We start from the raw sequence: 57,671 nt of genomic DNA, 5'->3' as shown, positions 1-57,671 counted from the left end.
AGCAAGGCTTGCATGCCCACGCAAATGCCGAGGAACGGACGGTCCTGGCTGACTTCGCGCACCAGGCTGTCAAAGCCCAGGCGGCGGATCTCGGCCATGCAATCGCGAATCGCGCCAACCCCTGGGAACACCACGCGGTCGGCTTCGCGGATCACCTTGGCATCGCTGGTGATCAGCACCTTGCCGGCCCCCACGTGTTCGAGGGCCTTGGCGACCGAGTGCAGGTTACCCATGCCGTAATCGATAACCGCGACCGTCTGCATTACAGAACGCCCTTGGTCGAGGGCATTTGCCCGGCCATGCGGTCATCCAGCTCGACGGCCATGCGCAATGCACGGCCAAAAGCCTTGAACACGGTTTCGATCTGGTGGTGGGTGTTGGTGCCGCGCAGGTTGTCGATGTGCAGGCTGACGAGTGCGTGGTTGACGAAACCCTGGAAAAATTCCTGGAACAGGTCGACGTCGAAGCCACCCACGGTGGCGCGGGTGTACGGCACATGCATCTGCAGGCCTGGGCGGCCGGAGAAGTCGATGACCACGCGCGACAGCGCTTCGTCCAGCGGGACATAGGCGTGGCCGTAGCGACGGATGCCTTTTTTGTCGCCGATGGCCTTGGCAAAGGCCTGGCCGAGCGTGATGCCCACGTCTTCCACCGTGTGGTGGTCGTCGATATGCAGGTCGCCCTTGCTGACGATATCCAGGTCGATCAGCCCGTGACGGGCGATCTGGTCCAGCATGTGCTCAAGAAAAGGTACACCGATATCAAATCGGGCCTTTCCGGTGCCATCCAGGTTGATCGAGGCTTTGATCTGGGTTTCCAGAGTGTCGCGCTCGACGGACGCCTTACGTTCGGCCATCACCAGCTCCGCAAAATCATTGGGCGAAAAAGGCAGCCATTATAGGGGCGCGGGCGCTAAACAGAAACATCGAAGGGGATAAGACTGATGGAGTGTCGGGGATAGACATGTGTGTACATGTGGGACCGACTTATGAAAACTTCGCACCTTCAATGTGAAAGGGGGCTTGCTCCCGATAGCGGTAGATCAGCCAGCAACTATGCGGCTGAGCCACCGTCATCGGGAGCAAGCCCCCTCCCACAAGGGTTTTGCAGTGTTAGTGGAACAGTACCGCCGTCTTCTGCAGGGTCACCCACACACCCCACGCCAACGGAATACCCACTACCAGCCAGGCGGCAATCGCCACCGGCTTGCTGCCGGCAGAGGCTTTCCACTCCAGCACGGTGGTGGCGTCAGCGCCTTTGTCATGGCCCAGCGCCTGTTCGGCGGCCAACTCGGCATCGGTCATGAAGTACTTGTCGGCCACCGGGCGCACCAGCAGGTTGCAGATAAAGCCCAGCACCAGCAAGCCGGCGAGGATGTACAAAGTGATGTCATAGGCCGCGGCGCGTTCAACGCCAATGCTCAATTGATATTCACGCAGGTAGTTCACCAATACCGGGCCCAGTACGCCCGCCGCTGCCCATGCGGTCAGCAGGCGGCCGTGGATCGCACCCACCATCTGCGTACCGAACAGGTCCGCCAGGTAGGCCGGAACGGTCGCAAAACCACCGCCGTACATCGACAGGATGATGCAGAACGCCGCCACGAACAGCGCCACGTTGCCCAGGTGCCCCAGGTTCGGGATCAGCGCGTACAGGGCAAAGCCCAGAGCGAAGAACACGAAGTAGGTGTTTTTGCGCCCCAGGTAGTCGGAGAACGACGCCCAGAAGAACCGGCCACCGATGTTGAACAGGCTCAGCAGGCCGGTGAAACCCGCCGCGATGGCGGCAATGGACGCAAGTTGCCCGGCGTCCAGTTGGCCGAACGGCACATCCACACCCAGCAACTTGCCGCCGAACACTTCCTGCAACAGCGGCGAAGCCATGCCGAGGATGCCGATACCGGCCGATACGTTCAGGCACAACACCAGCCATACCAAGCGGAATTGCGGGGTTTTCCATGCCACGTTCACATGCACGTGACGGTGAGTGATCATCGCGTTGCTGGCTTTTTTCGCCGGCGCGGTCCAGCCCTCAGGCTTCCAGCCGGTCGGCGGCACGCGGTAGGACAGTGCGCCGCCGATCATGAACACGAAGTAAATCGCGGCCATCACCAGGAAGCTCTGCCACACGCCCACGCCGCTCGGCGATGCGAAGTGGCCCATCAGCGCAGCCGCCAGGGGCGCGCCCACCATAGCGCCGCCGCCAAAGCCCATGATCGCCATGCCGGTGGCCATGCCGCGCTTGTCCGGGAACCACTTGATCAAAGTCGATACGGGCGAGATATAACCCAGGCCCAGGCCGATACCGCCGATCACGCCGGAACCGATCCACATCAGCCAGATCTGGTGGGTATAGATACCCAGCGCCGAGATCAGCAGGCCACCGCACCAGCACAGGGCCGATACCACACCGGCCTTACGCGGCCCGGCATGTTCCAGCCAGCCGCCCCAGATCGCCGCCGAGCAGCCCAGGAAGATGAAGAACAGGGTGTAGATCCAGCCCAGCATGGAGATGGGCCAGTCGCATTGGGACGAGAAGACTTGGGCGATAAAGCTCATGTCCGGCGCGCAGGCCAACGGCTTGGTGATGCCCAGCGCCTTGGACAGCGGCAGCCAGAACACCGAGAAACCGTAGGCCATGCCGATGCAGAGGTGGATGGCCAGGGCGGCCGGTGGAACCAGCCAGCGGTTGAACCCGGGCTTGGCGATAATGCGCTCCTTGGACAGGAACGCAGGCTGCTCGGCGGTGTGACCCGCCGCGGTGCTAGTGCTCATTGGTGTTTCCCCCAGTTATTAGTCGTTGTCCGTCAGGCGCTCTCTCCCTCGGCCTTGCACGCAAAGCGTGGCCGTTTTTGTTGAGTGAAGCTCCATTTTGGCGCGACGATAGGTCGCAGAAGGCGGACGAACGCGCAAAGATTAGCGTCAGAAAAACCAAAGTGATATCACTTTTATCGGAAATTTCGCTTTTATTGACGTCAAATTCCCGTTCTGGCCGCCGTGGATACAATGTAACGATCGGTGAACTGATGCAGGCCGTCGGGCGTTATACTCTGCGGCTAAATTTTGAAATCGACATACAAGGACTCGCCCATGAAAGCGTTCGGCAAAATCCTGGGTCTGGTACTTCTCGGGCTGTTGCTGATCATTGTGGCTCTTGGCTTTGCCCTGACCCACCTTTTCGATCCCAACGACTACAAAGAAGAGATTCGCCAGATTGCCCGCGACAAGGCCCACATCGAGCTGACGCTCAATGGCGATATCGGTTGGAGCCTGTTCCCCTGGCTCGGCCTTGAACTGCACGAAGCCAGCGTGGCCACCCTGACCGCCCCGACCCAACCTTTTGCAGACCTGCAAATGCTTGGCCTTTCGGTGCGTGTGCTGCCACTGCTGCGCCGCGAAGTGCAGATGAGCGACGTGCGTGTCGAAGGCCTGAACCTGCGCCTGAACCGCGACAAGCAAGGCCATGGCAACTGGGAAGACATCGGCAAGAACGTGCCCGCCGCAACGGCCGGCGCGCCCGCCCCCGCCCCGGCGGAACCGGCGGCTGAAACCAAACCCGAAAAACCCGCACAGCCTATCCGCCTGGACATCGACAGCCTGACCGTCAACAACGCTCGCATCGAATACAACGACGAGCAGACCGGCAAGCAGTTCAGCGCCGAAAGCATCCAACTGAGCGCCGGCGCCGTGCATGAAGGCGCGAGCATTCCGGTGAAACTCACCGCGTTCTTCGGCAGCAACCAGCCGGTGATGCGCGTCAAGACCGAGCTTAACGGCAACCTGCGCATCGAGCGTGCGCTCAAGCGCTACCAGTTCGAAGACATGCGCATCAGCGGCGAAGCCACCGGCGAACCGTTGCAAGGCAAGACCGTGACCTTCTCCACCCAGGGTCAATTGCTGGTGGACCAGGCGGCCAATATCGCCGAATGGACCAACATGAAATTCTCGGCCAACCAGCTGCGCGCGCTGGGCGAACTGAAGGTCAACGACCTGGACAAAACCCCGCAGCTCAGCGGCGCCCTGTCCATTGCCCAGTTCGACCTGGCCAAGTTCCTCGACAGCGTCGGCAGCCCGTTGCCGGCGATGGCCGAGGGCAGCCTGAGCAAGGTAGAACTGGTCAGCCGCCTCAAGGGCACGCCCACCAGCCTGGCCCTGGAAGACCTGAACCTGAAACTCGACGGCAGCACCTTCACCGGCCGCATCGCCGTGGACGATTTCGCCAAGCAGGCGCTGCGCGTGCAGCTCAAGGGCGATACGTTCAACGCCGACAACTACCTGCCGGCCAAGTCCGAATCCGCCAAGGGCGCAACTGCCGCGCGCCAGGCCGAAGTGCAGAACAGCGAAGCCGGCGCCATGGCAGCCGGCGGCACTACACCGCTGCCGGAGGCACCGACCAAAGGCGCCTGGAGCACCGACAAACTGCTGCCTCTGGCGCACCTGCGCAAGCTGGACGTAGACGCCGACCTGGCCTTCGGCCAACTGACCCTGAGCAAACTGCCGATCCAGGACGCCGTGCTCAAAGCCTCCGGCATCGATGGCCAGCTCAAGCTCGACACCCTCAGCGGAGGCCTCTACAACGGCACCTTCCAGGCCAACGGCACCCTCGATGTGCGCCAGGACGTGCCGGTGTTGGCGCTGCAAAGCCGGATCAAGCAAGTACCGGTCGAACGCATCCTGCAAGCCCAGGGGCAAACGCCGCCGGTGAAAGGCCAGGTCACGCTCGACAGCAGCCTCACTGGCCGTGGCAATAGCCAGAAGGCCCTGATCGACAGCCTCAACGGCAGCGCCAGTGTTGTGATCAACAACGGCGTGCTGCTCAACGCCAACCTTGAACAGCAACTGTGCACCGGCATCGCCATGCTCAACCGCAAGACCCTGAGCGGCGAACAGCGCGGCAAAGACACGCCGTTCCAGGAGCTGAAGGGCAACCTGACTTTCCGTAACGGCGTGGCCAACAACCCCGACTTGAAAGTGCGCATCCCTGGCCTGGCGGTCAACGGCAACGGCGACGTCGACCTGCGCGTGCTGGGCATGGACTACCGCGTCGGCATCATCGTCGAAGGCGATCAGCGCGAAGTGCCCGACCCGGCCTGCGAGGTGGGCGCCAACTTCCGCGACATCGAAGTGCCGCTGCGCTGCCGTGGCCCGCTGGAACTGGGCGCCAAGGCCTGCCGCCTGGATAAGGACGGCTTGAGCCAGGTCGCGATCAAGGCGGCCGGCAACAAGCTCAGCGACAAGCTGGAAGAGAAGCTCGACAAGGTCAACCCACAGCTCAAAGATGCTTTGAAAGGCCTGTTCAAACGATGAGAAACGAGCAGTTTTCAACGGCGGTGCTGGACTGGTACGACCGCCACGGTCGCCACGACTTGCCCTGGCAACAGGGCATCACACCGTACCGGGTGTGGGTGTCGGAGATCATGCTGCAACAGACCCAGGTCAGCACCGTACTCAATTACTTCGACCGTTTCATGGCCTCGCTGCCAACGGTCCAAGCCCTGGCCGCCGCGCCGGAAGACGAAGTGCTGCACCTGTGGACCGGCCTGGGTTACTACACCCGGGCGCGCAACCTGCACAAGACCGCAAAAATAATCGTGGCCGAGTACGGCGGCGAGTTTCCCCGCGATGTAGAAAAGCTCACCGAATTACCCGGCATCGGCTTGTCCACCGCCGGCGCGATCGCCAGCCTGAGCATGGGCCTGCGCGCACCGATCCTCGACGGCAACGTCAAGCGCGTGCTGGCACGCTTTACCGCTCAAGAGGGTTACCCGGGCGAGCCCAAGGTGGCCAAACAGCTGTGGGCCACCGCAGAACGCTTCACGCCCCATGATCGCGTCAACGCCTACACCCAGGCGATGATGGACATGGGCGCCACGCTCTGCACCCGCAGCAAACCCAGTTGCCTGCTGTGCCCGCTGGAAAAAGGCTGCGAAGCGCATATGCTCGGCCTGGAGACGCGCTACCCGATCCCCAAGCCGCGCAAGACCGTCCCGCAGAAGCGCACATTGATGCCGATGCTGGCCAATGCCGAGGGCGAGATCCTGCTTTATCGTCGCCCGTCCACAGGCCTGTGGGGCGGTTTGTGGAGTTTGCCGGAGCTGGACGACCTGCACGATCTCGAACACCTGGCCAACCAGCATGCGCTCGAACTGGGCAAGCATCTGGAACTGCCGGGGCTGGTTCACACCTTCAGCCATTTCCAACTGGCCATCGAACCCTGGCTGGTGCGGGTCGAGGAAACCGCCCACCACGTGGCCGAGGCCGACTGGCTCTGGTATAACCTCGCCACCCCGCCGCGCCTGGGCCTTGCCGCCCCGGTGAAAAAACTGCTGAAGCGCGCGGCCGACGTATTGAACGCAGGAGTTTCGTCATGACCCGCACCGTAATGTGCCGCAAGTACAAAGAAAAACTGCCAGCCCTGGAACGCCCGCCGTACCCAGGCGCCAAGGGCCAGGACATTTACGACCACGTCTCGGCCAAAGCCTGGGGTGACTGGTTGAAACACCAGACCCTGCTGATCAACGAAAAACGCCTGAACATGATGAACGCCGAAGACCGTAAATACCTGGCGGGCGAAATGGATAAGTTCTTTTCCGGCGAGGAATACGCCCAGGCCGAAGGTTACGTGCCACCTGCTCAATAATTGATCAAAAACCGGGGTCGGCACGTAAGCGACGGTAATAATTAAATATTTTTTGAAAACTTGCTTGACGACCCCCTGAAAAACTCGTTTAATGCGCCCCGTTGCCCAGATAGCTCAGTCGGTAGAGCAGGGGATTGAAAATCCCCGTGTCGGCGGTTCGATTCCGTCTCTGGGCACCACTCATTAGTTTCAGGTGGTGCAAACGTCATCTGAAACACACAAGAAACCCGCCTAGTGCGGGTTTTTTGTTGCCTGGGATTTAACTTATCCGCGCACGGCGGCTGCGCGGCAGTGAATTCGCTTGCCGCGCGGTTAACGCACCCTCTTACTTACTCCAGCCGAAACACCAGCAATGGGTTGTCATTCAATCGCCCATTGAACGCCGGCGTCAGATACTCCAACGGTGTGCCCTTCAACAGCGCAGTCTCCTTGCGCGCCACAAGCACCCACGCCGGTCGGGGCACGGCTTCCAATCGGTCCAACTGATTGCCGCCGATAAACACCGGCTGCTCGTCGTGGTCCAGGTTCATCATGTAGCGCACCGCCCAGGTATCGCGACCGAGGTTGATAAACACCAAGGGGCCCGGTTGTGCCTTACGCAACGCCTCCACCTGGCCAACAAACACGCGGGTGTCGAACTGCAGATCCTTGGCCGGCTCCACCACACTCACCAGCAGCAGCCATTGCGCCGTTAATGCGATCAAGCTGAGCCACACCAATCGCCCGGCCCGGCGCCAGGCGATCAGCACCGCCCCTTGCAGTACCACCAGCGCTCCCACCAACATCAGCAACGAAACATCAGGCCAGTAACCGTGCTTCTGCCACCCATGCCGGCACACAAAAACCACGATCACGCATAACGCCGGTAGCGCCACGACAAGGCCTTCATAGCAGCGGCGCACACCCACGAACGCGCCTTGCGCCCGAAGCAGCCCATAGGCGGCGACAGCGGCAAACATTGGAACCATGGGCAGGATGTAATAAGCACGTTTGAAGTGCGGCACCGACAAACCGAGCAAGATCATCAAGCCACAGGCGCCAAGCCTTGCCACCAACTGCACCTCGGCATCGACGTGTCGCACAGACCAGCGATGACGCAACGCAACCAACGTGGCCAACGCCAGCGGCACCACGGGGAAATAGCGATACAGACTCAACTGAAAGTAGAAGTAGAACGGCTCGCCGCTTTCATCCAGCCGCCCAGCCACTTGCATCCTGAACACTTCGTCGGCAAAGGCGTCGCCACCGCTGATACGCGCCAGCTTCACCAGCAGCCACCAACAGAACGCCAGCAATACCAGGCCGACGATGCCGTGAGCCAGCACCTGCCTGACGCGCTCCCCAGGCTTGCCCAGCGCCCAATACACACACACCACGCCACAGACCTCGATCAACCCCAATGGCCCGCGCACGGCAAACCCAAGGATGAACAGCGGGAACACCATCAACGGCCTTAGCCGCGAGCCCAAGCGTTCGCCACTGTGCAGCAGGTAAAAGCTGCCGACACAGAGCAAAGCCACCATCTGGTCCAGGCACACCGAGCGCGACTTCTCCAGCAGTTGCGTCGTCAGCAAGGTCAGCAGCACGCTGAGCAGCGCCCACTGCCGATTCGACGGGACCAACAAGCGATAGATCAGGGCAATGACGCCGGCGGACGCCAGGGCGGTGGGCAATACGTTCGCCAGATGATTGGGCGCGCCGAACCAGCGGGCAAATACAAAGCTGAAGAAGGTCGCGGTGCCAGGGTAATCCGCGTAGGGCTGGCCGTAGGTCGTGGGGAAAAAACTTGCGCCATGGCGAAACATTTCTTGCAGGAACAGCGCCCAACGCCCATCGAACCCCTGGGGCTGTTGGTCCCAGATGCCCCAGGTGAACAGCAGCAAGGCAAACATAAAGATGCCCAGGGACTCCAGGCGAAAACGGTTGCGGTGATCCATCGGTAGACCTGTCAGGTGGGAAGCGCCGACTCATGGTGCCGAGGGCACCCCTGAATAGCGCCTGAACAAACCCCAACATTCACGCGATTATCGATTTGCAGGCCACACCACGACAGGAACGAGGCGAACGTAGATCAACTCGGCAACCAATTCGATCAAGGTCTGCAGGATTACCGCCGTGGCCGCCAGCCCGCGTACGTCTTCGGGCAGGGCCAGCGCCAGGGGTAATACCACCAGGGAATTACGCGTCGACGCGCTGAACGTCACCGCACGCGCCGTGATCGCAGGCAATGCACACAGCCGCGAAGCCAGAACTCCCATCCACGGCGCCAGCAGCGCAAAGCCCAGGTAGACCGGAATCACCGGCACCAACAGCTCGATATCCCGCACCACCGAGGTGATCTGCGAACCGATCACCACGAACAGCACCAACGCCATGGCCGGCACCGGCAGCCAGGCCCATGCACCGCTCCAAGCGCTGACGACCGAAGAACGCCGCGCCACGGACGCCGTCAACACCGCCAGAATCATAGGCAGCACGATCAACCCCACAAACGCCTGCACAAACGGCCCTGCCACCACCACCCCTTCGGACTGCGCCCCCAGCATCACCCCCAGGTACACCGGCAACAACGCCAACTGCAGCAACAACAGCACCGGCGTGGCCGCCAACATCAACCGCGAATCGCCCTTGCCGATGTGGGTGAACACCACCACGTAGTCGATGCACGGCGTCAGCAACACCAGCAACGCCCCCACCAACAGCGCCGGACGCTCTACCAGGCCACGGGTCAATGCCCACACCAGCAGCGGCACCAAAATGAAATTGGCCAGCAACAACGCCGACAGGAAGCGCTTGTTGCTCAAGCCTGCACGCAGGTCCAGAAAGGGAATTTGCAGGAACATCGCGTACATCAGTATCGCGATGGCGGGCGTGATCCATTCGTTGAGACTGTGAGCCCATGAAGGCGCGAGCAGGCCAAAGACGGCAGCCAGGAGGACGGTGACGAAATAGAGGGGGATCTGGTGGTGTTCGAGGGCGTCGCGGGTCATGAGTGAGGCTCTGGCGTGTCGCAAAAGCGTGAGCTTATGTGCCTACCGAGCGGTGGTCGAGCAATAACCCGCAGAGGCCACGAGACGAAACACACCCGCAAGCCCTTGGGATTTGCTCCGACCTGCGCTTCAATACGCCACCCAGATCCTTAAACACAGGACGTAAGCCCATGGCCTCGCCGAACAAGCAGCAAAAACGTGCCCAGCGGGCAAAGACCAAGGCCAAGCAAAACCGCACCCAACGCGCCGTCGCGGCCAAGCCGGATGCATTCGAGGGCGACGACAGCCGCATCGACCTTGAGTCGGTGGATTTGACCGAGTTGTTCGTGCAGATGCGCGACGCCGGCCAGAACAGCCAGCAGGCGCTGTGCGCCGCGTTCCTGAGCCACCCGCTGTTGGCGCTGGTGCTGGAGCAGGAAGGCGAAGAAGAAGCCACCGACTTTATTCTGGCGGCGCTGATCGAGTATCGGCAGTGGGCCACAGACAGCGATGATGAAGCGGCCGCCCTGGCGTGGATTGAATCGCCAGCGTTCCAGGCGGACTACGTGGCGGCGTCCCAGGCGCTGGTGACTTCCCAAGACTGACACCAAACAAAATGTGGGAAGAGGCTTGCCCCCTCCCACACGTGACCGCATGCATTCAGCTAAGTACCGCGGCACCCGCTCGCTGTGCCTTGCGACGGCTCGATACGAACAGCCCCGCCATCACCACCAGCACGCTCAAAATCCCGGTCGCGATGATCTCGACCCGGTGCGCCTCCTGGAACAGCATGATGGTCAGCGTCCCCACGATAAACACCATCACCGCGTAGGTCAGGCCAGGGAACAGCCACATCTTGAAGACGATCTTCTCGCCCGCCGCCATGCGTTTCTGGCGCATGCGCAGTTGCGACACCGCGATCACCAGGTACACCAGCAACGCGATGGCACCGGAGCTGGCCAGCAGGAACTCGAACACCGCCGCCGGTGCCACGTAGTTGGCGAACACCGCCAGGAATGCCGCGCCGGTGGACAACATCACCGCCCAGTAAGGCGTGCCGCTTTTATTGGTGCGCTTGGACACCGCCGGTGCATCACCGCGTCGCCCCAGGGAAAACAGCATGCGCGAAGCGGTGTACAGCGCCGAGTTCAGGCAACTGGTCACGGCAACCAACACCACCAGGTCGACGATCAGCTTGGCATTCGGGATACCCATGCGCTCCAGCACGGTCTGGTACGAACCCACCGCCGCCAGGGTCGGATCGTTCCACGGCACTAGGGATACGACGATGAAGATCGACAGCAGATAGAACAAGCCAATCCGCCAGATCACCGAGTTGGTGGCCTTGGTAATTTGCTGGCCTGGGTTTTTCGACTCAGCCGCTGCAATGGTGACGATCTCGGTGCCCATGAACGAGAACATAGTGGTGAGGATGGCCGCCAATACCGCGCCCATGCCGTTAGGCATAAAGCCTTGCGTATCGAACAAGTGCGACACGCCGCTGACCTGGCTGGTAGGCAGGAAGCCGAAAATCGCCGCCAGGCCGAGGATCACAAAACCCACGATCGCTACGACCTTGATCAACGCAAACCAGAACTCGAACTCGCCATAGTTCTTCACGCTGAACAAATTGGTCACCGTCAGCAACAACGTGATGACCAAGGTAAAGGCCCAGATGGCCACATCGGGGAACCAGGCATGCAGGATGGTGGCGGCGGCGTTGGCTTCCAACGGAATCACCAGCACCCAGAACCACCAGTACAGCCAACCAATGGTGAACCCGGCCCAATGACCGATCGCACGGTCGGCATAGGTGGAGAACGAACCGGTATCCGGTGACGCCACGGCCATTTCGGCCAGCATGCGCATGACCAAGACCACCAGCGTACCCGCAGCGGCATAGGCCAGCAGTACGGCGGGGCCGGCGGCGGCAATCGCGTGGCCGGAGCCGACAAACAGGCCGGCGCCAATAACGCCGGCAATCGACAGCATGGTGACGTGACGCGGTTTGAGCCCCTGTTCGAGGTCATTGGAGCTTTGCGTACTACTCATTGACACACCTTTGCGAGGAATTGCGAAAACGGTCCGCCCGGCCTGGACTCCTCCTCGTGAAAAGAAACCAACAGGGCGTTCTTTATTTTTTACGCAAGATTTGCGCCAAAATGTTACAAAGCCCCCATTGGCGCGGGCTGCAAGAGATTTCAACAGTCATCGCAAGTCATTGAGAACAATGGCATTTCGCTATAGCGTTACCGTGCGACCCATATTCAACGTGCACACGCGCACCAAAACCACACACAGCAAGCGCGTGACGCCCCATAAAAGAGCCCAGGGCGACCGTTTGCCCGTTTAACCCTTCCAACACCCGGCCAAAGCTGGCACCATCGCGCCCTTTTTTACGCGAAGCCTGCGGCTTTTCAGGTTCAAACGGTTGTTCGGTTGTTGATGGCGCGACACCCTGCTGTGCCGATGCGACAACCTGCCGCACACCGTCTGTTTACCGTCCGCGCCGCTGTTGGTGTCATCCAAACGCTATGCTAGCTTGGCGCCTCGCCAGGAAGGCCCCCAACAGCGCAGATCGCAATGAACACAAGAGGTACGCACATGGCCGAGGCCACGCCCGCGCTTGAAATCCGCAACTTGCATAAACGCTATGGTGAGCTGGAGGTACTCAAAGGTATCTCGCTCACCGCTCGCGACGGCGATGTGATCTCGATCCTGGGTTCCTCCGGTTCCGGCAAGTCCACATTCCTGCGCTGCATCAATCTGCTGGAAAACCCGCACCAGGGCGAAATCCTGGTGGCCGGCGAAGCACTCAAGCTCAAGGCCGCGAAGAACGGCGAGCTGATGGCCGCCGATGGCAGGCAGATCAATCGCCTGCGCAGCGAAATCGGTTTTGTGTTTCAGAATTTTAACCTGTGGCCGCACATGAGCATCCTCGACAACATCATCGAGGCGCCCCGCCGTGTGCTCGGCCAGAGTAAGGCCGAGGCAATAGAAGTGGCCGAAGCCTTGCTGGACAAGGTCGGTATCGCCGACAAGCGCCACGCCTACCCGGCGCAATTGTCCGGTGGCCAGCAGCAACGGGCAGCCATCGCGCGCACCCTGGCCATGCAACCCAAGGTCATCCTGTTCGACGAGCCCACTTCCGCCCTTGACCCGGAAATGGTTCAGGAAGTACTTAATGTGATCCGCGCGCTGGCCGATGAAGGCCGCACCATGCTGCTGGTCACCCACGAAATGGGCTTCGCCCGTCAGGTCTCCAGTGAAGTGGTGTTTCTGCACCAAGGCCTGATCGAAGAGCAAGGATCGCCACAGCAGGTGTTTGAAAACCCGCTTTCGGCGCGCTGCAAACAATTCATGTCCAGCAACCGCTAACGGAGCAACATGCATGCAGAACTATAAAAAATTCCTTCTGGCTGCGGCCGTCTCGATGGCGTTCAGCGCCACGGCCATGGCAGAAACCTTGAAAATGGGGATCGAAGCGGCCTACCCGCCCTTCAACAATAAAGACACCAGCGGCAACGTCGTGGGCTTCGACAAAGACATCGGCGACGCCCTGTGCGCCAAAATGAAAGTCGAGAAGTGCGAAGTGTATGTCTCCGACTGGGACGGCATCATCCCGGCCCTGAATGCCAAGAAGTTCGACTTTCTGGTGTCTTCGCTGTCGATCACCGATGAACGCAAGCAGGCCGTTGACTTTACCGACCCGTACTACTCCAACAAGCTGCAGTTCATCGCGCCTAAAGCCACTGCCGACTTCAAGACCGACGCCGGCTACCTCAAGGGCAAAGTCATCGGTGCACAGCGCGCGACCCTGGCCGGTAGCTACCTGGAAGACAAGCTGCCGGACACCGAAGCCAAACTGTACGACACCCAGGAAAACGCCTACCTGGACCTGACTTCTGGCCGCCTCGACGGCATCCTCGCCGACAAGTACGTGCAATACGAATGGCTCAAGAGCAAAGACGGTTCCGCCTACGAGTTCAAGGGCGACCCGGTTGTAGAGAGCGACAAGATCGGTATCGCCGTACGCAAGGGCGACCCGCTGCGCGAGCGCCTGAACAAAGCCCTGGCAGAGATCAAGGCAGACGGCACCTATAAGAAGATCAACGACAAGTACTTCCCGTTCAGCATCGAATGATCTGAGCGACCTGACCGGCGCGCTCCCTTGAGCGCGCCGGCTTTATGCAATGCCTGCCGCGATATGAAAACACCATGAATCTCGATCTTTACGGATTCGGCCCCGCGCTTGCCGCCGGCGCGCTGATGACCGTCAAACTGGCGCTCACGGCCCTGTGCCTGGGGTTGCTACTGGGCCTTGCCGGTGCCTTGGCCAAGACTTCGCCGTACAAGCCGCTGCAATGGCTGGGCGGTACTTATTCGACCATCGTTCGCGGCGTGCCGGAGCTGTTGTGGGTGTTGCTGATTTACTTCGGCACCATCAACGCCATGCGCGGGCTGGGTGAATGGCTCGGCATTCCCGACTTGTCGCTCAGCGCCTTCGCCGCTGGCGTGATCGCGCTGGGCCTGTGTTTCGGCGCCTACGCCACAGAAGTGCTACGCGGTGCGATCATCTCGATCCCCAAAGGCCACCGAGAAGCCGGCGTGGCGTTGGGCCTGTCGAAGTCGCGCATTTTCACCCGGCTGATCATGCCGCAGATGTGGCGTATCGCCCTGCCGGGGCTGGGCAACCTGTTCCTGATCCTGATGAAGGACACCGCGCTGGTCACGGTCATCGGCCTGGAAGAAATCATGCGCCATGCGCAAATCGCCGTCACCGTCACCAAACAGCCGTTCACCTTCTACATGGTCGCCGCGCTCATCTACCTGGGCCTCACATCCTTGTCGATGGTGGCGATGCACTTGCTGGAAAACCGCGCCGCACGCGGCTTCGTGAGGACGACGTAATGGAATGGGAAGTCATCCTTAAGTGGCTGCCGAAGTTTATCCAGGGCGCCGTGCTGACCCTTGAGCTGGTCGGCATCGCCGTGGTTCTCGGCCTTATCCTGGCCATCCCGCTGGGTATCGCGCGCTCTTCCAAGCGCTGGTACGTGCGCTCGCTGCCTTATGCCTACATCTTTTTCTTCCGCGGTACGCCGCTGCTGGTGCAGTTGTTCCTGGTCTACTACGGCCTGGCCCAATTCGACAGCATCCGCTCCAGCTTCATGTGGAAGTACCTGCGCGACCCGTTCTGGTGTGCCACCGCCACCATGACCCTGCACACGGCCGCTTATATCGCCGAGATCCTGCGCGGCGCCATCCAGGCCATCCCGCCTGGAGAAATCGAAGCGGCTCGCGCCCTGGGCATGTCCCGGCCCAAGACGCTGTTCTATATCATCCTGCCCCGCGCCGCCCGCATCGGGTTGCCGGCCTACAGCAACGAAGTGATCCTGATGCTCAAGGCCAGCTCGCTGGCGAGCACCGTGACCTTGCTGGAACTGACCGGCATGGCCCGCACGATCATTGCGCGCAATTACCTGACCGTGGAAATGTTCTTCACTGCCGGCGTGTTCTATCTCTTGATCTCCTACCTGTTGGTACAAGGCTTCAAACTGCTGGAACGCTGGCTGCGCGTCGATGCCTGCCAGGGACGTTGAAACACGCTTCAGAGCGCTGGATGCGTTCCTGACCGAGCATCAAGGGCTGTGGCGACCACGGCCCTTTACGCATCAACGGTTGCCTTGGGAAAGCGAACTGCCCGAACTCGCCCAATGGTTGCGCCAACGCACCTTGGCCGATGCCGAAACCAGCCACAACCACCCTCATGAAGTGCCCGCGCCCGCGCCTTTCGCTGCATTGGCCGCCGAGGCCGTGCGCCTCAGCGCTGTGGATAAGTTACCGGCGCAGCGCTTGCCACCCGCCGCGCATCGCCTGAGCGTCGACGTACCGGGCCGCAAATGGCAACAGATCGAAGCCTTCGGCGCGGCCCTTCACTTTGCGCAAACGCCGACCCACTGGCTGGACTGGTGCGCCGGCAAAGGCCACCTTGGCCGGCGACTGCTGTGCACCGGCCAGCAACTGACCTGCCTGGAACATGACCCGGCCTTGATCGCGGCCGGCCAAGCCTTGAGCGACCACCATCGACTGACCGTTACCCATCGCCTGCAAGATGTGATGGCGCACGTGGTGCTCAACGCGGAGCACACGCCAGTCGCCCTGCACGCCTGCGGCGACCTGCACGTGCGCCTGTTGCAACTGGCCAGCGCCGCCGGCTGCAAGCAACTGGCAGTGGCACCCTGCTGCTATAACCGCATCAATACACCCACCTACCAGCCACTTTGCGCAGCAGGCCGTGCCTCAACCCTGCGACTGTCGATCGACGACCTCGGGCTGCCCCTCAGCGAAACCGTCACCGCAGGCAAACGCGTGCGCCAGCAACGCGACACGTCGATGGCCCGCCGCCTGGCGTTCGATCAGTTGCAACGCCAGATACGCGGCTGCGATGAGTACCTGCCCACCCCTTCGCTGCCCGCCAGTTGGCTGGCCAAGCCCTTTGCCGATTACTGCCAGGCATTGGCCGACCTCAAAGGGTTATCCACAGGGAAACAGCAGTGGGCCGCGGTGGAGGCCGATGGCTGGCGGCGCCTCGCCGAAGTCAGAAACCTGGAATTGCTGCGTGGGCTGTTTCGGCGCCCGCTGGAGCTGTGGCTGGTACTGGATCGGGCACTGTTTCTGCGCGAACGCGGCTACAGGGTTGAGGTAGGCAGCTTCTGCGATCCGGCATTGACGCCGCGCAACTTGATGGTGCTTGCCGAGCGCGATTAAAGGGCAAAATTGTCGCATGCCAACCTGTGGATAACTCTGTTGATGAATTCTTTACGGAGCCTGTAGCCACCTGCGCTAACGGCCAAAACCCACTTTGTTCATTTTTTGTTCATCTCATAAAACGCACGTAAAACAGGCAGTTGCAGCGGGATGAGAACGGCTCCACAAAACGGCTGAGCCATGAGCCCCTCACCAACCAATTGTGTATAAGCATCCGGCGTTACGCTTATAAACCGCGCTTACGCGGTGCTTTTGCGGGTGACCAATAACCGGCAAAGGTCGCCGATATCGTCACGCGCAGGGCTTGGCGCCTTGCTATCGAGCGGGTCCGTCGCAAAGGCCAGGGCTTCGCTGAACACCGGGTCGCGATGCACGACCGCCAAGGGGTATTCACTGCGGCGCAACTTGAAGGCATCGAGCATTCCCAGGTTGAACGTCGAGTGCTCATCCAGCTGATTGATCACAAAGTGACATCGAGGTGCGGGCTCTCGCTCAAGATGGGGGGCCAACAGCGCGTCGAGTTGATCCAACGTGCCGAGGCACGCCGCATTGGGCTGGGCGACGACCAGCACGATGTCGGCCACGCTCAGTGCTTGATGAAGGTAAACGTTGTTGCCAGCGGGTGTATCGATGATCACCGTATGCGCTTCGCTCAACGCCAATGCCGACAGGTGCCGCACCAGCCATTGCGGCTCACGCGCGAGCCAGCGCTGCAGGTTTTCTTTCTGCGGGGTATCGGTATCGCCAAAAGGCAGCACTTGGCAACCGGAGAACCCCGCCTGCAGGAGGGTCGCCCAGGGTGTCTTGAGCAGGCTGCCGCCGCCCACGCCGGCGCGCTCATGGTCGACTCCAAAGTGTTGGCGCAAGGCGTTCTGGGGGTCCAGGTCCAATGCCACTACCGACTTACCCATGCGCCGCAAGCCGCTGCTCAACGCCGTGGCGAGGGTACTGCGGCCAACGCCACCATTGACGGATATCAACGCCACCACGGTCGGGCGCAGCGCAATGGGTTGAGGGTTGTGGGGTGTGTCATTGACGTAGGACGGCTGCGCGCCAAAGCGCTGGCCCTCTTTTTGGTTTACACGGGTGCCATCATCGAATGGCAGAGTGCCAAAAAAATGCACGCGCGGTTTTTTGCCCCTGGGATCACGGGCGACGCGCTTGCCGGGCAAGGCAAACAGGTCATCGGTGCGACTCATGGCCGGGCCTCCTTCACGGCGCCCGATAAAGACCTGAGAAGTCGGTAAAACAAGGCTTTACCGCAAGTCTTTTTGTAAGCGCCGATGGGATACATTCTGTGACAGCGGGGGACGAGTGTCATTATTTTGATGAAATAGCCACAACCCTTTCAGACGAGCGGAAATTGGCCAATTTACTGACGCACCCTTGATGCCTTCAAGCACCGATGATTTCATCGTGCCATTGTTTTTTAGCCGCTATCACCGCACCATTGCCCCATCTTCAATGCTGCAAGCTCTGGTAATCGCAGTGGCGATACGCTTTAAACTTCCGCGAATTCTGTACGGTTTCGCCATCACTGTATTGCTGGGTGGCGGCCTGCTCGGCGACTTGCTCGCGGACTGGGATTTCAGCCAGATCAGCCGTCGCGCCGAAACACTGTATGGGGCACTCGGCCCCGGCCGCCAGCGTATCGATGCCTGGCAACAATTGCTGTCGACACAAAAGCAGGTCAGCGAGAGCGAGCAGCTCAAAGTGGTCAACCTGTTCTTCAACCGCCAGTTGCGCTACGAGGAAGACATCGACCTGTGGCACGAAGTGGATTATTGGGCCACCCCCATTCAATCCCTCTGGAAAGGCGCTGGCGATTGTGAAGACTATGCCATCGCCAAATACTTCAGCCTGCGGCACTTGGGTGTGCCGGCCGAAAAGCTGCGCATCACCTACGTCAAGGCCTTGCGCCAGAACCGTGCGCATATGGTGCTGACGTATTATGCAAGCCCCGAAGCCATGCCCTTGGTGCTGGACAGCCTGATGGACCCCATCCTGCCGGCCAGCCAACGCACCGACCTGCTGCCCGTTTATGCGTTCAACGGCGAAGGGTTGTGGCTGACCGGCGCGGCGGGCAACAAAAAAGTCGGTGACACCAAGCGCCTGTCACGCTGGCAGGATGTCTTGAAAAAAATGACCGCTGAAGGGTTTCCGGCCAGTTCGGATAATTAACAGGAGCTACGATGTCACTGTTCAAACAATTGCTGATCGCTATCTGCGTGTTCCTGGTGGTCGCGTTCAGCGGTAGCTTCATGGTCAGCCTGGAAAGCTCGCGTACACAGTACGTCAACCAACTGCGCTCCCATGCCCAGGACGCGGCCACCGCACTGGCGCTGTCGCTGACCCCGAACATTGATGACCCGGCGATGACCGAGCTGATGGTCAGTTCGATCTTTGACAGTGGCTATTACGCGAGCATCCGTGTGATAGACCTGAGCAATAACCAGGTGCTGGTGGAGCGGGCCGCCGAACCGGATGCCAGCGGCGTGCCCGCCTGGTTCGTGAAGATGATCGGCCTGGCGCCGGCCGGTGGCGATGCCATCGTCAGTCGTGGCTGGCAGCAGGCGGCACGGGTTGAAGTGGTCAGCCACCCGATGTTTGCACTGGCCAAGCTGTGGCAGAGCGCGCTGGGCAGCCTGGGCTGGTTGTTGGTGTGCGGCGCCGTGAGCGCGGTATTGGGCGCGCTGTTGCTGCGCCGTCAACTGAAGCCGCTGGACTATATGGTCGAGCAGTCGCACGCCATCGCCCGTCGCGAGTTCCTGAGCTTGCCCGACCTGCCTCGCACCCCGGAGCTGCGGCGGGTGGTGCAGGCCATGAACCAGATGGTGGAGAAGCTCAAGGCGCTGTTCCATGAGCAGACCGAGCGTAGCGAGAAACTGCGTGTGGAGTCTTACCAAGACAGCCTGACGGGCCTGGCGAACCGTCGCTATTTCGAGATGCAACTGCAGTCTCGCGTCAGCAACCTGGAGGAGCCCAGTTCAGGTTACCTGCTGATATTGCGGGTCAATGACTTGAGCGGCCTCAACCAACGTCTTGGCGGGCAACGCACCGACCAACTGCTGCAAGCCGTCAGCCAGCAACTGGTGCGCACCTGCGCCAAATACCCGGAAACTCAAAACCTGATTACCCGCAGCCGTGGCGGCGAGTTCGCGGTCCTTGCCCCGGGCCTGGTACGTGATGAAGCGCTGCAACTGGCCCAAGATCTGGAAAGCACCCTGCAAAGCCTGCACGAAACGGGAGCCACCGACATGTCGGCCGTGGCTTATATCGGGCTGGCGCCGTACAACCCTGGCGATGCCTCAGCCGACCTGTTGATGCTGGCCGACCAAGCGCTGGCCCAGGCTGAAGCCGGCAGCGGCCCCACCTGGGTCTGCCTGGAACGCCAGGCGCCCGGCACCGTCAGCGATGACCCGCACAACTGGCACACCTTGCTCGACAACGCCCTGAACCAGGGTCGCTTCCGCTTGTTTTTCCAACCGGTGGTCAGCAGCCGTGACACCCAGCAAGTGCTGCACTACAAGGTACTTTCACGCCTGCTCGACAGTCAGGACCAGACCATTGCGGCAGGCCATTTTCTGCCCTGGCTGGAGCGCTTCGGCTGGACGGCGCGGCTCGATCAACTGATGCTCGACCTGGTGATCAAACACCTCACGCAACACAACCAATCGGTGGCGTTGAACCTCTCGGCCGCCACCTTGAACGACCCGCAAGCGTTGGAGCGGGTGTTCGAACGCCTGGCCCAACACCCCGCACTGGGGCCGCGCCTGACGCTGGAAATCGGCGAAGAGCAAGTGCCCGAACAAACCCAATTGGAGCGCCTCACCCGACGCATGCGCAGCCTGGGCTACAGCCTGGGCCTGCAACGTTTCGGCGGGCGTTTCAGCATGATCGGCAACCTGGCGAACCTGGGCCTGGCGTACCTGAAGGTCGACGGCAGCTACATCCGTGCCATTGATCAGGAAAGCCACAAGCGCTTTTTTATCGAGGCGATCCAGCGCGCCGCCCACAGCATTGATCTGCCGTTGATTGCCGAGCGGGTGGAAACCGAGGGTGAATTGCGGGTGATCCGCGAGATGGGTATTGAAGGCGTGCAAGGCCAACTGGTCGGTGAGCCGGCGCCTTGGAAGTGACGCACTGACCGCTCACGCCTCCTTGACGGTCAACCCGTGAAGGAGGTGCGCAGCGTCAGATCAAGCCGGTTTCATCGTCATTGATCAGCTCGCTCAAGCCGCCCAATGTCGCCCTCGCCTTGGTACGCTCCAAAAACTTGGCCTGTGCCGCCGGCGGCAAGTCAGTGATGCTCATCACGTTCTTGGTGATCAGCACCTGGATCAAGTCATCAAGCACGCGGATCATCTCAAGGTCGCTTTGCCTGAGATGCTTGAGGCTGTTGTCCACCGCATCATCGGCAAACCACGCCAGAATCTCGTGATGGTCGGCCTCCAGCGTCTCGGTGGCCCCGGCGAAGGCATCCGCCTCGACGCGAACCAAAGCGTTCTGTTGATCGCGTTGCACGTAGAACATTAACGTTCTCCCAATAAAAAAATCCCTGCAGGCTCCAAGCAGGTGCCCTCGCAGAGATTACACAGATTTTCCCGACGCTGATGCCCATGCAGCGCCAATCCTTGAAGATTGGCGCTGCCGGGTGATCAGTCGTGATGCTTGACGGTCAGGTCGCCACCGGCGATCAGGTTATTGATCGCGGTGCTGCCGGAGCCCCAATTGGCGCCATCGATCTTGATCGTGACATCGGCCGTACCGCCCTGGGCGGTGAACGAACCGCTGCTGCTCACGCTCAACGTCGAGTTGCCGGATGCGTCGGTGGTCAACTTCAAGTAGCTGGACAGGTTGGTGTCGTTATTGCCTTGCAGCAAATCGGACAGGTCCAGCTTGTCGCCTTCGCTGTGCTTGAAGTCGGTGACCGTGTCGCTGCCGGTATCGCCTTTGAGCCACACGAAGGTATCCGCACCCGCGCCGCCGGTCAGGGTGTCATTGCCCTTGCCGCCCACCAGGATGTCGTTGCCTGCACCACCGGAGAGGTTGTCGTTACCGCCCTGGCCGAACAGGATGTCATCGCCGGCGTTGCCGATCAGGGTGTCGCCGCCATCCTTGGTACCGTAGATGTTCGACGCGCTGGCCAATGCACCGATGTCCTGCACATGCTCGGTGACGAACTGATGCAGTGTACGGTCATCGATGTGATCGACCGTGGTGGACAGCTTCTCGGCAGCGAACGCCTTGAGTGCGGCGTTGCCTTCCTGGCCGTTGTAGCTGATCAGGTCACCGAACAGGATGTCATTGCCCGAACCACCGGAAACCTTGTCCGCACCAGTGTCGGCGGTGTGGCCGGTGATGGTGTCGGCCAGCTTCGCGGTATCGATCGTGCTGACCGTCTTGTCAGTATCGAAGTACTTTTGCAGCATGTCTTTGTCGACGCTGCTGCCCAGGCCGATGGCCTGCACTTCAACCCCGCCGGCCACCGAGGTGGTCAGCGCGGTGTAAGCCGCCTTGGCGTTGTCCAACGCATAGTCATAGCGACTATTGCTGGCAGCCCCCGCCACGTCGAAACCACCATGGCCGTCGGACACGACGTAACCTTGGAAGATCCGGGTGCCGGACGAGTCATACGAGTAGACCTTGCCGTCAGTGTCCACGATGACCCGTGTCTGGTCGTAGACGGTTGCGGTGAGCGCAGTGGTCTGGCCCAGGGTATAGGTGCTGCTGTTGACCTTGTTGTCGAAGCTGACGTTATTGCCCCACCAGTAGCTGGTTGAGCCCAGGCTGATGCTGTCGTACTTCACGTTGTAGACATTCGGCTCGCCGTCGGTAATGAAATACGTCAGGTTTTTCGCACCGGTGTTGCTGGTGGCGTCAGCGCTCTTGAACCAGGCCGTTGCCGCATTGAAGGCGTCTTCGTAGTTGGTCATGTCGTTCGGGTTGGAAGCCATGTTATTCAACACGGCCTGCAGGGCAGCCTTGGCGGCAGCCTGGTCCGCCAGGTTGACCGACACCAGCGACTCGACCTTGGTGTCGAAGTCGACCAGCAACACCTTCACTACACCCGAGCCCGTCATCTTCGCGTTAGCGATCAGGGTGTCGAAAATGCTCGAGAGCTGGCCCTTGATCGAGTTCATCGCCGACGACCCGATACTGCCCGAGGTATCCACAACAAACGCGATGTTGTAGTTGGAACCCGGCGTAGTGATACCCCCTTTGTCGCCCACCACAATGTTGTTGGCTGAGCTTGTGCCCAGATCGATGGTGTCCGCCGCCGCGCCGCCTTCGGCGACAGTGTTGTAGACCTGGGACTTGACCGTGATGGTCGTTGTCGCCACAGACGAACTCAGGCTGTTGCCACCCTCGTTGTCCGTCACGGAGACATCAATGGTGCGATCGCCGATCGCCGGGTACTTGCTGGTGCTGGAGTACTGGAACGACTCAAGCAGCGTCTTGTAGGTAGCCGCATCCGCCGCACCCGACAGGGTCAGCACGATCTTGCCGCTGACGTCCGTACCGACGCTGGTCAGGGTAATGCCTTTGTAGGTGCCCCCTACCGTCACCAGGCTGGAGCCGAGTTGATCACCCGCACTGGCGTTTTTCAGGGTGATGGTCGCACTTTGCATCTGGGTGCTGTCGACGTCAGCGATGGCCACGCTGCCGGTAATCGAAACACCGGTGTTGCTGCGCTCGGTGTACGAGGCGTTGTAGCCGGTGGCGACAGCACCATCCGCGGTGCTGAGGTCCAGGGTCGGTGCGTCGTTGACTGGGGTGACCACGATGCTCACTTTACCGGTCGTCACCTCTTCGACCCCGGTGCTCAACTCTTTGGCCGTCGCTTTCACGGTGATATCGAAGCTGGCGGTCGAGTCCTTGAGCGGCGTAACCTTCAGGGTTTTCAGGTTCCAGTCGCTGACATCGTAGAGCGCGGCGGTACCGGTGGAGGTGTAGCTGTGGCCCGTGGTGCCATCGGTAATCACGGTACCTTTGGGCAAGCCGCTGATTTCCACCTTGTGGGATTCCGAGCCGTCGTTGTCGACAAACGTGGTGGTAATCGGAGCGACCTTGATGGCGGTGTCTTCCAGCCCACGGTTGTAGACGTAGCCGGTGTAATAGCCTTCGCCATTGACCACATGGCTATCGCCCAGCACCGCGCCGGCGGCTTTCAACGCTTCCACACTGGTATAGGTCTGCACACCGCTGTTGCCCAGCGACATCGACGGGCCGTTGTTGATCGACACATTGACGTCGTAGTTGCCGCCGCCCGCCTGGTTGTAGTGGTAGATGTCGAGGGTGTAGTAACCCGACTCGGTCGGCGTATAGGCCGTCCCGGTAATCGCACTGCCCTTGCTCCAGGTTTCGGAAGCGACCAACTTGCCGCCCACGGTGATCGCCAGGCTGTCGTCGGCCGTACCGGTGAAGGTGTAGCTTTTGCCGGCTTCCAGGTAGATCAGGCCAGAGACTTTAGTCGCCGTGCCCTCCGCCACACTGCCGTTGCTGACATTGTTGATGACCGCAGTCGAGACTGCGCTGGCGGCGGTCTTAGCGTCGATCACCTTGATCAGGTCGCTGGACTGGGCAACACCATTACCGTTAGTGCCCAGGTCTTTAGCGAGCGTGCCACCGGTCCAGGTTTGAATGACCAACCCTGTCGGCACTGCGGCGAATGGGGGCACGACCACAACCGGCACATCCGTTACCGGGTGGATGTCCACCGTGATGGTTTTGGTGTCGCTGTAGGCGCTGCCGTCGGTAGCCTGGAACTTCAGCTCGGTGTAATCGCCCTGCTTGTTACCCACGCTGGTGCCGCCGAAGCTGTTGTCACCCGACTCGTTGGCCGCCGGGGTGTAGCGCACGTTGTGGTTATCGAAGTCAGATTGGCTGAATGCCTTGCCGGCTGAAGTATCGGTTTTCAGATCCGACGAGGTCAGCGCGACCCACTGGCCGTTGACTTTGTACTCGATGGAACCGGCCGGCAGGCTGGTAAACACCACTTTCGGGTTCGCGGAGTCCACATCCTTGACGCCAAAGGTGGACCAGGTCAGCTCGACCGACGTGTCTTCCTTGCTGTCGACGTAGCCATTGGTTGCAGTCGGCGCGTCGTTGACCGCCACGATGTTCACGTTCAGCGTGCTGCTGGAACCGGTGTTGGTGGTGTAGCCGACTTGCGGCACATCGCCGTTGAAGTCTTTGACCGGCGTGAAGGCGTACGCACCGTTGGTGCCGATGGTGATGCTGCCCACGCCCGCGATGACCGCGGTTTGACCGGCGGTGTAGGTAGTGCCGTTGACGTTGAAGGTCGCAACGCTCAATGCGCTGTCCACATCGAAGTCGTTGGTCAGCACATTGCCGGTGGCAACGGTGTCTTCCAAGGCACTGCCGGTGTCGGCTTTCAGGACGCTCGCGTCGTCAACCGCCACGATGTTCACATTCAGCGTGCTGCTGGAACCGGTGTTGGTGGTGTAGCCGATTTGCGGTACATCGCCGTTGAAGTCTTTGACCGGGGTGAAGGCGTACGCACCGTTGGTGCCGATGGTGATAGAACCAACGCCCGCGATGATCGCGGTTTGGCCGGCGGTGTAGGTGGTGCCACCGACGTTGAAGCTTGTGACAGTCAGGGTGTTATCAACGTCGACATCGTTGGTCAGCACGTTGCCAGTGGCAACGTGGTCTTCCAAGGCACTGCCGGTATCCGCTTTCAAGACGCTAGCGTCATCAACCGCATCAATCTTCACATCCAGCGTGCTGCTAGAGCCGGTGTTGGTGGTGTAGCCGACTTGCGGCACATCGCCGTTGAAGTCTTTGACCGGAGTGAAGGCGTAGGCGCCATTGGTGCCGATGGTGATGCTGCCAATGCCCGCGATGATCGCGGTTTGGCCGGCGGTGTAGGTGGTGCCGTTGACGTTGAAGGTCGCAACGCTCAATGCGCTGTCCACATCGAAGTCGTTGGTCAGCACATTGCCTGTGGCGACGGTGTCTTCCAAGGCACTGCCGGTGTCGGCTTTCAGGACGCTCGCGTCGTCAACCGCCACGATGCTCACATTCAGCGTGCTGCTGGAACCGGTGTTGGTGGTGTAGCCGATTTGCGGTACATCGCCGTTGAAGTCTTTGACTGGGGTGAAGGCGTAGGCGCCATTGGTGCCGATGGTGATGCTGCCAATGCCCGCGATGATTGCGGTTTGGCCGGCGGTGTAGGTGGTGCCACCAACGTTGAAGCTTGTGACCGTCAGGGTGTTGTCGACATCGACGTCATTGGTCAGCACATTGCCAGTGGCAACGTGGTCCTCCAAGGCGCTGCCGGTGTCAGCTTTCAGAACGCTCGCGTCGTCAACGGCTTCGATTTTCACGTCCAGCGTGCTGCTGGAACCGGTGTTGGTGGTGTAGCCGATTTGCGGTACATCGCCGTTGAAGTCTTTAACCGGGGTGAAGGCGTACGCGCCATCAGTAGCGATGGTGATAGAACCAATGCCCGCGATGATCGCGGTTTGACCGGCTGTGTAGTTAGTACCACCCACATTGAAGCTTGTGACAGTCAGGGTGTTGTCGACATCAACGTCATTGGTCAGCACATTGCCCGTGGCAACGTGGTCTTCCAAGGCGCTGCCGGTGTCAGCTTTCAGGACGCTCGCGTCGTCAACAGCTTCGATCTTCACGTCCAGCGTGCTGCTAGAGCCGGTGTTGGTTGTGTACCCGATTTGCGGTACGTCACCATTGAAATCTTTGACTGGGGTGAAGGCGTAGGCGCCGTCGGTGCCGATGGTGATGCTGCCAATGCCCGCGATAACGGCGGTTTGACCGGCAGTGTAGGTAGCGCCGTTGACGTTGAAGGTGGCAACGCTCAATACACTATCAATGTCACTGTCATTGCTCAGCACGTTGCCGGTGGCAACGGTATCTTCCAACGCGCTGCCGGTGTCGGCTTTCAAGACGCTCGCGTCGTCAACCGCTTCAATCTTCACATCCAGCGTGCTGCTGGAACCGGTGTTCGTGGTGTAGCCGATTTGCGGCACGTCGCCGTTGAAGTCTTTAACCGGGGTGAACGCATAGGCGCCGTCGGTGCCGATGGTGATAGAGCCGATGCCCGCGATGATCGCGGTTTGGCCGGCGGTGTAGGTGGTACCACCGACGTTGAAGCTCGTGACAGTCAGGGTGTTGTCGACATCGACATCGTTGGTCAGCACATTGCCGGTGGCAACGGTGTCTTCCAAGGCACTGCCGGTGTCGGCTTTCAAGACGCTGGCGTCATCAACCGCTTCGATCTTCACGTCCAGCGTGCTGCTGGAACCGGTGTTGGTGGTGTAGCCGATTTGAGGTACATCGCCGTTGAAGTCTTTGACCGGAGTGAACGCATAGGCGCCGTCGGTGCCGATGGTGATAGAACCAACGCCCGCGATGATCGCGGTTTGACCAGCGGTGTAGGTGGTACCACCGACGTTGAAGCTCGTGACAGTCAGGGCGTTATCAACATCGACGTCGTTGGTCAGGACGTTGCCGGTGGCAACGGTGTCTTCCAAGGCACTGCCGGTGTCGGCTTTCAGCTCGCTCGCGTCATCAACCGCATCAATCTTCACATCCAGCGTGCTGCTGGAACCGGTGTTCGTGGTGTAGCCGATTTGAGGTACATCGCCGTTGAAGTCTTTGACCGGCGTGAAGGCGTACGCGCCGTCGGTGCCGATGGTGATGCTGCCAATGCCCGCGATGATCGCGGTTTGGCCGGCGGTGTAGGTGGTGCCGTTGACGTTGAAGGTCGCAACGCTCAATGCGCTGTCCACATCGAAGTCGTTGGTCAGCACATTGCCTGTGGCGACGGTGTCTTCCAAGGCACTGCCGGTATCGGCTTTCAGGACGCTCGCGTCGTCAACCGCCACGATGTTCACATTCAGCGTGCTGCTGGAACCGGTGTTGGTGGTGTAGCCGATTTGCGGTACATCGCCGTTGAAGTCTTTGACCGGGGTGAAGGCGTACGCACCGTTGGTGCCGATGGTGATAGAACCAACGCCCGCGATGATCGCGGTTTGACCGGCTGTGTAGTTAGTACCACCCACATTGAAGCTTGTGACAGTCAGGGTGTTGTCGACATCAACGTCGTTGGTCAGCACATTGCCCGTGGCAACGTGGTCTTCCAAGGCGCTGCCGGTGTCAGCTTTCAGGACGCTCGCGTCGTCAACCGCCACGATGTTCACGTTCAGCGTGCTGCTGGAACCGGTGTTGGTGGTGTAGCCGATTTGCGGTACATCGCCGTTGAAGTCTTTGACTGGGGTGAAGGCGTAGGCGCCATTGGTGCCGATGGTGATGCTGCCAATGCCCGCGATGATTGCGGTTTGGCCGGCTGTGTAGGTGGTGCCACCCACATTGAAGCTTGTGACAGTCAGGGTGTTGTCGACATCAACGTCGTTGGTCAGCACATTGCCCGTGGCAACGTGGTCTTCCAAGGCGCTGCCGGTGTCGGCTTTCAGGACGCTCGCGTCGTCAACCGCCACGATGTTCACATTCAGCGTGCTGCTGGAACCGGTGTTGGTGGTGTAGCCGATTTGCGGTACATCGCCGTTGAAGTCTTTGACCGGGGTGAAGGCGTACGCACCGTTGGTGCCGATGGTGATAGAACCAACGCCCGCGATGATCGCGGTTTGACCGGCTGTGTAGTTAGTACCACCCACATTGAAGCTTGTGACAGTCAGGGTGTTGTCGACATCAACGTCGTTGGTCAGCACATTGCCCGTGGCAACGTGGTCTTCCAAGGCGCTGCCGGTGTCAGCTTTCAGGACGCTCGCGTCGTCAACCGCCACGATGTTCACGTTCAGCGTGCTGCTGGAACCGGTGTTGGTGGTGTAGCCGATTTGCGGTACATCGCCGTTGAAGTCTTTGACTGGGGTGAAGGCGTAGGCGCCATTGGTGCCGATGGTGATGCTGCCAATGCCCGCGATGATTGCGGTTTGGCCGGCTGTGTAGGTGGTGCCACCAACGTTGAAGCTTGTGACCGTCAGGGTGTTGTCGACATCGACGTCATTGGTCAGCACATTGCCAGTGGCAACGGTGTCTTCCAAGGCACTGCCGGTGTCGGCTTTCAGGACGCTCGCGTCGTCAACCGCCACGATGTTCACATTCAGCGTGCTGCTGGAACCGGTGTTGGTGGTGTAGCCGATTTGCGGTACATCGCCGTTGAAGTCGTTAACCGGAGTGAAGGCGTATGCGCCGTCGGTGCCGATGGTGATAGAACCAATGCCCGCGATGATCGCGGTTTGGCCGGCGGTGTAGGTGGTACCACCGACGTTGAAGCTCGTGACAGTCAGGGTGTTGTCGACATCGACATCGTTGGTCAGCACATTGCCCGTAGCAACGTGGTCTTCCAAGGCACTACCGGTGTCGGCTTTCAGGACGCTCGCGTCGTCAACCGCCACGATGTTCACATTCAGCGTACTGCTGGAACCGGTGTTGGTGGTGTAGCCGATTTGCGGCACGTCGCCGTTGAAGTCTTTAACCGGGGTGAACGCATAGGCGCCATCGGTGCCGATGGTGATAGAACCAATGCCCGCGATGATCGCGGTTTGACCGGCGGTGTAGGTGGTACTACCGACGTTGAAGCTTGTGACAGTCAGGGTGTTGTCGACATCGACATCGTTGGTCAGCACATTGCCGGTGGCAACGTGGTCTTCCAAGGCACTGCCGGTGTCGGCTTTCAGGACGCTCGCGTCGTCAACCGCCACGATGTTCACATTCAGCGTGCTGCTGGAACCGGTGTTGGTGGTGTAGCCGATTTGCGGTACATCGCCGTTGAAGTCGTTAACCGGAGTGAAGGCGTATGCGCCGTCGGTGCCGATGGTGATAGAACCAATGCCCGCGATGATCGCGGTTTGGCCGGCGGTGTAGGTGGTACCACCGACGTTGAAGCTCGTGACAGTCAGGGTGTTGTCGACATCGACATCGTTGGTCAGCACATTGCCCGTGGCAACGTGGTCTTCCAACGCACTGCCGGTATCGGCTTTCAAGACGCTCGCGTCATCAACCGCGTCAATCTTCACATCCAGCGTGCTGCTCGATCCGGTGTTGGTGGTGTACCCAATTTGCGGCACATCACCATTAAAGTCTTTAACCGGAGTAAAGGCGTACGCGCCATCGACACCGATGGTGATAGAACCCACGCCAGCAATAACCGCAGTTTGGCCCGCAGTGTAGGTAGTACCGCCCACGTTGAAGCTGGCAACGCTCAACACGCTGTCGACGTCACTGTCGTTGGTCAGCACATTGCCGGTGGCAACCTGGTCTTCCAACGAACTGCCCGTATCCGCGCCCAATACGCTCGGATCGTCGACCGCAATCACTTTGATCGGCAGCGTAATTGACTCGGACTTGGGTGCTGCATCGCCATCTTGCGCGGTGGCGGTCACGGTGAGGTTTACCAGGCCGTTGGCGTTTGGCGCCGGGTTGAAGACCAGTGTGGCCTTGTTCCAGTCGCTGATATCGATGCTTTGGCTGCCAGCGGTCGCGGTGAAGGTGTGGCCCGCGCCATCGGTAAGAGTCGCACCGTCCGGTATACCGCTGATCTCCAGTTTGAGCGTCTCGGAGCCATCTTTGTCGGTGGCGTAGGCGTCAATCGCGGACAGCTTGATCGCGTGGTCTTCCAGGCCAGTGTTCAGTACCTGAGTGACGCTGATGTTATCCAGTACACCGCCAAGCGAATTGCTGGTAGGGGCTTTGAATTCGAGTTTGGCATCACCGTCGACGGTGACAGGCACGACGAAGGTGTAGGTCTTCATGCCAACGGTGGTTGCATCCAGGGTGCCGACTTTGACGCCGCCCCAGAACACATCGATCACCGAATTGTTCTCGGCGCCCGCACGCGGCGAGTAGTCGACACTGATGCTGTACGCCGTGCCGGATTCGGCCTTGATGAGGGTGTACAGGCTGGCGTCGTCGCCGGCGTTTTTCTCAAGTTCGATGACTTGGCTGTTGCCTGGGGTGTCTACGCCGTAGACGCCACTTTGGCCGATTTCGACTTTGCCGTCGCTGTTACCGGTCAACCAGGGGGTGGTCGCCGTTGTGCCGGCGGCGTTATTGGCGTCGCCGACCGCCACCGTGCCCCACGAACCGTTGAGGGCGGCGCCGTCGAAGTTGATCGAGCTCACAACGCCGCCACCGAGCAGGCCCAGGTGCGGGGCGTCGGTCACTGGGGCGATGGTGATGGCGGCTGTGGTTTGGCCACTGGCTTTACCGCCATTGTCGACCGCGGTGAAGGTGAGCGAGGTGTTGCCGCTCCAGTCGCTGGTCGGCGAGAAGTACACCGATGCCTTGCCATCAGCGCCTGCCGGCACTGCATCACCGATTTTGAGTTCGGTTGTCAGGGTTGCGTCGCTGTACAGCTTGCCGTTTTCCGGCAAGGTGGTAATGACGAAATTGGCGACAGTACCGTCCACATCGGCACCGCTCAGTACGATGGTGGCCGCGTGGTCTTCATCGGCGCCGGCAGGGGTAGCCGCCGCTGTCGGTGCATCGTTGAACAGGTCGATGGTGACCTTGCCGGTGGCGCTGCCGGTTAGCGCAGGCTCACGGTCAAGGTTGCCCCCGCCGATATCGGTGACGGCGATGGTGACGCTGCGATCCGTACCGACCGGGTTGTTGCCTGGGCTCTGGAAGGTGATCGCCTCGACCACTTTGATGAAGTCGGCCGCGCTGCTGCCGGCTGGCGAATCACTGGTGAGGGTGTAGACGATGCTGCCATCGGCGGCACCGCCGGTTTGGGCGATGGTGATACCGGCAACGGCCAGGGCCTTGAGCACATCGGCGCTGCTGAGCAAATCACCGGACGCCAGGTGGTCAACGGTGACCACCACTTTGCTGTAGGTGGAGTTGTCGACATCGCTGATGCTCAGGTTTTTAACCAGTGCACCCGCGTCGGCTTGCTCGGCAAACGTGGTGCTGTCGAACGCGACCTCAGGCGGATCGTTGACCGGAACCACTTTCACCACGGAGGTCACAGGCGCCGAGTTCAGTTGGCCATCGTTCACGGTGATGGTCAGGGTGCGGTCGGTAGCGACCGGGTTCTGGCTTTCGCTGGCAAAGTGCACCGAACGCAGGACTTCCTGGTATTCGGCCTTCGTGGCTTCACCGGACAGGGTCAGTACCCCGGTGTCTTTGTCATAGCTGACCGTGATTTTGGCGTTGCTGGCATCTGCGATCAGGACGTCATCGGCCAGCGGGTTGGCCAGCGTGACTTTGGCGCTTTGCAGCGTGTCGTTGTCGACATCGCTGATAGTCAGGTTCGCCGCGACGTAGCCGCCCGGCTTGCCTTCGATGTAAGTGTCGCCGAAGGCGTTGGTCGAAGCGTTGCCGAGTACCGGGGCGTCGTTGACCGCTTCAATATTCACGTTCAGCGTGCTGCTGGAGCCGGTGTTGGTGGTGTAGCCGACTTGCGGTACGTCGCCGTTGAAATCTTTGACTGGGGTGAAGGCGTAGGCGCCATCGGTGCCGATGGTGATGCTGCCAATGCCCGCGATGATTGCGGTTTGGCCGGCGGTGTAGGTGGTACCGCCGACGTTGAAGCTTGTGACCGTCAGGGTGTTGTCGACATCGACATCGTTGGTCAGCACGTTGCCGGTGGCGACGGTGTCTTCCAAGGCACTGCCGGTGTCAGCTTTGAGTTCGCTCGCGTCGTCAACGGCTTCGATTTTCACGTCCAGCGTGCTGCTGGAACCGGTGTTCGTGGTGTAGCCGATTTGCGGTACATCGCCGTTGAAGTCTTTGACCGGGGTGAAGGCGTAGGCGCCGTCGGTGCCGATGGTGATGCTGCCAATGCCCGCGATGATCGCGGTTTGGCCGGCGGTGTAGGTGGTGCCACCGACGTTGAAGCTTGTGACAGTCAGGGTGTTGTCGACATCGACATCGTTGGTCAGCACGTTGCCCGTGGCAACGGTGTCTTCCAAGGCGCTGCCGGTGTCGGCTTTCAGCTCGCTCGCGTCATCAACCGCATCAATCTTCACATCCAGCGTGCTGCTAGAGCCGGTGTTGGTGGTGTAGCCGATTTGCGGTACATCACCGTTGAAGTCTTTGACCGGCGTGAAGGCGTACGCGCCATCAGTACCGATGGTGATAGAACCAATGCCCGCGATAACGGCGGTTTGACCGGCGGTGTAGGTGGTACCACCGACGTTGAAGCTCGTGACAGTCAGCGTGTTATCAACGTCGACGTCATTGGTCAGCACATTGCCGGTGGCAACGGTGTCTTCCAACGCGCTACCGGTATCGGCTTTCAAGACGCTCGCGTCATCAACCGCATCAATCTTCACATCCAGCGTGCTGCTAGAGCCGGTGTTGGTGGTGTAGCCGATTTGCGGTACGTCGCCGTTGAAGTCTTTGACCGGCGTGAAGGCGTACGCGCCGTCGGTGCCGATGGTGATGCTGCCGATGCCCGCGATAATTGCGGTTTGGCCGGCGGTGTAAGTGGTGCCGTTGACGTTGAAGGTCGCGACGGTCAGGGCGTTATCGACGTCAACGTCATTGGTCAGCACATTGCCGGTGGCGACGGTGTCTTCCAAGGCGTTGCCGGTGTCGGCTTTCAGCTCGCTTGCGTCATCAACCGCATCAATCTTCACGTCCAGCGTGCTGCTAGAGCCGGTGTTGGTGGTGTAGCCGATTTGCGGTACATCGCCGTTGAAATCTTTGACTGGGGTGAAGGCGTACGCGCCATCAGTACCGATGGTGATAGAACCAATGCCCGCGATGATCGCGGTTTGACCGGCGGTGTAAGTGGTGCCACCGACGTTGAAGCTTGTGACAGTCAGGGTGTTGTCGACATCGACATCGTTGGTCAGCACGTTGCCAGTGGCAACGGTGTCTTCCAAGGCACTGCCGGTGTCGGCTTTGAGTTCGCTCGCGTCGTCAACGGCTTCGATTTTCACGTCCAGCGTGCTGCTGGAACCGGTGTTCGTGGTGTAGCCGATTTGCGGTACATCGCCGTTGAAGTCTTTGACCGGGGTGAAGGCGTAGGCGCCGTCGGTGCCGATGGTGATGCTGCCAATGCCCGCGATGATCGCGGTTTGGCCGGCGGTGTAGGTGGTGCCACCGACGTTGAAGCTTGTGACAGTCAGGGTGTTGTCGACATCGACATCGTTGGTCAGCACGTTGCCCGTGGCAACGGTGTCTTCCAAGGCGCTGCCGGTGTCGGCTTTCAGCTCGCTCGCGTCATCAACCGCATCAATCTTCACATCCAGCGTGCTGCTAGAGCCGGTGTTGGTGGTGTAGCCGATTTGCGGTACGTCGCCGTTGAAGTCTTTGACTGGGGTGAAGGCGTACGCGCCGTCAGTGCCGATGGTGATGCTGCCAATGCCCGCGATGATCGCGGTTTGGCCGGCGGTGTAGGTGGTACCACCGACGTTGAAGCTCGTGACAGTCAGGGTGTTGTCGACATCGACGTCATTGGTCAGCACATTGCCAGTGGCAACAGTGTCTTCCAAGGCGCTGCCGGTGTCGGCTTTCAGCTCGCTCGCGTCATCAACCGCATCAATCTTCACATCCAGCGTGCTGCTAGAGCCGGTGTTGGTGGTGTAGCCGATTTGCGGTACATCACCGTTGAAGTCTTTGACCGGCGTGAAGGCGTACGCGCCATCAGTACCGATGGTGATAGAACCAATGCCCGCGATAACGGCGGTTTGACCGGCGGTGTAGGTGGTACCGCCGACGTTGAAGCTCGTGACAGTCAGGGTGTTATCAACATCGACGTCGTTGGTCAGCACATTGCCGGTGGCAACGGTGTCTTCCAAGGCGCTGCCGGTGTCGGCTTTCAAGACGCTGGCGTCATCAACCGCTTCGATCTTCACGTCCAGCGTGCTGCTGGAACCGGTGTTAGTGGTGTAGCCGATTTGCGGTACATCGCCGTTGAAATCTTTGACTGGGGTGAAGGCGTACGCGCCATCAGTACCGATGGTGATAGAACCAATGCCCGCGATGATCGCGGTTTGACCGGCGGTGTAAGTGGTGCCACCGACGTTGAAGCTTGTGACAGTCAGGGTGTTGTCGACATCGACATCGTTGGTCAGCACGTTGCCAGTGGCAACGGTGTCTTCCAAGGCACTGCCGGTGTCGGCTTTGAGTTCGCTCGCGTCGTCAACGGCTTCGATTTTCACGTCCAGCGTGCTGCTGGAACCGGTGTTCGTGGTGTAGCCGATTTGCGGTACATCGCCGTTGAAGTCTTTGACCGGGGTGAAGGCGTAGGCGCCGTCGGTGCCGATGGTGATGCTGCCAATGCCCGCGATGATCGCGGTTTGGCCGGCGGTGTAGGTGGTGCCACCGACGTTGAAGCTTGTGACAGTCAGGGTGTTGTCGACATCGACATCGTTGGTCAGCACGTTGCCCGTGGCAACGGTGTCTTCCAAGGCGCTGCCGGTGTCGGCTTTCAGCTCGCTCGCGTCATCAACCGCATCAATCTTCACATCCAGCGTGCTGCTAGAGCCGGTGTTGGTGGTGTAGCCGATTTGCGGTACATCGCCGTTGAAGTCTTTGACCGGGGTGAAGGCGTAGGCGCCGTCGGTGCCGATGGTGATGCTGCCAATGCCCGCGATGATTGCGGTTTGGCCGGCGGTGTAGGTGGTACCACCGACGTTGAAGCTCGTGACAGTCAGCGTGTTGTCGACGTCGACGTCGTTGGTCAGCACATTGCCAGTGGCAACGGTGTCTTCTAAGGCACTGCCGGTGTCGGCTTTCAGCTCGCTCGCGTCATCAACCGCATCAATCTTCACATCCAGCGTGCTGCTAGAGCCGGTGTTGGTGGTGTAGCCGATTTGCGGTACATCACCGTTGAAGTCTTTGACCGGCGTGAAGGCGTACGCGCCGTCGGTGCCGATGGTGATGCTGCCGATGCCCGCGATGATTGCGGTTTGGCCGGCGGTGTAGGTGGTACCACCGACGTTGAAGCTCGTGACAGTCAGCGTGTTATCGACATCAACGTCATTGGTCAGCACATTGCCGGTGGCAACGGTGTCTTCCAAGGCACTGCCGGTGTCAGCTTTGAGTTCGCTAGCGTCGTCAACGGCCTCGATTTTCACGTCCAGCGTGCTGCTGGAGCCCGTGTTAGTGGTGTAGCCGATTTGCGGCACATCGCCGTTGAAGTCTTTGACCGGGGTGAAGGCGTATGCGCCGTCGGTGCCGATGGTGATGCTGCCAATACCCGCGATGATCGCGGTTTGGCCGGCGGTGTAGGTGGTACCACCGACGTTGAAGCTCGTGACAGTCAGGGTGTTATCAACATCGACGTCATTGGTCAGCACGTTGCCCGTGGCAACGGTGTCTTCCAAGGCGCTACCGGTGTCAGCTTTGAGTTCGCTCGCGTCGTCAACGGCTTCGATTTTCACGTCCAGCGTGCTGCTGGAGCCCGTGTTAGTGGTGTAGCCGATTTGCGGCACATCGCCGTTGAAGTCTTTGACCGGGGTGAAGGCGTACGCGCCATCGGTGGCGATGGTGATGCTGCCAATGCCCGCGATGATTGCGGTTTGGCCGGCGGTGTAGGTGGTACCACCGACGTTGAAGCTCGTGACAGTCAGCGTGTTGTCGACGTCGACGTCGTTGGTCAGCACATTGCCAGTGGCAACGGTGTCTTCTAAGGCACTGCCGGTGTCGGCTTTGAGTTCGCTCGCGTCGTCAACGGCGTCGATTTTCACGTCCAACGTGCTGCTGGAGCCCGTGTTAGTGGTGTAGCCGATTTGCGGTACGTCGCCGTTGAAGTCTTTGACTGGGGTGAAGGCGTACGCGCCGTCAGTGCCGATGGTGATGCTGCCAATGCCCGCGATGATTGCGGTTTGGCCGGCGGTGTAGGTGGTACCACCGACGTTGAAGCTTGTGACAGTCAGGGTGTTATCAACATCGACGTCGTTGGTCAGCACATTGCCGGTGGCAACGGTGTCTTCCAAGGCACTGTCGGTGTCGGCTTTCAGGACGCTCGCGTCGTCAACGGCCTCGATTTTCACGTCCAGCGTGCTGCTGGAGCCCGTGTTAGTGGTGTAGCCGATTTGCGGTACGTCGCCGTTGAAGTCTTTGACTGGGGTGAAGGCGTACGCGCCGTCAGTGCCGATGGTGATGCTGCCAATGCCCGCGATGATCGCGGTTTGGCCGGCGGTGTAAGTGGTGCCGTTGACGTTGAAGGTCGCGACGGTCAGGGCGTTATCGACGTCAACGTCATTGGTCAGCACGTTGCCGGTGGCAACGGTGTCTTCCAAGGCACTGCCGGTGTCAGCTTTGAGTTCGCTAGCGTCGTCAACGGCTTCGATTTTCACGTCCAGCGTGCTGCTGGAGCCGGTGTTGGTGGTGTAGCCAATTTGCGGTACGTCACCGTTGAAATCTTTGACCGGCGTGAACGCATAGGCGCCATCGGTGCCGATGGTGATGCTGCCAATACCCGCGATGATTGCGGTTTGACCGGCAGTGTAGGTAGTGCCGTCGACGTTGAAGGTGGCAACGCTCAATACACTATCAATGTCACTGTCATTGCTCAGCACGTTGCCGGTGGCAACGGTATCTTCCAACGCGCTGCCGGTGTCGGCTTTCAAGACGCTCGCGTCGTCAACCGCTTCGATCTTCACATCCAGCGTGCTGCTTGAACCGGTGTTGGTGGTGTAGCCGATTTGCGGCACATCACCGTTGAAGTCTTTGACCGGAGTGAAGGCGTAGGCGCCGTCGGCACCGATGGTGATAGAGCCAACGCCCGCGATGACGGCGGTTTGACCGGCGGTGTAAGTGGTGCCGTTGACGTTGAAAGTGGCGACGGTCAGGGCATTATCGACGTCGACATCGTTGGTCAGCACATTGCCGGTGGCAACGGTATCTTCCAACGCACTGCCGGTGTCGGCTTTCAGAACGCTGGCATCATCAACTGCGTCGACGTTCACATTCAGCGTGCTGCTGGAACCGGTATTGGTGGTGTAGCCGATTTGCGGCACTTCACCATTGAAGTCTTTAACCGGAGTAAAGGTGTACGCGCCATCAGCCCCAATGGTGATGGAACCCACGCCGGCAATAACGGCGGTTTGGCCAGCGTTGAATGTATTGCCACCCACGCTGAAGGTCGATACGGCCAGGACGTTGTCGATGTCGCTGTCGTTGCTCAGCACGTTGCCGGTCGCAACGCCATCTTCGGCGATGGTGTTGGTATCAGCCTGCAAAACGCTAGGATCGTCCACGGCAACCACGGTAGAGGTGGCTGCTTGCGGGTTGATCGCGAGGTTCTCGTAATTACCGCCGGTGGCGCTGGTAATGGTGGCGCTGACGACCAGGTCTTTGCCATCGGCCAGGTTCGCGGGCGTGTCGATACTGACCGTACCGGTGGTTTTGCCCGCTTCGATGGTAATGGTCTGGTCGTTGGACAGCTTGATAACAACGTCTGTCTGCGCCGCGTTGGTCACGGTCGCGGTGTAGACGATCTTGCCGCCTTCATCCACCGATGCGGTCGCGGTCAGCGTGACGGTGGTGGTGTCGATGGTGTCGTTGATCTGGGTAACGGCCGGCGCCGGGTCAGTGGTGATGATCAGGTTGCCGCCGCCGGAGGTGCCGGCGATGGTGGCGGAGATCGACGAGGCATCCAGGTAGGGCGTGTCATTGCCGGCAAACGTGACGTTCAGTACGCCCGAGGTCTGGCCGGCCGCGATGACAACCGCCAGGCCGTTAGACAAGGTGACGGTCAGGTCGCTGGTCGGCGCCTGGGTGATGAATACGGTGTAAACAACAACGCCGCCTGCTTCGGTGATGGTCGGCGTGGCGGTCAGAGTGATGGTGACGTTACGCGGATCGACGCCGTTATTGTCGCCGGCGGTCTGGGTTGTACCTACGGCGTCACCGGCATTCAAGCCGGTCGTCGGGTAACCAATGGTGGGGTCAACCACGCCTGCGGTGGCTTCCAGCACGATAAAACTGTGGCCGCCGCCGGCGGCGCCATCGGCACCAGCGGAGGTCGGGCCGGCAGCCGTGGCTTCAAGGACTTGGGTCGGGTCGGCACCGGCAGCGATGGCTTGCTGGAGTTCGGCGACGGACGGTGCGGCCTGTGCGGTAGCGGCGCTGAGGTCGGTGGACGAGTCAGGAGCGCTGGCGCTCCACTGAGTGTCGCGGCCCAGGTCGATGACCCGGCCATCCGCCAGCTCCAGCGAGACAGCGCCAGATGCGCCGGTATCGACCTGCTCACCCGCGACCAAGCGGTCCCCTTCTACGAGCAGGCGGCGAATCCCTTCCGGGGAAACTGCGAACACTTGACCGACAATGCTTTTGACGACCGCAACGCTGCTCATAAAAGACTCTCCGTGTATTGCCGTTCGGGGGTATCCATCAAGGAGACCGGCCCTCTCGCTGCTGCCGATTCAGATAGTTGGAGTACGCAATTTGTGTAAAAATATATTGGCGTCAATTTTCTGTTGTTTCTTGCGAAAAATTACTTTCCCGTCAAGGTATTGACCTATTGAGCGCCATCCTAAACAATCTGCCCAGTAATGTCACATTGATATTTAAGCGGCCTCGCGACTTTCTGTTTGCGCCTTCAGGCGTCCAAGAAAAACGGGCATTTCGAGTTGCCACTCCAATGCATATTCCAATTTGTTGCGGTTTTTCAGGCAACCAATCCCCGGGAAAAATCAGAATGCGTTTGCACCTTCTTAAAGCCATACCGTTTGCTCTAGCCGCCAGTTTTGTCCAGGCCCAAACCCTTCCCGAAGCGATGCAAGCCGCCGTGGAGAACCACCCGGAAATCCAGGCGGCCATCAATGCGCGCATTGCCGCCGACTATCAGGTCAGGGAAGCCCAAGGCGGCTACCTGCCTAAGGTCGACTTGCTGGGCGGTTATGGCCGTGAAAGCTCGGACAACACCTCCACACGTGCCGCCAGCAACAGCCACGACTGGAAAACACTGAACCGTGGCGAGTCGTCGATCCGTCTTCAGCAAAATCTGTTCCAAGGCTTTGGCACCGTCAATGAAGTCGGTCGCCAACAAGCCACCGCCAACTCCCGTGGGTATGCGCTGCTCAATACGTCCGAGCGCACCGCACTGACGGTTGCCCAGGTTTATCTGGATGTCTTGACCCGTCGCGAGATGGTGCAACTGGCAGAAGACAACCTGAAAAGCCACGAACGTATTTTTGACCAGATCCAACTGCGCACCAGCCGTGGCGTCGGAAGAATGGCGGACATGGACCAGGCCGAAGCCCGACTGGCCCAGGCCCAAAACAACCTGATCACCGAGCAGACCAACCTGGCGGATGCCAATACCAACTTTTTGAGCGTGGTTGGCAAAGAGCCCGACCAGCTGGAAAAACCACTGGGCATTGTGACCGCGCTACCGGCCAGCCTGGATGAAGCCCGCCGCCAGATGATTGCGGACAGCCCGGTATTGCGCTCTGCCGAGTCGGATATCGCCGCTGCCGAGAAGCAGTACGAAGCCGCCAAGTCGACTTTCTACCCGCGCTTTGATGCAGTGCTGCAGCGTTCAGCCAACAACAACATCGGCGGCGAAGAGGGCCATGACAATGGTTACTCCGCGATGCTGAACATGCAGTTCAACCTGTATAACGGCGGCAGCGACAAAGCCAGCCTGCAGTCCAAGGCGTCCCAGGCCAGCCAGGCGCTGGATATTCGCAACAACGCCCTGCGTCAGTTGAATGAAGAACTCGGTTTGGCGTGGAACGCCTACAATAACGCCAGCCAGCAGGTGCCGATCGCACAGCAATACGTAGACCGCAGCAACAAAGTGCGCACCTCGTACCAGCAGCAGTTCAGCCTGGGCGAGCGCACGCTGCTCGACTTGCTCGACAGCGAGAACGAGCTGTTCACCGCTCAGCAGCGCCTGGCACAGATCAAAAGCCTGCACATCTATACGCAGTACCGCATCAAGGCCGATATGGGCCAATTGCTGAGAAGTCAGGGCGTCGTTGCGCCGCTGGCATCAGTTGTGCAGAACGAAGTCAAAACGAAGGTAAACCTGCCAGGGATGAACTGATTCTTGACGGCGTGAACCACTCAACCGTTTAAGAGAGAGTCAGCTTGGATTCTGAAATAGGTGTGGCGCAGCTCAACCATGACCCGCGCAGTCAGCATGACGACCCCTTGCTGGACGGGTTGTTGACGCTCTGCTCCCTGCATTACAAGCCTGCCAGCCGGGCCATGCTGACCACCGGCCTGCCCCTGGCGGGCCAGCGCCTGAGCCCCGACCTGCTGCCCCGCGCAGCAGCCCGGGCGGGTTTGCAGGGCCGTTTGCTGCAGCGCAAGCTGGAGCAGATCCCGTTCATCGCATTGCCGGCGTTGCTGCTTTTCAAGGAAGGACGCAGCGCGGTGCTGTTGGCGTGGGAGGGTGACACCGCCCGCCTGTTGCTCAGCGAAAGCGACGGTGGCGAAGTCCAGGTTAGCCGCGAAGCGCTGAGTCAAGATTACAGCGGTCGGGTTTTCTTCGCCCAACCGCAACATAAATTTGACGTCACCAGCGGCACGCTGATCCCACGGGCTCGCTCGTGGTTCAAAGACACCCTCAAACGTTCGCGCTGGCTGTACGCCGACGCCATCGCCGCCAGCCTGGTGATCAACCTGATCGCCTTGGCCGCGCCCTTGTTTGTGATGAACGTGTATGACCGCGTAGTACCGAACCAGGCCACGGCCACCTTGTGGGTGCTGGCCATCGGTATTTGCGGCGCCTACCTGTTCGATCTGTTGCTCAAGAGTATGCGCAGCCTGTGCCTGGACCTGGCAGGCAAGAAAACCGACCTGATCATTTCCGCGACGCTGTTCGAGCGCATCGTGGGCATGTCGATGAAAATGCGCCCGGCACGCGTGGGCAGCTATGCCTCGAACATCCACGAGTTTCAGGGGATGCGCGACTTCCTCACCTCCCTGACCCTCGCCAGCCTGATCGATTTGCCGTTTACCCTGATCATCCTCGCGGTCATCGCGCTGCTCGGCGGCCACTTGGTGTGGATCCCCATCGTCGCCTTCCCGCTGGCGCTGGGTATCGGCCATTTCCTGCAAAAACCGCTGACCGCGACACTTGAGCGCACCATGGCCCTGAGTGCCGAACGCCAGTCGAGCCTGATCGAAACCCTCGCCGGGCTGGATGCGGTGAAGGTCAACAACGCCGAAAGCGAACGCCAATACCAGTGGGAACAAACCATTGGCACCCTCAGCCGGCTGGAATTGCGGGTGAAGGTTCTGTCTGGCCTGGCGATGAACATCACGCTGCTGATCCAGCAAGTGGCGGGCGTGGCGATGATCATCTTCGGCGTGTACCAGATCATCGATGGCGCCCTGAGCATGGGCGGCCTGGTGGCGTGCTACATGCTCAGCGGCCGCGCACTCGGCCCGCTGGCGCAACTGTCGGGCCTGCTGACGCGCTACCAGCAAGCCAAGGTGACGATGGTGTCGGTGGACCAGATGATGGAGCTGCCGCAGGAACGCAACTTCGACGAGCGCCCCCTCAGCCGTAAAACGCTGCAAGGCGCGATGACGTTCCGCGAGGTCGACTTTACCTACCCGAACCAACAGAACCTGGCGCTGCGCGGCATCAACCTGACGGTTCGCCCTGGCGAGAAGATCGGCATCATCGGCCGCAGCGGCTCGGGCAAAAGCTCGCTGGCCAAGCTGTTGGTGGGCCTGTATCAACCCGACTCCGGCTCGTTGCTGGTGGACGGCGTAGACATCCGCCAAATCGACGTCAGCGAATTGCGGCATAACATCGGCTACGTGGCCCAGGACATCCAATTGCTGGCCGGCACCTTGCGCGACAACCTCGTGTCCGGTGCACGCTATGTGGATGATGAAATGGTGCTGCAGGCCGCGGAGCTGGCCGGCGTGCATGAATTTGCCAGGCTGCATCCGCAAGGTTACGAACTGCAAGTGGGCGAGCGCGGGCAAAACCTTTCCGGCGGCCAGCGCCAGAACGTTGCCCTGGCCCGCGCGCTGCTGCTGAACCCACCGATTCTGCTGCTGGACGAACCCACCAGCGCCATGGACAACACCGGTGAAGAACGCCTGAAGCAACGCTTGCAGTCGGTTATCGAAAACAAGACGGTGATTCTCGTCACCCACCGTGCTTCGCTGCTGAGCCTGGTCGATCGCCTGCTGGTGATCGACCGTGGCCAGATCCTCGCAGACGGTCCAAAAGCGGCCGTCATGGAAGCGCTGAAAAAGGGGCAGATCAGTGTTGCTTAAGTCCGGTTCAGGCCGTTGGAAGGACGTGATCTTCCGCTATTTCAAGGGCAGCGATTCGCTCGATGACCAGCCATTGCCCGAGGTCGAAAAGGCCCTGATCGACGATGCTCCGCGCATCGTGCGCCTGACCATCTGGGGCGTGATCGGCTTCTTCGTGTTCCTGTTGCTGTGGGCACACTTTGCGATTATCGATGAAGTCACCAAGGGCGACGGCAAGGCGATCCCGTCGTCGCGCATCCAGAAGATCCAGAACCTGGAAGGCGGCATCGTCGCTCAGATCTACGTGCACGAAGGGCAGATCGTCGAAGCCGGCGCGCCACTGGTGCGCCTGGACGACACGCGCTTTGCCTCCAACGTCGGCGAAACCGAAGCCGACCGCGTGGCCATGGAACTGCGCGTGGAGCGCCTTAGCGCAGAGATCGAAAATCGCCCGCTGAACATCACCGAGGACGCGCGCAAAGCCGTGCCCAACCAGGCCTCGAACGAAGAATCGCTGTACCTGAGCCGCCGCCAGCAACTGGCGGACGAAATTGGCGGGCTGCAACAACAACTGCTGCAACGCCAGCAAGAGGCGCGTGAATTCAGCTCCAAGCAGGAGCAATACCGCAACAGCCTGAACCTGCTGCGCCAGGAAATCGGCATGTCCGAACCCTTGGTCAAACAAGGCGCGATCTCGCCGGTGGAAGTGCTGCGCCTCAAGCGCTCCGAAGTAGAAACCCGCGGCATGCTCGACGGCACCACCCTGGCCATCCCCCGCGCCCAGGCCGCCATCAACGAAGTGCAGCGCAAAATCGATGAAACCCGCGGCAAGTTTCGCAGCGAAGCCCTCGCCCAGTTGAACGAAGCCCGCACCAACCTGAGCAAGGCCCAAGCGACCTCCAAAGGCCTGGAAGACCGCGTCAGCCGCACCATGGTCACCTCCCCCGTGCGCGGCATCGTCAAACAGATGCTGGTCAACACCGTCGGCGGCGTGATCCAGCCCGGCAGCGACATGGCCGAAGTCGTCCCGCTGGACGACACCCTGCTGGTGGAAGCAAAAATCCGCCCGCAAGACATCGCCTTCCTGCACCCCGGCCAAGAAGCGATGATCAAATTCACCGCCTACGACTACACCATCTACGGCGGCCTCAAAGGCAAACTCGAAACCATCGGCGCCGACACCGTGATGGACGAAGAGAAGAAAAACACCTTCTACATCATCAAACTGCGCACCGACCGCAGCCACCTGGGCACCGACGAGAAGCCACTGCTGATCATCCCGGGCATGGTGGCGTCTGTGGACATCATCACCGGCAAGAAAAGCATCTTGAGCTACCTGCTCAAACCCATCATCAAATCGCGCGCAGAGGCCCTGCACGAGCGTTGATTTTTCGCGAGGGACGTAGGGAAATGCGGGGAGATTTGCGAAAACTTGGGTTTTCGCAAAAATAGTCAGTTTTCAGGGGTTTACAGAACCTTGGCAGTCGCTATAATCGTCGCCCTAACACGCCGGTATAGCTCAGTTGGTAGAGCAACTGACTTGTAATCAGTAGGTCCCGGGTTCGACTCCTGGTGCCGGCACCATTTAAAATCAAAGGCTTGCAGCGATGCAGGCCTTTGTTTTTTGCGTTACACGTAACAAGCCACGTAACAAGGCTGCCTATAGCGCAACTCGCGGCCCTCCCCAAGTCAACCATTTCAGGGAACGATGATGGTGTTGATAGTCGGTAGCCCCCCCCCTGCAGAAAATGACAACGGCGCTTTTGGAAATCAGCAACCAGGATCGGCCGGCAATGTCATGCCTACACCTCCGCCGCTTGTAGCGGACCAGCTACCTCGAGCTTTGATGATGGTTATTGCCGATAGCCCCGAGTTCTTTGGCGGCCCGCAGATAGCACCCGTGATGTCTGCGGTAATCAGCGATGCCAGTTTTGAAAAGGTTCAAGCGCGAACTTCTGTTGAAGCCATTCAATCAAGACTTGATAGCAAGAACGCCGAATTAAGTGATTTGAAGGAAAAACACGCAAGACTTGAGGAGCGGCTGGAGGCTGCCGGGATACTGGGAACGATGCAGAAAATCTGCACATTCGTCGGTACTGCCGCTGTGGGCTTCGCTATTGAATTCTACAAGTCAAACTATACGAACGTTTCGATTTTGCTCGGCCTGTTCGGCCTAGCTCTGCTTTCGACGAACCTGAAGCGAGGTAAGAAGTCATGAGCATGGGAATCATCGACGCCCTTCAAATAGCTGAGGTCCAACGCCACGGAATTCCCAATCAGGAGCGCATAGCAATCTATGTGCATAAATTCTGTGAAATTGGTGAGTACTGCATGATGCTGACCATGCCTACCGCCGACGGTAATGCGGCACCAGTTAAGGATCATATGTTGTGGTTCGGCCCAGGTTTCGTAAATCCGGGAGATTGGATTTTTGTGTACACAGCATCCGGTGTCACAACAATTCTGCCAGGCCAGGCAGCTGCAGGCTCAGTGATCCAACCTCGAATTATCAACTTGCACTGGGGCAAGGATCACACAATATTCCAAAACCGCGCGCTTAACCCTGTACTTGTAAGAATTGGTGCGGTGAGAGGCCTACCCCCGCCCATGCCGGTTTTTCAAGGTAACTCTGGTAACAAGCCGCATGGGCTTCCGTTTTATTGAGCATCTTCCTAGGGGATGACGGGGGCGCTTTTGACAGCTTCAGTGACATTGGCCTTAGAGCAGATACGTGTTTCACGGTGTGAAGGCCCATTGTTAAAGCCTTTGCGGTGTGTACGCGTATTACGAGGCCCCCTTATGCGAAGCGAAAAAAGAAATTTGGGTTGACCCCTTAAAAGCCTGTCAGATTTGTCAGATTTATATTCATCTACTCTATAACCCTTGTATTTCAGGCTTTTCAGCGTTTTGTGTCACTGTCAGAAAGCTGTCAGAGACCTGTCAAAACCTGACAAAACAGCAGTGTCAGATTTGTTGTTTTCAAGCTATTGATTTAAAAGGGTTTTTTATTTTTTAGGGAGAAACTGACACAAACATCCAACCCCGCTGTCAGAGCTGAACCCCAGTAAACACGGGGCCTGCAGGGCACTCCCTGACAGATATCCATGATCTGACAGGGATTTGGGGGTCAACCTAAATAAACATTAATGCGGACGCCTCGAAGCTATTGCCCAGAATGCTCAGCCGCGCACTGATCAAAGGAAGCAAGCATGCGTAAGCCAGCGTCCCAAGCAGCGGAACCCATCATCGAAATTAATAAGAACAGTTCGACCTGGGAGGTTCATTGGGATTACCAGGAAGCCCCCGAAAGCTCCGTACTGTTCAAACGGCAGGAATACCTGGGCGGCTACATTGACGGTTCCATGGATGCGTTGGGCATCCTCCCAGCCAACGTCCTCTGCGCCAGCAGCGTGACCGGCTCGGTTAAAAAGTTGACCGAAGAACAGGCAACAAAGCTGCGTGACGCGCTGGAACGCCTGCTGATCCCTGTTGTGCAGAATGAATTCACGCGCCTGCAGAGGCTGAATGAGCTGCCCCACCTTCGCTTGGCCGCCTCCGAATCGGTGTGAAACTCCTGTAATGGAGCGCATCGGCTGCAGCCCACAGTATTCGGGGCTCCAGAGCAAAAGGGCGTTTCGGCCATCGATCAACGAGGCGCCTTCAAAAGAGCCCATCCAAGAATGAAAACCCACAAATTACGGTGTTTTTCATTTTTTCGCCCAATGAAGCCGGGGGCTTGGCTGTCCGCTGCTGAAGCACTCCCATAGCACTGCCGTGCAGCCGCACTGCATTTCTCTTCAAAACTTTGCAATCTGTGAAATTGCCGATCGCCTACAGAGCCCCACGGCGCGCTTGGGCTGCAGCTTCGTGTGCACTACTCCCGACTTTGCACAAAAAAAGGACACAAACCCCGTCGGCGGGAGGGGGATAAGTGATTTTTTCTGCCGTTTTTTTTGCCCCCCTGCATTTTTCTGATTGGCTGCTATTGAGAACGCAGCAAAACGACCTGACATCTTCTTCCTGTGAAAATCGTGTGTATCGGTGTGTACAAGGCAGAATGCTTTGTGTAAGCTTACACACAACGACAGCAACCATTAAGGAGGGCTGATGCAGAGTCGCGAAGTGATCAAGAGGCTGATAGATGATGGATGGGTCAAGGTAAAGGGTGGTGATGGTAGCCACCAGCAGTTCAAACACCCAACCAAGAAGGGTCGCGTTACGGTTCCACATCCCCAAAAGGATGTTCCACTGGGGACCCTTCGAAGCATCTGGAAGCAAGCCGGTCTATGACCGGCTTTACCCTCAGAGAACTTCCTTAGGTTGCTGTTATAGGTGTAATTCACCGAAAGACTTCGGAGGATATAAGTAGATGAAATACGTAGTTGTTTTGCATAAAGATGAAGGCTCCGATTACGGAGTAACCGTGCCTGATGTTCCAGGTTGCTTCTCTGCAGGCGAAACTATTGATGAAGCACTACGGAACGTTGTTGATGCGCTGTCGATGCAGTTTGAAGGTTTAGTGGAAGACGGTGAACCGATGCCAGAAGCACAAAGCATCGAGCACCATAGGAAAGATCCAGACTATGCCGATGGCATCTGGGCTTTCGTAGAGTTTGATACAACCCCGTACTATGGAAAAGCAGTGAGATTTAATGCATCTCTACCTGAAGGGCTACTAAAAAAAATCGATGATCGAGTAAAGGAGGGTAATTCTTACGCTTCACGATCTGGATTTCTAGCAACAGCAGCGCTGCATGAACTTGCTAAATACTTGGAAGAAGATGTCAAATCTAGAAGAGTTGCTAGCTGATCAGGATGATCGGACATAACAAACGCATTAGGGAAGTGTGAGTGTATATATAGGGCGCCTTCCGGCGCCCTAAGCATTTTATAGTGTCACTGATTTCAATGATGTGGATAGGGCTTTAGCGGCCACAGCATCTGCAGAGAAAGCAGCAGCTGCCGTTGGCGGCGTATTCAGCCCTGGATGAACATGGCTTGCGATCTGCGTGGCCATCTGCTCGATCAGATCCAGCGTGGTGCACAGCACTTGGAAGATGTTCACCGACTCCGATCCAATATGGTTCATCGGCGAGACTAGGCGCTGACTGACCGCTGCCACGCTCTTGCGTAAACCCTGAATCTTTTCCTCCATGTCGCCGCCGATTGTGGCGTTGTGCTTCTGTCCTACCACCAGGTTCAGATCTCGCCCGGTCGCTTGGTGTAAATCATCCACCGCCGCCAGGCTCGCAGATCCACCAGACAACAACTTGAGCGCGCCCAGCGCCTCGATCTTCTTGATACCACCCACAGACTCTGTTGAATGGTCGTCCACCGTCCTGGTGTGGCTCTGGAAGCTCTCGGTGTTCTGCATCGCCTCCACTTCGCGCTCGATCGCCTTGTCCTGGATCTTGCCGTCCGTTTGACGCAGCCAGTTACCATCGGCGTCGACGCGCTGCTGGCAGGCTTCGCTGTGCTGCCACACCTGGTCGCCCTTCGGCACCCTGGGCAGGCTCAGGCCATGCGGCAGGATCTGCGTGATAAAGGGCTTATGCGGCAGGCCGTAGGCAAAGCTGACCACCACGGTGGTGCCCTCTTCCGGAAAACCAAACATACCCGCCTCTTGCCCGCCCATCGGCGCCGGCAGCGGCAGGCCGGTCAGGATCGGCAGCGCGGGATCTGGCTCACCGTCAGGCAGCAGCACTTCAACGTCGACGCCAAAGCGCGGCCGGAAGTCGTCGCACAGACCAGGTGCGGCCGGTGCATCGGGCACGGCCACCACGCGGCCAAAGCGTGGCAGGTGGTAGCCGCCGGTGAGTTCGGGAAATTGCCGCTCTACGCTGCGACGGATTGCGTCGTCCATTTGATCGCCATTTGGTTGCCGGCAAGGGTCACGCTGGTGATCCTCTCGCCCTGGTTGATGGTTGCACCTGGTCGTAGTCCCGGAAGGGCCGCGATCATTGCGCTCTGATTGCCCTGATAGCCGTCGAACAGTTCGACCGGCAGCTGCAGCGGCGGTCGGATCCCGAAGAAACTGTCGGCCCAACTGCCCACGAACACTTCGCCGTCGCCCTGCTGTTGCCAGATAAAGTCGGGGATGCTGAATACGCTGGCCAGGCTATCCATAGCTAGGTAGCCAGCAGCCAGGCTGTAGAAAAACGGGGCTTTGACCTTGGCATAGGCCTTGTCCGGCACGCGAAAGCGCAGGCCGGTCTTGTCGCTGACCTCGGCCAGCACGCCCTCCAGGTCGACGTGGCGTAGGTTCAACGGCATAGGCTGCGACAGGATCGCCGCCAGTTCGCGACAGACCAGGATCTGCTGCACGCTGTTGACCGGGGTCGAGTGCTCAACAAAGCCAATGAAGTGGCGCTGCAGCGGGCTGTCGTTGTAGCCGACATCGAGCGTCACCAGGCCTTTGACCGGCGCGCCGGCCTGGATGGTGAAAGTCGCCCGGCCGGGGCTTTTGATCTCCAGCCGGACTTCGTCCTTGATCAGCGGATAAGGCGTGCCGCCAATCGTCAGTACCTTATGCAGCTTCATGGGGTGGGGCCCAGCCAGTCGTCAACCTTTTTCAGGGTCCGTTCAAAGCCGCTCAGTTCCCCAGGCGCGCCGGTGCCGTTACCACCAGCCGCGCCGTCGACCGCCGAGCCCGGGCCGGATTGCGACGTGACGCCGTTGCCGGCGCGGCGGTTCTCCACCCGCTCAGGATTGGACAGTTTCTCTGACAGGGTGAACTGCACCAGCCAGGCGTTCAGCGAGTCGTCTTCCCGGGCGCTCACGCCATCAGAGAACTGCACTTCACGAATGCCGAACGCGGCGGCGGTGTCGTTGACGATGCGGTACATCTTGAGCTGGCCACCGCCGGACGTGGCCTCGGCCAAGCGCATGAGGTTGCGCAGCTGCACCTGGTCAACAAACGGAATCATCAGGGCGACCGTCAGGGTTTTGGGCTTAAAGCCTTTGTGCGCGGTCTGGCTGTTGCTGGTCTGCCCCGACAGATCGTCGCTCTCGATACGCAGATTGGCCGTTATTTTCAGACGTTTGCCCAGGATCTGTTGGCCGTCGAGTAATAGCGTCATAGGCCAACCAGCTCCCGAACAAAGCTCAAACCATCCAGCGAACCCACCAGAAGCACGCCGGCGCATAGCACCCATTCGTGACCTGGTGCATCGCCCTGCAGCAAGGCGCGGCGTAACTCGTTGTTGTCGCCTGGGCCAAGGATCCGCGCACGCATGCTGTGATCGGCGTTGCCACCGGCCAGCAGCGCTTTCAAATCGTTCAGCTGTTTGTCGCGGTCCCGCTGCTGGACAGCTTTACGGCGAGCCAGTGCGGCCAAGTCGCCCATGGGCGAGCTGTCGGCCGCGTAGCTCTCCAGGACGGCGATCTGGCCGGCCATGGATTGCTTGGCCGCTTTGACCAGCGTGCAGCGCTCCAGAGGCAGCGCAGACCAACGCGGTAAAGGCCCAGCGCTGGGAATCTCCCACTTTTCAGTCTCCAGCCGCGACAAGTTGCGTGCTCGGCGTTCGGCGCGTACCAGGTCAGGGATTGGCAGCAGCGCATTGAAACGAGCCAGGGTTTCGGCGAATTGATCCAGGCGCGTGCCCAGGAACATCAGCGACAGCGCGTATTGAGGTCCACCCGGCCGGCCGCTGTCGCTGGCATCGACCAGTTTGGCGGCCAGCTGCTGCAGCAAGTTCGGTGCAGACAGGAACCGCTGGTGGCCTCGACCCTGCCCTATCCCGCTTTGAAACGGCGTCACGGCCAGGCACGCCGGCGCTTCGCCCATCTGTCCGGCCAATGCTGCGCGGCCGGCCTCGATCGCGCCCTGGGCCGCATCGCCTACAGGCCCCGGGTTAGTGCTTGTCATGCCGTCCAAACCCGCCAGGCGTTTCGCAGTGTTGGCCAGCTCGCCGCTGGCCAGGTCCTGGGCTGCTGACAGTTGCCCCATCCACTGCGTGGACTGCTCTGGCCAGCGCATGGTCACTGGCGCCCAGGACGTCACTGCGCGTCCTCCCAGGAAACCAACTGCAGGCTGGCCAGATCGCTATCCGCCAGCGCCCGGTCGAGTGCTTGCTTGAGTCCGTTTGCCTTCTGCAGCAGCTGCTGCTTGAAACTGCTGAAATCGCTGCCTACATGGCGCAATTGCTCCGCCGTGTGCGAACGGAACAGCTTGGTACCCAATTGATCACGGCAGGCATAGAGGCTGTCCATGCCGGTCTGAATCACACCGGTGAGGTTCAACTGATCGTCTAACTGACTGGCGTATTGGAACGGCTCACCCAGGGCTGACGACCAAAAACCACCCGTGATTGCCGCTTCGCACGCCAAATTGACCTGGGCTGTTTTCTCCAAGTGCATCGCCGTCAAACGTTCAGTTTCCGTGGGCGGCGCTAATTCGCGAGCAACAGGCTTCATCAGCTCGCGATCGAACGTAATTTCGAATCCCTGGGACTGGTGCATCATCAGCGCCGTATGCTCAGCATCACTGAGCGGAACGCAGTCAGCGGGACGGTTCTTATGGAGTCCCGCTATCAGAAAAGTGTGAAGCGAAGGACTGTAAAAATAGCTGTTCATGTACCGTGTCCTCAGTTGCCGATCGCAATGTAGTGATAGTTGGCTGCTGTGGTCGCGTTACCGGTAAAGCCCGTTCTGGTTAGCGAACCCGGGGTAATGTTCATCACCTCGACCGAACTGGTGGAGTTTTCACCAGTGCTGAAATTGAGAACGAAAGCGGCGGTCGGGAAAGCAATCGGGAACAGGTAGTTCGTCCCGTTGACACTGATGAATGCGTTCCCCCACTGAATGACTAAGCCACCCAACCAACTTGGGAAGGCAATGTAGCCATTGACGGCCAAGCTGATGGCAAAGCCCCAGCGCAACTTCTTCGGGGTGATATAGGCCGTATCGTCAGCGCCCTCATTGGTTTGGGTCTGAGTCGCAACTTTTGCACCACCGGCGACAGCTTCAGTGGCTTGAATTGCTGCGACCGTCAGCGTGACATCGGCAGAGCCATCAAGCGTGACGTTGCCCGTCATAGCGCCGCCCAGTGTGATCTTGCGGGCGATTGCCCACTTAGCAGACTTTCCGACTACGGTAGCGCCTGACACGATGTTGGCGATGCCCGTCCAGATCAGCGCGGTCGCGGCCTTCACTGCTTTGGTCGTGGCCAGGATCACACTGCTGTTGGAGTCCTGGTCATCACTGATGGCGTTCGGGACGTTCCCCAAGCCCACGTCGTCTTTGGTGGTCGCACGGGCGCGCAAGCTCGCGTAGTCGCCTGTTCTCAGGGCGAAGTCCATCACCAGCGCGCCACTTGTTTCGACCGTAAAGCGACGATCAATCAGGGTATTGGCGTCCTGAAACTCGGCCGTGAGAACGGAGTAGTGAGTGATGCCATTGCCGTCTACATAATCCGGTCGGCTGGGAAACATATGGGCCGTCTTCAGCGTCACAGCCACATCGCTCAGCTGTCGTTGCAAGCTGACATCGAGCCAGAGGTACATGGGGAAACTGGTGGGAGCCGGAACCGGCATTGGTGCCGTAAGTTCTACGCGTAGCCCCTCAACGTAGGCAACGCCAGGCTTGAGTTGATAGCTATTCCCCACCTTCTCCAATTGCAGGCCGGTGTTCAAACACGCACGGCGCCCGTACAGGTCCCGATTGGCTTTACGGGCGCGCTCATCAATGCCGGCCAGACGTACGGTGAAATCGTGCTGCCAGGTCTTGGCGTCGATCGTGATCCCGGTCAACGACTGCGCACCGTCGAACACCACCAGGAAGTTGCGTGTCAGGTTATTGCCGATCTGCTGGGGCGGGATATTGCGGCGCTTTTGCTGTACGGGCACATACGCCACCGCAAACAGCACACCGTCGATGGTCTCCAGTCCGATCCAGTTGAAGTCCCAGTCACCAACGTCAGAGCCGATCTGCGCGCTGTACACCACCTGATTGGGGTTTACGTAGCCGGCATGCTCGGCCGGGATCTGGTGCGTGTAGACGATTTGCCCCGCGACAGGCTTGGGCGCGGCGCGGTCCACGGGTGCGGCGGGATTCAACCCGGGCACGTTGGCAAAAATGAATCGACTGACTTTCAGACCCGCGTTGGCGGCTTGTTTTTGCGCGATCAGGCTTTCACCTGCAAGGGTAATAACGGCTCCCATGAGGGCTCCTAAAGGCTGGCGACCAGCGTTTGCTGATCGTCGTGAAAGTGGACCAGGGCGATTTGCATCGGTACCGGTGTAATGGTGGAAAAGTCATAACGCCGGCAGGTGCGGCCGTATTGCTGGATCAGCACGCGCAGCAGCTCGGGGTTCTGCGATAGCTGGGAGTCAGAGAAACGCAGCAGCACCACGTCCCAGTCGCGACCGGCCTGGCGCTCCTCGATCTCGACGTAGCCGACGCCCAGGCGCTCCAGGATGCGTTTCATACCGGCGGTGCTGCCAGCGTCCACGGCGTTGATGAAGGCGAACTTGACCCGCAGGCGATACAAGCCCTCGGGTTCGCCCTTGAAGCGGGTGATATCGCGCTGCCAGGCCAGCAGGTCCAGCACGGTGATATGGCAGGTGTCCGCGTCCATCTGCAGCAGCGGCCAACGCAACCAGCCCTCGACGCGCTCCCACCAGGACTGGGCGGCCGCTTTGAGCTTGGTCAGCTCGGTGCCATCGAGCCAGAACGGCAGATCGATCTTAATCATGCAGCACCACCTCCAGGGTCTGGATACGGGGAATGTTCAGCTCGCTGATGATGTCGGCCGTGGCAAAGCGCAATGACTCGATGCCGGCGAACTGCTGGTGGAGTTCTTCGCCCAGGCGGCTGAATGAAAACCGCGACTGGGGGTAGGTCAGCGTCGGCTGGAAGTCCGTAGCGGTGCTTTCACGGAACGCGGCACGCACGAACAGCGCCGCGTTGTCCTTGAGCGTTTCGCGCTGTTCGGTGGTCAGCGTCGAACGCGGCCAGATCTCCAACTTCACGGCGTGCTGGGTTTCAGGAATGACCATCACCAGCAAATCGTCGCCGTGGCCATGGTTGCCCTGGTCGCGAATATGCGCGTTGATTTGCGCCAGGTACGTCGCCGCCGGCACGTCCGCTTCGAACAGCACGTAGGCATTGGCACTGCCCGGACCACGTGGCGCGCCGTGTTCAAAGTACACGCCATCAGGGCGCACGCCTGGGAAGGCCGAGATCATGGCGCGGTACACCGCGTCGGTGTGCCACTGATTGACCGCCGAAAACTGGTTTCGGGTGCGCAAACGCAGTTCGTCGTTGGGCTCAGGATCTGCACCTGGTGTGGTCAACCAACCGTCGCTGTTCACCACCTGGGCAATGCCCGGTACCGGAACTGGCAGGATCGCGTAGTAACCCGGGGCCAGGTTGAAACCGGCGCCGGTGTCGACCGCCTCGACCGGGATCTGCAACTGCATCAGGCCATCGGCGAAGATACCCACGGCCGTGGTCACCACCTGGTAGATATGGCCGTTGATTGATGCGGACTGCACCAGTGTTCCGGCGGGTACTTCAAGAGCACCGCCGGGGGCTTCACGGGTGAACAGCAAAAAGCCCTTGGCTTTGGTCGCGCCCTTGCGTTCGACGTTGACCGCCCAAGCCAGCATATCGAGCCAGGCACCTGCAGCAGTTTTGACGAAAAAGTTCGGCAGCACCGTGGCCACGAAAAAGTCCAGGATCCACAGCACCGGCTTGGTCACCAGGGCGCGCACCACGCGCCAGAACGGCGAATACGCGCTGGTGTTGCTCAGCTTGCTGCCCTGGGCCGCTACTTCCTTTTCCCACGCCTGCAGGAGCCCTGCCTCGGTCGTGGGAATGCCGGCGTCGGCCAGCGCCTGCTTGAAATCTACGTCACTCACAAAGCCACCTCGATATTGCCGAATTTCAGGGTTGTCGCCGTGACCAGGTACTGGCCTGGCTGCAGCTGGGTGATAAGTGCGGTGCCCGGTACCAGGCGTTCGTCGGCCTCCACCAGCAGTTCCAGTTGCTGGATACAGTCGCGTTGCTTGAGCCGATCGCGCTCGGCCACCAGGGTGACCAGCAAGCCGCTGTCGCGGATCATGTGGGCGATGTCCTGGGCGATGCTGGCCCGGTCATCAATCAGCAACGGCTGACGCGACGGGTCCAGCACCAGGTCATTGCCGGCAATCAGCAGATCGATGTACTCGCTCATCCGCCCACCGACATGGCCATCATGTTTTCCAGCTCCAGCGGGGTCATGGGCTTGGCGGTGTGGATGTTCATGTTTTCCACGTGCGTGCCCTTGTTCTGGCTACTGTTGTTGTTCTGGATGCTGGTCAGCAGCCCGCCCTGGGGCACCGCGTTGGGCCGCGCCGGCGACAGGCTTGGAATGGCCGCATTGATGGTCTGCTGGGCGCGCTGCGCCGCTGCCGCGTGGTCCATGGTGTTGACGCCGATATCCGTACCGGGCACCTCGGGCATGGCACCAAAGCGGGTTTCAATGTCGACGCCGGGGATCTTGTTGAGCATCTCGATCAGGCCGTTGATCGCCGTATGGAAGATCGCGACGATGCCGTCCCAGGCGGCCTTAGCCATCCCGGACCAGCCGCCCATTGAGGCGAACCACTCCGACAGCGCGGTCAGTTGGTCGCTGACCCACTTGAACGCCTCGCTGTTCATCAGCGCGGCCGTCCATTCGTCCCAGTAAACGACGGCCGCGATCACCGCCGCGACCAGTGCCAGGACGCCGATCACAATCCAGGCGACCGGATTGGCCAGCAGCGCCGCGTTGACCAACCAGATCGCGCCCTGCCACATCAGCATTACGCCGCGAACCACGCCGAGGGCGGCCGTCAGGCCGTACACCACAGTGATATAGGTCAGCATGATCAGCTTCTGCAGCACGAACACGGCAGCGGTGCGCAACCCCATCAGCTGCACCACTTTCCAGACGGTGACCATGGCCAGCCAGACCATGCGACCGGCGCCGACGGCGAAGGTCAGCAGGGACATGGCCGCAATCAGCGCCAAGATCGTCAGCGTGACAATGCCTATCACCCGGGTGATGTTGGGGAACATCTGCGTCCAGCGGGTCATGGTGCCGGCGATACCGGATAGCTTGGCCATCAGCGGCGTCAGGATCGGGATCAGCGCCTGACCGAAGGCAATGCGCAGTGCCTCGACTGCAGCGGCAAACTGTTGCCACGGGTCGACCATGGCCATGGCCATGTTCTGCGCATCTTCCAGGCCGCGAACCTTGCCCAGCTTGTCCATGCCGTTGCGCAGGCGGTCGGTGTCCTTGGCCAGGGAGCTGATCACCTGGGCGCCCTCTCCGCCAAACGCCTCCATCAGCTTGGCGCTGGCCGACGCGCTGGTTAGGTCGCCCAGCTTGCCCTGCAGCTTGTCCATGATCTGCAGCATGGGCAGCGCTTTGCCGTTGGAGTCGGTGAACTTCACGCCCATTTTCTCGGACGCGGCGCCCAGGTTTTCGAAGAACGCCTTGTAGCGCCCGCCGGCGTCGCCGCCTTCCATGGTGCTGCTCAGCGAGCCAATTACCGCGAACTGCTCGGCGATATCGACGCCGGCGGCCGTGGCGATCGAGCCCACTTCCTTGAAAGCGTCCTTGAGCTGGGCGCCGTCGGTGCGGAACAGCTGCACCGCCAGGGCGGTCTGCCCGCCGAGCTTTTCAACCCATTCGCCCTTGCCCATGGCGTCGGCCTGGCCCTTGAACAGGTTGTACATGGTGCCCACGTAGGCGCCCATGGTCTCGGCGTCGGATTTGGTGGCCTTGGCCAACAGGTTGCTGGTGTTGGTGAAGGTGGCCAGCTGGCTGCCCGTCAGGCCCTTGATCGCGCCTTCGATGCTGTAGGCCGACGCGACAAAATCCCGGGCGTTCTCGCCATAGTTCACCGAGAAATCCAGGGCCTTCTGATTCAAAGCCGTCAGCGCATCTTCGGCCACACCCAGGGATTTAACCTCGCCCAGGGCGCGGTTCATCTCCAGCGCGGGCTGCAGTGATTCGTTGATGCCGACAAAAGCGCCCGTCACACCGGCCAAACCCATGCCCATGGTCTTGATGTTCTTTTCGCTTTGCTCGGTCAGCTCGGAAAAGCCCATCTTCACCTTGCCCAGGGGCGCGGTGACCTTGTCGGTCAGGGCCAGGATGAAGTCCAGGCGGGCGCTACGATCGGCCATGTGGTTCCTATCCTTTCAACGCATGGGCTATGCCGTTTGCCACGGCGAAACCCATGCGTTTCCAATATTCATCATCCAGCCACTTGGCCGTGCCCATGTTTTCGATACTGGGCTCGGCACCAGGTAGCCAACGGTTGGTCAGGGCCAGCAACTGGCCCAGGCCGTCTTCGGTCAGGCGGTCAGCGTGCTCAAGGGCTTTTTTACGATGATCTCGACGTCAGGCGCGTACTCCTCAAGGAGCGCGCCGGCGATTTGCATGGTCATCACCGGGTTGGCCAACACTTCGCGCAGGCCGGTTTTTTCGGCGGGCAGTACGGTGCTGCTCAGCAGGTTGAAGGACGGCGCCACCTTGTTGTTGGCAGTCATGGCGTTGAAGTACTTGGTCACGTCCTGGGGCGTCAGGGTGAAGGTGAATTCCTTGTCGCCGACTTCCAGGGTGATTTCGCGGGATTGGGTCTGGCTCATTTTTTCGTGTCCGTTTAGTGGTTGGTTTAGGGGTTTTCGTGTCAGCGCAGGCACACCTGGTGTACGTAGTCCTGCAGGCCCAGGATCATTTGCTTACTGAGGGCGAGTTGATCTCTGAGGGTGAAATAATCCGGTCGAGCGTCTGCTGCGAGTTCGGCGGGCTTTGCATCAACCACGCCGCCGGCGCTGGCTTTTTCGGTGCCGGCGGCGCTGCAGATGGCGTTGATGCGCAGCCGCTGACGGCCATCGTCAACAGCCCAGCGCAGCTCAAGGTTTGAAGCGCGTTCATGGTCCAGCTCCAGGGTTCGTTTAAGATCGATCGCGTCACGGTCGGCCAGCATCTCGCCGCTGATGCGGGCGGCTTCGCGTAGGCCCGTGACTTCGAACAGGGCGTTGTCACGCTCCTGGCGAGCGCTGTCGCGTTGCCCCTCCAGGATGTCGAAGCCGATAAATGCGGCCACGCACAACAGCAGCGGAAACAGGATCTCGCGCAGCATCACAAGCCCTCCGCGCACATGACCGCTTCGGCACGCC

At 59.8% G+C, this 57,671-nt stretch carries 42 protein-coding genes and 2 tRNA genes (2 of these 44 cut by a window edge); 21 read left to right on the top strand and 23 right to left on the bottom strand.

Features of this window, described 5'->3' with window-relative positions; all coding sequences use genetic code 11:
* The 3 genes from hisH to KSS96_RS02555 all read right to left on the bottom strand — a co-directional run.
* Nucleotides 1-263: the 5' end (the start) of an imidazole glycerol phosphate synthase subunit HisH gene (gene hisH / locus KSS96_RS02565; protein ID WP_017529558.1), read on the bottom strand. Its footprint begins 376 nt before the window's first position; the window shows 263 of its 639 coding nt (coding positions 1-263); its start codon is at nt 261-263; its stop codon lies beyond the left edge, outside the window.
* A complete protein-coding gene (gene hisB / locus KSS96_RS02560) occupies nt 263-856 on the bottom strand; it encodes an imidazoleglycerol-phosphate dehydratase HisB (RefSeq protein ID WP_003218037.1) in 594 nt (197 codons plus the stop codon). The genes hisH and hisB overlap by 1 nt, the downstream gene beginning before the upstream one ends.
* A gap of 256 nt (nt 857-1,112) precedes the next feature.
* The gene (locus KSS96_RS02555; protein ID WP_065879516.1) at nt 1,113-2,774 is read right to left on the bottom strand and encodes an OFA family MFS transporter; all 1,662 of its coding nucleotides are present in this window, start codon (nt 2,772-2,774) and stop codon (nt 1,113-1,115) included.
* Nucleotides 2,775-3,089: 315 nt separating this feature from the next.
* Between KSS96_RS02555 and KSS96_RS02550 the strand changes: the two genes are divergently transcribed.
* The 4 genes from KSS96_RS02550 (at nt 3,090) to KSS96_RS02535 (ending at nt 6,818) form a co-directional block, all read left to right on the top strand.
* Nucleotides 3,090-5,306, top strand: coding sequence for an AsmA family protein (locus KSS96_RS02550; RefSeq protein WP_068936940.1), 2,217 nt, complete (start codon nt 3,090-3,092; stop codon nt 5,304-5,306).
* The gene (gene mutY, locus KSS96_RS02545; protein ID WP_017529561.1) at nt 5,303-6,370 is read left to right on the top strand and encodes an A/G-specific adenine glycosylase; all 1,068 of its coding nucleotides are present in this window, start codon (nt 5,303-5,305) and stop codon (nt 6,368-6,370) included. The genes KSS96_RS02550 and mutY overlap by 4 nt, the downstream gene beginning before the upstream one ends.
* Nucleotides 6,367-6,639: an oxidative damage protection protein gene (locus tag KSS96_RS02540; RefSeq protein ID WP_065879518.1), complete on the top strand. Its 273-nt coding sequence runs from the start codon at nt 6,367-6,369 to the stop codon at nt 6,637-6,639. Before mutY ends, KSS96_RS02540 begins: the two co-directional genes overlap by 4 nt.
* A gap of 103 nt (nt 6,640-6,742) precedes the next feature.
* Nucleotides 6,743-6,818: transfer RNA gene (locus KSS96_RS02535), tRNA-Phe, on the top strand.
* A 150-nt stretch (nt 6,819-6,968) separates the two neighbouring features.
* Here the strand turns inward: KSS96_RS02535 and KSS96_RS02530 are convergent.
* Both KSS96_RS02530 and KSS96_RS02525 read right to left on the bottom strand, forming a co-directional pair.
* Nucleotides 6,969-8,576: an ArnT family glycosyltransferase gene (locus tag KSS96_RS02530; protein ID WP_217855698.1), complete on the bottom strand. Its 1,608-nt coding sequence runs from the start codon at nt 8,574-8,576 to the stop codon at nt 6,969-6,971.
* An 87-nt stretch (nt 8,577-8,663) separates the two neighbouring features.
* Complete coding sequence (locus tag KSS96_RS02525; RefSeq protein WP_065879520.1) at nt 8,664-9,629, bottom strand: arsenic resistance protein; 966 nt, start codon at nt 9,627-9,629, stop codon at nt 8,664-8,666.
* A 170-nt stretch (nt 9,630-9,799) separates the two neighbouring features.
* Here KSS96_RS02525 and KSS96_RS02520 point away from each other — a divergent pair, with 170 nt between their 5' ends.
* Nucleotides 9,800-10,213 carry a hypothetical protein gene (locus KSS96_RS02520; RefSeq protein ID WP_065879521.1) on the top strand — a complete coding sequence of 138 codons (414 nt, stop codon included), beginning with the start codon at nt 9,800-9,802 and terminating at the stop codon, nt 10,211-10,213.
* Nucleotides 10,214-10,268: 55 nt separating this feature from the next.
* Here the strand turns inward: KSS96_RS02520 and gabP are convergent, their stop codons facing one another.
* On the bottom strand, nt 10,269-11,660 hold the full coding sequence (gabP, locus tag KSS96_RS02515) for a GABA permease (protein ID WP_068936934.1): 1,392 nt from the start codon (nt 11,658-11,660) through the stop codon (nt 10,269-10,271).
* Between the two features lie 552 nt (nt 11,661-12,212).
* On the opposite strand from gabP, the gene KSS96_RS02510 reads away from it, so the two are divergent.
* The 5 genes from KSS96_RS02510 (at nt 12,213) to KSS96_RS02490 (ending at nt 16,376) form a co-directional block, all read left to right on the top strand.
* A complete protein-coding gene (locus KSS96_RS02510; RefSeq protein ID WP_065879522.1) occupies nt 12,213-12,986 on the top strand; it encodes an ABC transporter ATP-binding protein in 774 nt (257 codons plus the stop codon).
* 13 nt (nt 12,987-12,999) lie between these two features.
* Entirely contained in the window at nt 13,000-13,752 is a 753-nt protein-coding gene (locus KSS96_RS02505) for an ABC transporter substrate-binding protein (protein WP_068936932.1), read from the top strand.
* Between the two features lie 74 nt (nt 13,753-13,826).
* Nucleotides 13,827-14,519: an ABC transporter permease gene (locus KSS96_RS02500; RefSeq protein WP_026067402.1), complete on the top strand. Its 693-nt coding sequence runs from the start codon at nt 13,827-13,829 to the stop codon at nt 14,517-14,519.
* Nucleotides 14,519-15,208, top strand: coding sequence for an ABC transporter permease (locus KSS96_RS02495; protein ID WP_017529570.1), 690 nt, complete (start codon nt 14,519-14,521; stop codon nt 15,206-15,208). The genes KSS96_RS02500 and KSS96_RS02495 overlap by 1 nt, the downstream gene beginning before the upstream one ends.
* On the top strand, nt 15,189-16,376 hold the full coding sequence (locus KSS96_RS02490; RefSeq protein ID WP_135196351.1) for a methyltransferase: 1,188 nt from the start codon (nt 15,189-15,191) through the stop codon (nt 16,374-16,376). The genes KSS96_RS02495 and KSS96_RS02490 overlap by 20 nt, the downstream gene beginning before the upstream one ends.
* Before the next feature lie 239 nt (nt 16,377-16,615).
* Here the strand turns inward: KSS96_RS02490 and bcsQ are convergent, their stop codons facing one another.
* Nucleotides 16,616-17,575, bottom strand: coding sequence for a cellulose biosynthesis protein BcsQ (gene bcsQ / locus KSS96_RS02485; RefSeq protein ID WP_017529572.1), 960 nt, complete (start codon nt 17,573-17,575; stop codon nt 16,616-16,618).
* Between the two features lie 265 nt (nt 17,576-17,840).
* Here bcsQ and lapG point away from each other — a divergent pair, with 265 nt between their 5' ends.
* Both lapG and lapD read left to right on the top strand, forming a co-directional pair.
* A complete protein-coding gene (gene lapG, locus KSS96_RS02480) occupies nt 17,841-18,557 on the top strand; it encodes a cysteine protease LapG (RefSeq protein ID WP_032883508.1) in 717 nt (238 codons plus the stop codon).
* A gap of 11 nt (nt 18,558-18,568) precedes the next feature.
* Complete coding sequence (gene lapD, locus KSS96_RS02475; protein WP_017529574.1) at nt 18,569-20,515, top strand: cyclic di-GMP receptor LapD; 1,947 nt, start codon at nt 18,569-18,571, stop codon at nt 20,513-20,515.
* 55 nt (nt 20,516-20,570) lie between these two features.
* Here the strand turns inward: lapD and KSS96_RS02470 are convergent, their stop codons facing one another.
* Both KSS96_RS02470 and KSS96_RS02465 read right to left on the bottom strand, forming a co-directional pair.
* Nucleotides 20,571-20,909 carry a tryptophan synthase subunit beta gene (locus KSS96_RS02470; RefSeq protein WP_065879524.1) on the bottom strand — a complete coding sequence of 113 codons (339 nt, stop codon included), beginning with the start codon at nt 20,907-20,909 and terminating at the stop codon, nt 20,571-20,573.
* Nucleotides 20,910-21,034: 125 nt separating this feature from the next.
* Nucleotides 21,035-38,641: an Ig-like domain-containing protein gene (locus KSS96_RS02465; RefSeq protein ID WP_217855696.1), complete on the bottom strand. Its 17,607-nt coding sequence runs from the start codon at nt 38,639-38,641 to the stop codon at nt 21,035-21,037.
* A 344-nt stretch (nt 38,642-38,985) separates the two neighbouring features.
* Here KSS96_RS02465 and KSS96_RS02460 point away from each other — a divergent pair, with 344 nt between their 5' ends.
* The 9 genes from KSS96_RS02460 (at nt 38,986) to KSS96_RS02420 (ending at nt 47,325) form a co-directional block, all read left to right on the top strand.
* Nucleotides 38,986-40,338, top strand: a complete 1,353-nt coding sequence (locus tag KSS96_RS02460; protein WP_068936928.1) for a TolC family outer membrane protein — start codon at nt 38,986-38,988, stop codon at nt 40,336-40,338.
* A 44-nt stretch (nt 40,339-40,382) separates the two neighbouring features.
* Nucleotides 40,383-42,536: a type I secretion system permease/ATPase gene (locus KSS96_RS02455; protein ID WP_217855694.1), complete on the top strand. Its 2,154-nt coding sequence runs from the start codon at nt 40,383-40,385 to the stop codon at nt 42,534-42,536.
* Nucleotides 42,526-43,902 carry an HlyD family type I secretion periplasmic adaptor subunit gene (locus KSS96_RS02450; RefSeq protein ID WP_026067116.1) on the top strand — a complete coding sequence of 459 codons (1,377 nt, stop codon included), beginning with the start codon at nt 42,526-42,528 and terminating at the stop codon, nt 43,900-43,902. Before KSS96_RS02455 ends, KSS96_RS02450 begins: the two co-directional genes overlap by 11 nt.
* A gap of 121 nt (nt 43,903-44,023) precedes the next feature.
* Nucleotides 44,024-44,099: transfer RNA gene (locus KSS96_RS02445), tRNA-Thr, on the top strand.
* Between the two features lie 127 nt (nt 44,100-44,226).
* Nucleotides 44,227-44,733, top strand: coding sequence for a hypothetical protein (locus tag KSS96_RS02440; protein WP_217855692.1), 507 nt, complete (start codon nt 44,227-44,229; stop codon nt 44,731-44,733).
* Nucleotides 44,734-44,735: 2 nt separating this feature from the next.
* Complete coding sequence (locus KSS96_RS02435) at nt 44,736-45,179, top strand: hypothetical protein (RefSeq protein ID WP_225913308.1); 444 nt, start codon at nt 44,736-44,738, stop codon at nt 45,177-45,179.
* A gap of 545 nt (nt 45,180-45,724) precedes the next feature.
* A complete protein-coding gene (locus tag KSS96_RS02430) occupies nt 45,725-46,084 on the top strand; it encodes a hypothetical protein (RefSeq protein WP_217855688.1) in 360 nt (119 codons plus the stop codon).
* 538 nt (nt 46,085-46,622) lie between these two features.
* Nucleotides 46,623-46,805: a type II toxin-antitoxin system HicA family toxin gene (locus KSS96_RS02425; RefSeq protein WP_217855686.1), complete on the top strand. Its 183-nt coding sequence runs from the start codon at nt 46,623-46,625 to the stop codon at nt 46,803-46,805.
* A gap of 79 nt (nt 46,806-46,884) precedes the next feature.
* Nucleotides 46,885-47,325, top strand: a complete 441-nt coding sequence (locus KSS96_RS02420) for a type II toxin-antitoxin system HicB family antitoxin (RefSeq protein ID WP_217855684.1) — start codon at nt 46,885-46,887, stop codon at nt 47,323-47,325.
* Between the two features lie 78 nt (nt 47,326-47,403).
* On the opposite strand, the gene KSS96_RS02415 is transcribed toward KSS96_RS02420, so the two are convergent.
* The 14 genes in view from KSS96_RS02415 to KSS96_RS02355 are tightly spaced (at most 41 nt apart) and all read right to left on the bottom strand, a layout consistent with a single transcriptional unit that may run on beyond the window.
* A complete protein-coding gene (locus KSS96_RS02415) occupies nt 47,404-48,378 on the bottom strand; it encodes a hypothetical protein (protein WP_217855682.1) in 975 nt (324 codons plus the stop codon).
* Nucleotides 48,351-49,055 carry a hypothetical protein gene (locus KSS96_RS02410; protein WP_217855680.1) on the bottom strand — a complete coding sequence of 235 codons (705 nt, stop codon included), beginning with the start codon at nt 49,053-49,055 and terminating at the stop codon, nt 48,351-48,353. The genes KSS96_RS02415 and KSS96_RS02410 overlap by 28 nt, the downstream gene beginning before the upstream one ends.
* Complete coding sequence (locus tag KSS96_RS02405) at nt 49,052-49,594, bottom strand: baseplate complex protein (protein ID WP_217855679.1); 543 nt, start codon at nt 49,592-49,594, stop codon at nt 49,052-49,054. The genes KSS96_RS02410 and KSS96_RS02405 overlap by 4 nt, the downstream gene beginning before the upstream one ends.
* A complete protein-coding gene (locus KSS96_RS02400) occupies nt 49,591-50,493 on the bottom strand; it encodes a hypothetical protein (RefSeq protein WP_217856441.1) in 903 nt (300 codons plus the stop codon). The genes KSS96_RS02405 and KSS96_RS02400 overlap by 4 nt, the downstream gene beginning before the upstream one ends.
* Before the next feature lie 20 nt (nt 50,494-50,513).
* Complete coding sequence (locus tag KSS96_RS02395; RefSeq protein ID WP_217855678.1) at nt 50,514-51,089, bottom strand: DUF4376 domain-containing protein; 576 nt, start codon at nt 51,087-51,089, stop codon at nt 50,514-50,516.
* 11 nt (nt 51,090-51,100) lie between these two features.
* Complete coding sequence (locus KSS96_RS02390; protein ID WP_217855677.1) at nt 51,101-52,675, bottom strand: phage tail protein; 1,575 nt, start codon at nt 52,673-52,675, stop codon at nt 51,101-51,103.
* Between the two features lie 8 nt (nt 52,676-52,683).
* On the bottom strand, nt 52,684-53,208 hold the full coding sequence (locus KSS96_RS02385; protein ID WP_217855675.1) for a phage tail protein: 525 nt from the start codon (nt 53,206-53,208) through the stop codon (nt 52,684-52,686).
* A complete protein-coding gene (locus KSS96_RS02380) occupies nt 53,201-54,376 on the bottom strand; it encodes a baseplate J/gp47 family protein (protein WP_217855674.1) in 1,176 nt (391 codons plus the stop codon). The genes KSS96_RS02385 and KSS96_RS02380 overlap by 8 nt, the downstream gene beginning before the upstream one ends.
* Nucleotides 54,373-54,690, bottom strand: coding sequence for a DUF2590 family protein (locus KSS96_RS02375; RefSeq protein WP_068932250.1), 318 nt, complete (start codon nt 54,688-54,690; stop codon nt 54,373-54,375). Before KSS96_RS02375 ends, KSS96_RS02380 begins: the two co-directional genes overlap by 4 nt.
* On the bottom strand, nt 54,687-56,672 hold the full coding sequence (locus tag KSS96_RS02370; RefSeq protein ID WP_217855672.1) for a phage tail tape measure protein: 1,986 nt from the start codon (nt 56,670-56,672) through the stop codon (nt 54,687-54,689). The genes KSS96_RS02375 and KSS96_RS02370 overlap by 4 nt, the downstream gene beginning before the upstream one ends.
* Before the next feature lie 7 nt (nt 56,673-56,679).
* A complete protein-coding gene (locus KSS96_RS28195) occupies nt 56,680-56,823 on the bottom strand; it encodes a DUF6890 family protein (RefSeq protein WP_439653345.1) in 144 nt (47 codons plus the stop codon).
* Between the two features lie 20 nt (nt 56,824-56,843).
* Nucleotides 56,844-57,137 carry a putative phage tail assembly chaperone gene (locus tag KSS96_RS02365; RefSeq protein WP_217855670.1) on the bottom strand — a complete coding sequence of 98 codons (294 nt, stop codon included), beginning with the start codon at nt 57,135-57,137 and terminating at the stop codon, nt 56,844-56,846.
* 41 nt (nt 57,138-57,178) lie between these two features.
* Nucleotides 57,179-57,634: a lysis system i-spanin subunit Rz gene (locus KSS96_RS28085; RefSeq protein WP_217855668.1), complete on the bottom strand. Its 456-nt coding sequence runs from the start codon at nt 57,632-57,634 to the stop codon at nt 57,179-57,181.
* Nucleotides 57,634-57,671 carry the end of a lysozyme gene (locus KSS96_RS02355; RefSeq protein ID WP_217855667.1) on the bottom strand. 496 nt of this gene lie beyond the right edge of the window, so 38 of the gene's 534 nt are visible here — the last part of the coding sequence; its start codon lies off the right edge, out of view; its stop codon occupies nt 57,634-57,636. Before KSS96_RS02355 ends, KSS96_RS28085 begins: the two co-directional genes overlap by 1 nt.

This window comes from Pseudomonas asgharzadehiana, assembly GCF_019139815.1.
GTDB lineage: Bacteria > Pseudomonadota > Gammaproteobacteria > Pseudomonadales > Pseudomonadaceae > Aquipseudomonas > Aquipseudomonas asgharzadehiana.
The sequence above is the reverse complement of the archived record's forward strand: the minus strand, read 5'-3'. Positions and strand labels throughout refer to the sequence as shown.

Bases quoted from the DNA above. Each gene is read 5' to 3' on its own strand.
- hisB (WP_003218037.1), bottom strand. From the start codon at position 856: ATGGCCGAACGTAAGGCGTCCGTCGAGCGCGACACTCTGGAAACCCAG.
- KSS96_RS02555 (WP_065879516.1), bottom strand. From the start codon at position 2,774: ATGAGCACTAGCACCGCGGCGGGTCACACCGCCGAGCAGCCTGCGTTC.
- KSS96_RS02550 (WP_068936940.1), top strand. From the start codon at position 3,090: ATGAAAGCGTTCGGCAAAATCCTGGGTCTGGTACTTCTCGGGCTGTTG.
- mutY (WP_017529561.1), top strand. From the start codon at position 5,303: ATGAGAAACGAGCAGTTTTCAACGGCGGTGCTGGACTGGTACGACCGC.
- KSS96_RS02540 (WP_065879518.1), top strand. From the start codon at position 6,367: ATGACCCGCACCGTAATGTGCCGCAAGTACAAAGAAAAACTGCCAGCC.
- KSS96_RS02530 (WP_217855698.1), bottom strand. From the start codon at position 8,576: ATGGATCACCGCAACCGTTTTCGCCTGGAGTCCCTGGGCATCTTTATG.
- KSS96_RS02525 (WP_065879520.1), bottom strand. From the start codon at position 9,629: ATGACCCGCGACGCCCTCGAACACCACCAGATCCCCCTCTATTTCGTC.
- KSS96_RS02520 (WP_065879521.1), top strand. From the start codon at position 9,800: ATGGCCTCGCCGAACAAGCAGCAAAAACGTGCCCAGCGGGCAAAGACC.
- gabP (WP_068936934.1), bottom strand. From the start codon at position 11,660: ATGAGTAGTACGCAAAGCTCCAATGACCTCGAACAGGGGCTCAAACCG.
- KSS96_RS02510 (WP_065879522.1), top strand. From the start codon at position 12,213: ATGGCCGAGGCCACGCCCGCGCTTGAAATCCGCAACTTGCATAAACGC.
- KSS96_RS02505 (WP_068936932.1), top strand. From the start codon at position 13,000: ATGCAGAACTATAAAAAATTCCTTCTGGCTGCGGCCGTCTCGATGGCG.
- KSS96_RS02500 (WP_026067402.1), top strand. From the start codon at position 13,827: ATGAATCTCGATCTTTACGGATTCGGCCCCGCGCTTGCCGCCGGCGCG.
- KSS96_RS02495 (WP_017529570.1), top strand. From the start codon at position 14,519: ATGGAATGGGAAGTCATCCTTAAGTGGCTGCCGAAGTTTATCCAGGGC.
- KSS96_RS02490 (WP_135196351.1), top strand. From the start codon at position 15,189: ATGCCTGCCAGGGACGTTGAAACACGCTTCAGAGCGCTGGATGCGTTC.
- bcsQ (WP_017529572.1), bottom strand. From the start codon at position 17,575: ATGAGTCGCACCGATGACCTGTTTGCCTTGCCCGGCAAGCGCGTCGCC.
- lapG (WP_032883508.1), top strand. From the start codon at position 17,841: ATGCTGCAAGCTCTGGTAATCGCAGTGGCGATACGCTTTAAACTTCCG.
- lapD (WP_017529574.1), top strand. From the start codon at position 18,569: ATGTCACTGTTCAAACAATTGCTGATCGCTATCTGCGTGTTCCTGGTG.
- KSS96_RS02470 (WP_065879524.1), bottom strand. From the start codon at position 20,909: ATGTTCTACGTGCAACGCGATCAACAGAACGCTTTGGTTCGCGTCGAG.
- KSS96_RS02465 (WP_217855696.1), bottom strand. From the start codon at position 38,641: ATGAGCAGCGTTGCGGTCGTCAAAAGCATTGTCGGTCAAGTGTTCGCA.
- KSS96_RS02460 (WP_068936928.1), top strand. From the start codon at position 38,986: ATGCGTTTGCACCTTCTTAAAGCCATACCGTTTGCTCTAGCCGCCAGT.
- KSS96_RS02440 (WP_217855692.1), top strand. From the start codon at position 44,227: ATGGTGTTGATAGTCGGTAGCCCCCCCCCTGCAGAAAATGACAACGGC.
- KSS96_RS02435 (WP_225913308.1), top strand. From the start codon at position 44,736: ATGGGAATCATCGACGCCCTTCAAATAGCTGAGGTCCAACGCCACGGA.
- KSS96_RS02430 (WP_217855688.1), top strand. From the start codon at position 45,725: ATGCGTAAGCCAGCGTCCCAAGCAGCGGAACCCATCATCGAAATTAAT.
- KSS96_RS02425 (WP_217855686.1), top strand. From the start codon at position 46,623: ATGCAGAGTCGCGAAGTGATCAAGAGGCTGATAGATGATGGATGGGTC.
- KSS96_RS02420 (WP_217855684.1), top strand. From the start codon at position 46,885: ATGAAATACGTAGTTGTTTTGCATAAAGATGAAGGCTCCGATTACGGA.
- KSS96_RS02415 (WP_217855682.1), bottom strand. From the start codon at position 48,378: ATGGACGACGCAATCCGTCGCAGCGTAGAGCGGCAATTTCCCGAACTC.
- KSS96_RS02410 (WP_217855680.1), bottom strand. From the start codon at position 49,055: ATGAAGCTGCATAAGGTACTGACGATTGGCGGCACGCCTTATCCGCTG.
- KSS96_RS02405 (WP_217855679.1), bottom strand. From the start codon at position 49,594: ATGACGCTATTACTCGACGGCCAACAGATCCTGGGCAAACGTCTGAAA.
- KSS96_RS02400 (WP_217856441.1), bottom strand. From the start codon at position 50,493: ATGCGCTGGCCAGAGCAGTCCACGCAGTGGATGGGGCAACTGTCAGCA.
- KSS96_RS02395 (WP_217855678.1), bottom strand. From the start codon at position 51,089: ATGAACAGCTATTTTTACAGTCCTTCGCTTCACACTTTTCTGATAGCG.
- KSS96_RS02390 (WP_217855677.1), bottom strand. From the start codon at position 52,675: ATGGGAGCCGTTATTACCCTTGCAGGTGAAAGCCTGATCGCGCAAAAA.
- KSS96_RS02385 (WP_217855675.1), bottom strand. From the start codon at position 53,208: ATGATTAAGATCGATCTGCCGTTCTGGCTCGATGGCACCGAGCTGACC.
- KSS96_RS02375 (WP_068932250.1), bottom strand. From the start codon at position 54,690: ATGAGCGAGTACATCGATCTGCTGATTGCCGGCAATGACCTGGTGCTG.
- KSS96_RS02370 (WP_217855672.1), bottom strand. From the start codon at position 56,672: ATGGCCGATCGTAGCGCCCGCCTGGACTTCATCCTGGCCCTGACCGAC.
- KSS96_RS02365 (WP_217855670.1), bottom strand. From the start codon at position 57,137: ATGAGCCAGACCCAATCCCGCGAAATCACCCTGGAAGTCGGCGACAAG.
- KSS96_RS28085 (WP_217855668.1), bottom strand. From the start codon at position 57,634: ATGCTGCGCGAGATCCTGTTTCCGCTGCTGTTGTGCGTGGCCGCATTT.